Genomic DNA, 57,671 nt, shown 5'->3' on the forward strand with positions numbered 1-57,671 from the left:
CTTCTACAAGGCGTACGACGCGTGCTCCAGCGGCAGCAATGATGGCGCCAACTGCCACCTGCTGAGCGCGGCGTGGGGCACGCAGGCCTTCGAGCACGCGGGCAACTTCTACACGACGGCCGTGCCCAGCTGCCAGGAGGGCTCCTACGATGGCGCCAACTGCTACATCATGAGGGCGCCCGCGGGGACCAGCGCCTTCATCAGCGGCGGCGCGTTCTACTACGCCGACTGACCGGAGCCCGGGGTAGGGCGATGCTCCGGCCTCGTCCTGCCCCTCCGCCTCCCTGGCGTGCGTGGTCTCGCGCCATGGACGCCGCACGGGCCTCGGGACGCTTCCGGCGTGGCTGTTTCGCGCAAGGGCTCGAGATGACGGCGCGCCGCCGTGGCCCATGACTTGCCCTGTGCCCGGGCATGACCATGACCAGCGTAGGCTCGCGGCGGAACGATGACACCCTCGTGCTCGGGATGAACCCGCACGCCCAGGCCGAGGCCGAGGCCCTCCAGAAGTCCAACCCCGAAGCCCGGGTCACCACCGTCCGGGACTCCTTCCAGAATGATCACGTCCGTGCCAGTGGTCCGGATGGCGCGATGCGGATCCACGACCTGCGGACCCCTGACGGCATCCGGAGATTCGTGGCCACCCTGGGGCTGCCGCTCGCCCAGGGGAAACAGGTGGCGGCCGCCATCGAGAGGGCGGGCGAGGATGCCCGTGACGAGCTGGCGCAGCTGGCCCTGGTGTGGGCCCGGGCGGAGAAGGGGGGCGTCGTTCCCTCGCGCCTCGTGCTCTCCGGGCACAGCGGGGGCACGAGCCTGTGGGGAGAGGAGGGGCGCTTCAAGAATGGCGTGCTCACCCGTCGTGACTTCGCCCGGCTCGCGGAGGCCATGCCCAGGGCCGCGGCGGGGGTCGAGGACCTGTGCCTCGCCGCTTGTTACAACGGTGGCGAGACCACCATGGAGGCGTGGCGCGAGCTCTTCCCCAACCTCCGCACGATGTGGGCTTATGACGGCAGTGCGCCCGGTACGTTCTCCGGCGCCACGGCGCATCTGGCCCGCTGGGAGAAGGCGACCCGCGGCTCCGTGGATTCGCTCCGGCCCGATCTGCTCCGGGGGCTGCGCAAGGGGGAGAACCTCGCGGTGTGGTCACGTCTGGGCGGGCACCAGACCGCCACCGTGCGCGTCAGTACCGCCGACCTGCGTGCCCGTCTCTCGGCGGATCATGTGATCTTCGAGCGCTATTTCCAGGGAGATGCGGTGGTGCATGATACGCAGCACGGCCCGCTGCGGGAGCACTACAACACCCTCCAGGCTCTACTGGGTCGGCCGGAGATTTCCGCCCTCGAGCGGAATGGGTTCGAGCGGGCGCGGGATCTGACCCTCCGGCTGCTCTTCCATGGGAACGTCGCGGCTCGTTTCCAGGAGACTCACAGGTCCAGCATCCAGAGTGGGTTCAGGGCACTCGGGATGCGCGTTCCTGATTTCTCGCGGCTCGGACGCAAGGAAACGCTGGCGCTGATTCAATCCTTCGAGGCCGAGCTTCGCAGGTGGAATCCCCGGCCCGTGGAGGCACAGCGGTTGTTGCCCCTGCTCACAGAGGGTCTTCGAGAGCTTCAGCGCTCGCGCATCCCGGATAACTGGTTGTGAGCTCGGGGTTGGAGAACGGGGACGGGCACCCTCACCCCGTCCCTCTCCCGGAGGGCGAGGGGATATTGGGGGAGGTCGGGTCCGCGAGTGATACCTGCTCCGGATCCTCCACCGGGACTCCCGCCATCCGCAGCACTCTCAAGGCGTTCGTCGTGTCCACCACCCCAGGTCTCAGCTGGTAGTCGAACACCATCTTTCCGTTCTCCAGATGGTCACGGAAGTGCATGTTCACCACCTTCCCGCTGTGCTCCTCCGCCAGGCTCGCCAGGGACAGATCGTGCGTCGTCACCCCGCCGATCGCCCCCGTGGCCAGCAGCAGCCTCAGCACCTCTCGCGAGGCGATCTGCCTCTCCCGCGTGTTCGTCCCCAGGAGGATCTCATCCAGCAGGAACATCGCGTGTCCCTTCGCCGCCGCCGCCGCGTCCAGCACCGCCTTGATGCGCTGCACCTCCGCGTAGAAGTACGACACGCCCCGCTCCAGCGAGTCCTTCACCCGCATGCTCGTCAGCACCTGCAGCGGTGACACCGAGAAGCTCTTCGCACACACCGGCGCTCCCGACAGCGCGAGCACCGTGTTCAACCCCACCGCTCGCAGCAGCGTCGTCTTCCCCGACATGTTGGAGCCCGTCAGCAGCAGCCCGCAGCCCGGCCCCGGCAGCTCCACGTCGTTCAGCACCGGCTCGTCCAGCAGCGGGTGGCCCACTCCCACCGTCTTCACCTTCGGCCCGTCCGCCTCCAGCGTGGGCCACGTGAAGCCCGGCCGGTCAAAGGCCAGCCCCGCCAGGCACGAGAGCGCCTCCAGCTCCGCCAGTGCCTCGAACCAGCCTCGCACCCGCGCCGCGTGCTGCTCCTTCCAGCGCTCCAGCGCGAACAACGCGTGCACGTCCCACAGCGTGAACAGATGCACGAGAGGGTGGAACTGGTGCCGCTTGAACTCCACGAACGAGTACAGCCTGCTGAACCGCTTCAGGTGCGTGGAGACCGGCGGCTCTCCCTCGTGCTGCATGCCGCCCTGCACCCGCCGCAGCTCCGGGTGCTCGAAACGTTCCCGCTCCACCCTCTCGAAGATGGGCGCGTAGCGCACGAAGCCGTGCTCGCCCGCGTTCAGCTTCTCCTCCATGGTGCGCAGCGGGCCCCGCGTCGCCCTCACCACCGCCAGTTGCGCCAGCACGCCTCCCCACCACGCCCGCCCGTGCACCACGTCGAAGCTTCCCAGCACCATCAGCGCCAGCGTCACCAGCGGCAGCACCACCGCCACCGGCCTCGCCCACCGGATGCTCGTGAGTGACGGCCCACTCTCCACCCACTGGATGAAGAGGCCCGGGTCCGCCTTCTCCTTCGCCACCGTGCGCGCCTCCACGCACACGTCCTGGCGGAACCCCACTTGGGGCACCAGCTCGCGCGCCGCTCCCTGCCGGGCCCTCACCGTCTCCGCCTGTGCCGGCCAGGCCAGCCACGCCGCGAGCCGCTCCTCGCCCGCCCGTGTCGCCGTTTCGTTCATGAGCTGGAAGACGCTGCCCTGCCCGAAGACGTCCAGGTCCGCCGCGTACAGGTGCGAGCCCGTCAGGAAGCGCTCGCCCCGCTCGGCGAAGTCGTGCCAGCCCCGCGTCAGCCGCGCCAGCCCCCGCTCGTTGAGCTGGATGTACAGCCGTTGCCGCTCCTCGCGCAGGAACACCTGATGGTGCAGCACCGCCAGCACCAGGTACACGGCGAACGCCGCTCCCGCCGCCCACCACCCCGTCTTCGGCAGCCGGTGGAACAGGACGAGCCCCGCCACCGCCGCTCCCGAGAGGAACACCAGGGCGCGCAGGTTGGCGTAGCGGGCGCTGACATCGTCCAGCCGCTTCAGCTCCGCCTCGGCGGTGGCGCGGCGCTCGGTGTACGTGCGATGCGGGGAGGAGGACTCGGGCAGGGAAGTGGTCACGGGCGGGCGCATGCTGGGTCGCCCGGGCGGACAGGGCAAGCCCGGACACGTGCGCGGTGCCCGGAAAATGGCGAACCCCGGCGCCAGGCCCTGGGAAGGGGCGGCAGCCGGGGCTCGAGACAACCGCTCTACGGCCGAATCACTTCTCTTTCACTTCTCCTTGGAGGCCAGCTTGCGCAGCGCCTTCTGGTCGCGGATGCAGAGGATGCGGCCCACGTTGCCCAGCACGCCATCGCGCTTCATCTCGTTGATGAGCGTGGACACGAAGGAGCGGGAGGCGCCCACCAGGTCCGCCAGATCCTGCTGGGTGATGCCACGCAGGTCCGTCTCACCGCCGTGCGGGCAGCGCTCGCCGTGGGCCTCGGCCAGGGTGAGCAGGGTGTCGGCCAGACGGGCCGGCACTTCCTTGAAGGTCAGTCCCAGCACGCGCTTGCGCAGGGAGCGCACGCGCTCGGCGTAGGCGCGAACCACGTCCACCGCCAGGGCCGGCCGGGCCTCGAGCTGCGCGCGGAAGTCGCGGCCCTCGATGCTCCACACCTCGGCCTCACCGGAGGCGATCGCCATCTCCTCCACCGGCGTGCCCTCGGGACGGAACAGCTCGCCGAACAGGTCGCCCGGACGCAGGATGCTCACCACCGAGCGCGAGCTGTTCTTGCCCAGCCGCATCAGGCGCACCCGGCCGCTCTTGAGCAGGTACACGCGGTCCGTCGTGTCGCCCGGGCGGTAGATGACCGAGTTGTGCGGGAAGCTCTCGACCTTGAAGTAGCCCTTGAAGTCGATCGCCTCCTGGCCGGGGATCAGCTTGTTGGCCGTGACGAGCATCCCGGAGCTGGTGGTCTGGATGGGGGCGACGACGTTGGAGCCGATGGGACCGAGGGGACGATTGAAACCGTGCATGTGGGCACTCCTGCAGGCGGTTGAAAGTGGGGTTGCTTTGCTGCGGACGGAACAGTCCCTTTCCAAGCTTTGTGCCAACCCCAACGCTTCTCCCAAGTCCTGAAAAAGCCTGCAATGACGGCTACTTGGCGCTACACCCCCCGTTTCTCACCTTCCGAATGTCCGAAACCTGAAACAGAACGTTCAAACAGTCTGATCAAGTTGAACGTTTCGTTCAAATCGTGCGGGGAGTTGTCGGACGGAAGACAATGTCCGGAAAGCGTCCTTCGACGCTCAGACTTGCTGATCCTGTCGCACACCGTACTTCTGGAGCTTGCGCTCCAGGGTGGGGCGACTGATGCCGAGGATCTGGCACGTCTTGCCCTTGTGGCCCTTGGTCACCGTCATGGTGAGCTCGATGAGCATCCGCTCCGCCTCCTCCAGGGTGGGGATGCGGCTGGGATCATCGATGGGGGCGACGAGGAAGTCGGGCAGGGAGTGTCCGTTGGTGTGGACGGGGTGGCCGTTGACGGGGCCGCCCCCATGCTCGAGCTCGTTGGACTCGAGCGCGGGCAGGTTGTCGGAGAGCAGCACCTCACCCGGGGCGAGCACCACCGCACGCGTCAGGACGTTCTCCAGCTCACGCACGTTGCCCCGCCAGGGCAGGCGCACGAGGTGGGCCAACACCTCGGGCGGGACGCGGGTGACGCGCTTGTGCACCTTCTCGTTGATGCGCTCCAGCAGGTGGTGCACCAGCGAGGGGATGTCGTCGCGGCGCTCGCGCAGCGGGGGGAGCTGCAGCGTAATCACCTTGAGACGCTGGTAGAGGTCCTCGCGGAAGCGGCCGGCGCCCACCTCCTCCACCAGGTTGCGGTGGGTGGCGGCGATGACGCGGGCGCGCAGTTTGATGCGCTTGACGCCGCCCACGCGCTCGAACTCGCGCTCCTGGAGGACGCGCAGGAGCTTGGCCTGGAGCATCAGCGACATGTCGCCGATTTCATCCAGGAAGATGGTGCCGTCCTCGGCCATCTCGAACTTGCCGGGCTTGACGGCGTTGGCGCCGGTGAAGGCCCCCTTCTCGTGGCCGAACAGCTCGCTCTCCAGCAGGGTGTCCACGATGGCCGAGCAGTTGATGCCGATGAAGGGCTTGGGCTCGTCGTAGGAGTAGTTGTGGATGACGCGGGCGATGAGCTCCTTGCCGGTGCCGCTCTCGCCGTGGATGAGGACGGTGGCGCGGCTGGCGGCCACCTTGCCGATCTCCTTGACGAGCTGCTGCATGAGCGGGCTGGTGCCGACGATGTCACCCAGGCGCGCCGCCGCCGTCTCCACGTTCACCGTGGCGGCCCGGCGCGACAGTTGCCGGTACTCCAGGGCGCGGGACACCACGATGTCCAGGGCCGTCAGGTCCGGGAAGGGCTTGTGGATGTAGTCGAAAGCCCCGGCCTTCATGGCCCGGATGGTCGTCTCCATGTCATGGAAGGCGGTGACGAGGATGATGCGCGCGTCCCCGCATAGGCTCTTCATCTCCTCGATGATGTCCAGGCCCGTGCGGTCCGGGAGTTTCATGTCGAGGATGACGACGCTGGGCATGACCTCCTGCGCGACCCGGAGCGCCTCGGCGGCGCGGGTGGCCGTCACCACCTGGTAGCGCGGAGCGCCATCGTGCTCGATGTCCTCGAAGTGCATCTTCAAGGACTCGAGCAGCGAGAGGTCGTCGTCGACGATGAGAAGCGTCTCCATGTTCCTCAGGCGGCGAAGGTGAGCGTGAACACGGTGCCGGTCCCGGGGGCCGTCTCGGCGGAGACCTCACCCCCCTGGTGCTGCAGCACACGGCGCAGGGCCGCCAGGGACAGGCCGGCGCCCCGTGCCAGGTGGCACTCGTAGGGCTTGAAGAGCGAGTCCGGTTTCTCCTCGGGCAGCAGGCTGGCGGGCTCCACGAGCTCCATCACCACCCGTCCCTCGGGGCCGGGGCGGATGGCCACCTTCACCGCGCCCCCCTCCGTCATCCCCATGGCCACGTTGAGCAGCACCTGGGCCAGCACCGGCCGCAGCCTGCCCGCATCCACCCGGACCCGGGGCACGTCCGGTGCCTCGTCTATCTGTACCTCGACGCGGCGCTCGGTCAGCTCCGGGGTCACCATGGCCATGGCTTCCTGCACCAGGGTGCGCGGCGCATGCTGCTCCAGGTTGGGCGTGGTGCCCCGGCCGTACTCGGACAGCTGCCAGAGCATCCGCTCCAGGGTGCGGATCTCCCGGTTGGCGATGGTCAGCCGGCGCTGGTCCCTCTCGGACAGGCCCGTGTTGCGGGCCAGCGTCTGCACCGCCATCTTCACCGAGCTGAGGGGGTTGCGCAGCTCGTGGCTCAGTTGCGAGGCGAGCCCGGAGAGCTGCACCGGCGGCGCGCCCTCCAGCAGGGTGCGCAGGTCCACGATGACGGCGGTGGCCTCGCCCTCCTCCATGACGAGCGTCAGCCGCAGGGGCAGCGGATCTCCCCCTCCGAGCGAGGTATAGAGGAACTCCACGGCCCGCCTGTCCTCGCGTGCCAGGGCATCCAGCTCCCGGACCTTCTCCGGGGTGGTTCCCAGCACCACGTGGAGCGGCCGCTCCATCAGCTCCGAGGTGGGGCGGTGCAGCACGGTCTCACAATCCCCCCGGCGCGAGTCACGCGCAGGCTGGGAGACCATGAAATCTGGACGGCTTGCAGCAAGTGGAGGTTCATGGGCAGGTGCGAAACATAACGAATCGCCCCCCCTGATGTCCCCTGCGGGGGAGGGGGTTCTCCTTTAGAATCCGATACTTGGCGCTCCGGGCCCCCATGCGGCGGCCCTGGCGGGCGCCTATCTGTCCGCCAGGTAACATTCTGACGGCTATGGAAGTCCGCCAGTTCTCAGGTCCATGGAATCCGAGGGAAGTACGATCATCCTCCCGATGACGGATGGAGGTGGGGCGGGGACCCATGTAGGTTGCACATCGTCGTTGGTGGCTGACCCCCGCCACCTGCCACCCCGGAGATTTCAATGATCGCCACCAAGAAGAACCTGAAGAAGCTGGGCAAGCGCCGTGGTCAGGGTATGACCGAGTACATCATCATCGTGGCCCTGATCGCCATCGCGGCGATCGGCGTCATCACCCTCTTCGGCAACAACATCCGCAAGCTCTTCGGCGCCTCCGCCGAGGCCCTGGCCGGTAACGAGGAAGTGAAGAACACGGGACAGACGGCCACCAACCAGCTGCAGCGCAAGTCGCTGGCGAACTTCGGCGCCAACAAGGCCGACTGAAGCAGCGCGCCGCATTCGCGGTGCAACCAGCCCCGCGTGGCCCGAGTGGCCGCGTGGGGCTGTCGCTTTTTCCGGGGAGCGTCATCTGAAGGCGACTGGACCCACCTGGCGCAACGCCGCGTTCTGGCTGGCCTGGGCCGCGGTGCTCGCGCTCGCGCTCGCCGCCCGTACCGCGGACTGGCGGAACGTGCTCGGCGGCGGCTCCGTGGAGCTCGTCCCCACCGACTCGCACTACTACATCCGCTTCGCCCGGCTCCAGCAGCTCGCCTTCCCGCGCTTCGAGCCCTTCGATCCGTACATCAACCACCCCACCGGGGCCTCCATCATCTGGCCTCCGCTGCACACCTGGGGCGTGGCCCTGTTCCTCGCGCCAGGCTCCGGGCAGCCCGAGCGCACCGCCGCGTGGGTGGGTCCCGTCGTCTCCTTGCTCGAGCTGGGGCTGCTCTCCCTGCTCATCCGCCGTTGGTGGGGGAGGGGAGTGGCGCTCGGCACCCTCGCGCTCCTGGCCCTGGTGCCCGCGGGGGTGATGGCCGGGACGCTCGGCACCGCGGACCATCATGTCCACGAGCCCACCCTCGCCGCCCTCTGCGCGCTCCTGCTGGGCCGGGCCCTGGGCCAGCGGAGTGTCCTGCTCGGGGCGGTCACGGGCGCGGTGCTGGGGCTCGCGCCGCTCTTCACCACCAGTGGCTTCGTCCTGCTGCCGGGCCTCGCCGCCTCGCTTCCGCTGGCGGCATGGCTGAGCCGTGACACGCCGGGCCCTGGGGTGGGCCGGGTGGGATTGTCCATGGGCCTGGGCGCCGCCGCCGTGCTGGCCCTGGGCGTGCTGCTGTTCGGTGAGCCCGCGTCCCTCACCTATTACGGCCTGACCTCCTTCCAGCCCCTGCTCGCCCTGGCCCTGATCGCCGGGGCCTCGGGACTCGCCACGCTCCTCGAGCGCCACCGGGGTTGGATCCTCCAGCTCGGCCTCGCCCTGCCTTGCGCCCTCCCGCTCGTCCCGGAGCTGGTCCGCGCCTTCCAGCACCTCCTGCTCGGGGACCCGCTCCTCGCCGTCGTCATGGAGTCCATTCCCCTCTGGAAGGATCCGGACTTCGCTCGCGAGCTGCTCGGCCCGGTGCTGCTCCTGCTCCCGGTGGCGCTCGTCGCCGCGGGCGTGCGCCTGTGGCGGGAGCGCGAGGTGTCCCTGGCTCCTGTCTTCCTCGGCGCGCTGTCGCTCACCGCCGCCTCGCTCCTCCAGGCACGCTTCACCCAGGCCCTCGTGGGGAGCGCCGCATGGCTCATCGCTTCCTCGTTGGGTGGTGTCTTGCGCGGCTTGCGCCCGTTGCCCCAGCGCGCCTCGGTGGCTGTTCTCGCGCTCGTGGGGCTGCCCCTGCTCGGTGAGGCCGTGCCCCTTCCGCGCTCCACGGAGCCTGGCGCCATCGCCCCCGTGCGCTCCACCCTCACGTGGATGCGCGAGCACACTCCGCCGCCCTCGCCGCCCTGGGACGTGCGGGTCCACCCCGCCTGGGGTGTCATCGCGCAGTACGACATGGGGCACCTGCTGGTCCTCTGGGCCGAGCGCCCCGCGGTGGCCACGCCCTTCTCCCAGGTGCCCGTGCACCAGCGCGCCAATGCCCGGGCCGCCGCCGTCCTCGGCGCCACCACCGAGGAGGAGGCCTATGCCCTGGCCCGGGAGCTGACCGCCCGCTACCTCCTGCTCACCCCGTTCAACGAGCTGCTCGGACGTCCCGGCCAATCCCTGGATGGCACCATTTCGCCCTGGCTCCACGAGCACGCGGGCCTGGCCACCGGAGAGCGCGCCGCCAGCGCCCACTTCCGTCTCGTGCACGACTCGGCCGAGTCACGCAGGAAGAAGCCCGGGCTCCCTTATGCTCGCCTGTTCGAGGTGGTGCCCGGGGCCGTGCTGCGTGGCCGCTGTGGTCCCCATGCGCCCGTGACGGCCGTGCTGGAGTTGGAGACGGCTCGTGGCCAGACGCTCCGATATGAGCCGCGTACCACCACCGGGCCGGACGGCTCCTTCGCCCTGCGCGTGGCGTACCCCACCACCCGGGATACCCGTGAGGCCGACGTGCTCGCTCGGAGCCCCTACCACCTCGAATGCCCTGGCGGTGGTGGCACCGCGCTCGTTTCCGAGCAGGCCGTGCGCGAGGGCCATGAGGTGGAGGTGGCCGTGGATCTCACCGTGCGGTGAGCCTGTTTCCCCGGGGCCGGAGCGCCAGGGCCAACGCGCCGAGCGCGAGCACGGAGAGGAGTGCCCCCAGCCGGAAGCTGAGCGGGCGGTAGTCGAAGCGGACCGAGTGCGCCCCCGGAGGCACCCGCACCGCGCGCATGACGGAGTTGGCTCGCAGCACCGGCACGGGGGTTCCGTCCAGCGTGGCTTCCCAGCCGGGGTAGTGCGAGTCGCCCAGGAGCAGGTAGCCCGGACCGCACGCCTCCAGTGCCACCTCCACCCGGGACAGGCCCGCCTCCGTCACTCGTGCCGTGGAGCCCTCGCAGCCAGGTCCCTCCAGGGGCTCGCCCTCGGAGAGCAGGGCGGCGCGGCGCAGCGGTTGGGCGGGATCCTCGAAGGCCGCCTGGGCCTCGGCGTCGTTGGCCACGCGCGCGGTGTGCACCACGAAGGCCCTCGGCATGGCGGTGTCCGAGCGGTAGAGCGTGGGCAGCCCCGGCAAGGCCAGCACGGGCTCCAGGTCCTCGAAGGGCGGCGCGCCCCGGCGCACGTAGTAGCCCACCCCGGCCAGGTCGAAGGCCGCGCGCGCTCCCGACTCGTAGAGGGACTCGATGCGCAGGGGCTCCGGCGCGCCATAGCCCTCGAAGACACGCAGCCGCTCCTCGACGAAGCGGTTGGGCACGAGGGCGTCCCGGCTGAGCGCGATGTATGAGCCCTCCTCGCCGGGCAGGGGCGCGGCGGTGGGGCTCGGAGCGGTGGGGACCTCGGAGAGCTCGTCCGAGCCGAGGTCCACGCTGACGCGGCCCGCGTACCCGGGAGGAATGGCGGCGGCGAGCCGGGAAGCGCGGCGGAGTGATGCGAGCGGCGCGCTGCCCGTGCCCCCCTGCAACAGATGGAATGCGCCCAATTCCACGAGGGCCACCACGGCCAGCGCCCGGCGGACCCGGAGACCCCGGCCAGGGCCGGCGGCGGGGAGGATGAAGGCCAGGGCCCCCGCGCCGAGCGCCAGCACGACCCAGGGCAGTCCGGCCTCCACGCCGGAGCGGAAGAGGGGGAGCTTCGCGACGGGAGGGCCCAGGAGCAGGGCGGCGAAGAGGGCGGCCACCACCGCGGCCACGTGCACGAGGGAGCGGCGTCCCCTCCGGGCCCGGCGGGAGAGTACGTCCAGCCCGAAGGCGGCGAGCACCGCGATGCAGAAGGCCGCTCCGACGAAGTACTTCACCGGGTAGCGGAAGAGGTGGAAGGGCGGCAGTTGGAGGACGAGCGCCGCCGGGGGGAAGTGCGCGCCGAGGGCGAGCAGGGTGAGGACGAGCGCCCCCAGGCCGAAGGGCAGGGCCCGCCGGGAGCGCCCGAGGCCCGCGAGCGCCAGCGCGCAGACGAGGGTGCCCAGGAAGAGGACGAGGATGAAGAACTGATCCTCCCCCGCCCAGTAACGCGAGCGCGGGTGCTCGGCGAAGGGCCAGGCCACCGAGAGGAGCTGGGGCCAGGACAGGGACCACTCGAGCTGGTCCGTCCGTCCGGCGCCCCGGGTGGAGTTCCGGGCGAACTCGAGCGCGGGCAGGGCCACCAGCGCCCCGAGCACGAAGCCCCAGGCGAGCCCCGCGCCCGTGGCCACCAGCGTGCGTACCTCGCGCCGCGCGGCGAGCGCCACGGCGAGGGCGAGCGGGGCCTGCCACAACCACGTCTCCGGGGAGCCCGCGAGGAAGGCGAGGCCCGCGACGAGCGCCACCTGCGCGGCGCGGCGGGACGAGGGCTGGAGCGCGGCCCGGCGCGAGGCCAGCAGGAGGAGGCCCGTCCACGCGGCGGCGCTGACGACGTTCTGCTGGGCGGACAAGTCGGCGAAGGGGGCCGAGAGCGCGAAGGCGGCGGCGCCCAGCATGGCCGCGGGGCGGGAGGCGCGCAGGTGGCGCAGCAGCAGGAAGGTGCCCACGGCGGCGAGCACCACGTGGAGCAGGTGCTGGAGGGTGAGTCCCAGCTCCGGGCCCGCGAGCAGCACGGTGAGCAGCCGGGGCGGGTAGAAGACCTGCGAGTACAGCGTGGCGGCGAAGGGCTGCCCGAGCCGGAGGTAGGGATTCCACAGGGGCAGCTCCCCGGACCGCAGCGCCTCGAGGAGGAAGGCCGAGTCCGGGATGAAGATGCGGAAGGCGTCGCGCCCCGCGAGCACCCGCCCCTGGAGGAGGGAGCGGTACACGAGGCCCATGCCGGCGAGGAGCCCCAACCCGGGGACGAGCCACCCGCGGACCGCTCGGAGCGTCGAGCTCGATGGCGTCATCGCCCCGGGACCCTAGCAGATGCGCGTCAGAAGCTCGCCGGTGAGGAGGCACAAGCCCACCGCTTCGCGCTCGGGCGGAAGTAGGGCCAGCTACTCAGAGCGCTTGAGGGCTGCCCGGACACGCTCCACCAGGGCGGGCCCGCTTCGAGACTCCGCGGAGCAGATGCTCCCTCCCTTCAGCGGGTTGCTCAGGTCCCCCTGGCCCTCACTGAAGGCGTCGAAGACCTCGGAGTTGAAGTTGAGCGACGTGTAGGCCGGCAGGCCAGGGTTGGCCAGGTGCCTGACGTTGAAGCACACCGTCGCGAACAGCGCGGGCTCTGGCTTCGTGCCCTGTGGGGGCCGCTCGTAGCTCGAGAGCCATTGCCAGAACAGGTCATCTTCGTGCGTGGTGGGGCCGTAGCCTTGGAGAAATGAGTACAGGTCCACCTCGAACCGGCCATTCACGAGCTGGGCGTTCACGGGCTGGCCAACGCGCATGAAGGCGACGCGACGTCCCTTGTCGGACCTGCGCCAGAGACTGACGTCCACCGAGACGTTGGGCGTTGGGTCCAGGTCCCGTATCTGTCCCCGGGCGGCGATCCGTGGCGCGGAATCCTCGTCCGCGGGCTCGAACGAAAGAGAGAAGGACTCGAGCGTGGGGCGGAAGAGGACCAGGAGTTGCCTGGGCTTGAGGACCTGGACGGGCTTGGGTTGGGCGGGGGTCTTTCCCTTGGCGCTGGGCTTGGGCTCGGGCGTCGGGTGATCGATGAGGATGCTGTAGAAGAACTCGTGCGCCGCCTCCTCGTTGGCCTCGGGATACTCGAACCTGGGCGCGTCCGGAGTGCTGGCCACGGTACAACCAATCAGCCAGGGCAGCTTCTTGTCCTTGTTCTCCTGATTCCAGACCAGCTCGGCCCGCAGATCGCTCTTGCTCCTGTTGGCCTTCTTCTCCTGGCCGTCCTCCTCCTCGATGACGAGCCGCACCCCATGGCCCTTGCGGAGCAACTTCCTGACGAGAGCCCCTCCGATGAGCGTGAATTCGAGGGTCTTTCCCATGACGAAGCCGCTCTCCGGCTCGAACTCCACGTCCAGTGGGTTGTCGAACTGGATGCCGCGTTCGGCATCCCAATCCCACATGCTGCTCGGCGTGTGTTGTCTGAGGGCCGCCGCCTTTTCCTTGAGACAATCCGACAGCGCCACGCTCGGGGCGTGCGGATACTGCGGCGTGATGCGGTAGTCGATCCACCCCTTGCCGAATACCCGGTGCTCCAACACCCGGAGCCTCGGATGAGCCTCCTGCTTGCCCTTCACTTCCTTGAACTCGAAGGAGCCGTTGTTGAGGTGCAGCGTGCCGTTGAGCGTGGACTCATGGGTCAGGTTGGTGGTGTCGTCATACACGACCCAGGTGAGGGTGGCTGGAACGGTCTGTTCCGTGAAACCCGTGTATTCACCCGTGACCTTGAATGATGTCTCGAGCTGCCGGATGCGAATGGTGCTTGGATCGACGAAATCCTGGCTCAGCGTGTCGTCTTCTTCGTCGCTCGCTTCAGCCGGGCCGCCGGGTGCTTCGCTGGCAGGGGCGAGTGTGGGGGGGTGGAGCTTGAGTGTCGTGAGCGGCGAAGCGACGAGGTTGATGACTCCGACGAAGCCCAGGTCCAACCGGAGGGTGGGCAGCTTGCCATCCTTGCTTGTATCCGACATGCGTGCTCTCCAGTTTCAGTGCTCGAGGGCCGGAGCCGTGTAGTCCAGATGGAGCGGCCCCGCTCTTCCACCCGCGAATTTCCCATCGGGCGTGCCAGGGACGAGCTCGAATCGGTAGGTCGCACCCGGTTCGAGCGTGCTGACATCGAGCTCCGCGCCGAACTCTCCGTTGAGGTCGGGCTTCTCGTAGGTGACGTGTGCGTTGCGCACGAAGAACTCGGTGCGGAACTTCTTTTTCTTCTTCCGCTTGTCTTTGGGTCCCGCGAGCGGACTCTGTTGCAAGGGACTGCTCACGAGCGTGCAGCGCAGCTTCAGGGGCAAGGCGCGGGTGGGGAAGCAGAGGGCCCTGGCTCGGAAGGTGAGCTTTCCTGGCTCTTCTTCCTCCCTGCGCAGAGGGCCAACGACAGGGATGGTACTGCCGCTCCAACGCACGGGCGCGATGGCGATGCGCTCCCCATCGAACATGGCCTCCGGGTTGGTGATGTTCGCTTCGACCTCCACCCGGTCCCGGGTCTGCTCCGTGAGGGGGAGCAGAAGCTCGAGCCCGGTGGAGTTGGGCTTCACCGGGTAGGGCTTCTTGTCGACGAGGATGACGGGCTTCGCGTTGAGCCAGTCCGCCTTGCTGCCCCGGAGGGGGATCCGGATGGCGAGCTTCTGGCCCACGACGGTCACGCGTACGGACTCGAAACCCGGCTGCGCGAGTGTCTTGAATACGCCCTCGACCCCGGCACGCAGGCCACCGGCGGCGTCCGTGGCTCCTGGAGCCTGGACCAGCGAGCGGTTGGGGCCTTCGTAGGCTTCGATACCGCGGCCGTTGGGCGCGAGGAAGGACATCTTGAGCCAGACCCGCTCGTCCGGCGTGGGCGCGGCCTGGCGCAGCAACGCCGCGAAGATGTCGCGAGGATCGAAGTCGAGGCAGAGCCATCCGGAAGTGCTGAGTTCTGGTGGCTCCACCGAGAGCATCAGCACCTCCCGTTTCTTCTCCTGCTGGCCCTTTTTCGCCCCCGCCCTGGGCGGCTTGGACTGTCCCTTCTTCGAGGGCGAGACCAACTCCACGAAGGCGAGCTTCTGCGGGATGAAGGATGGCTCCACCTGGTCTTGCTTCTGGTACGTGAGCGCTCTGGCGGCAGTCTCGAGCGACGCCTTCTTCTTCTCCCAGTCGTTGCAGCGGACCCCCACCGAGAGACCGTCCTCGCTTACCGTCTCGATACGCAGGGGCTTGCCGAAGTGGCTGCGCAGCGCTTCCACCTGGTCCGCGAGGTGCTTGCTCAGCTTGAAGTCCTTGGTGCTCGCGACCTTGCGGTAGCTGCTCCACCAGAAGCTGGCGGAGACCTTGGCATCCTTCTTCTTGGGCTGGAGGCCCGTCAGGAAGCCCTCGTGCTCCACCAGGGGCCCGTCGTTTTTGGTGAGCCGGGTGGCATACACATGGTTGCCATGGCTCGCATCCTGCCAGCGCAACGGTCGCGGAGTCCTCATGGCCGAGAACTCGACGCGGATGACCTTCTTCTTCCTTTTCTTGGGCCCTTCCTCCTCGTGCTCACTGACGGTGATGCCGGTGTCGTAGGCGTTGGGCTGCTGGCCGGAAGCACACGCGAGGAGGGCATCGAGCTTCGCGCCGGATGGAGCTTCCAGCGTCGCGGTGCGGCCATCCTCGGAGAGGTCGATCACCCTCAGCCGGGTCTTGCTGGCCTTGCGGAAGGACTCGACGGCCCGGCACAGGTCAACGCTCACGCGCTGGGCGTTGTCGGAAGCATTGAGGTAGTCACTCAAGGTGTAGTGCGTGGTGACGTTCTTCGCGCCCTTCTTGAGACCAACGATGTATCCGGCGGTCTCGTCATCCAGCTGCCAGTGCTCGGCTTCCGGGAACTCCTTGCCGAGGGGGAGGGCGACCTTGGTGAACTGGTAGACGAGATAGCCAGCGAGTGACTCGGGGCAGTTCTCGAGGAAGTGGAGCTCGGAGCCGTACAGGCCGGTCTTGGGCTCCTTCTGGGGCGCGAAGCTCTCCGCGAGTCTGGGCTCCGGGACGGTGACGATGACCGGAGCCTCGACTCCGCCCTGGGTCTGGGGCGTCGCGTTCTCGTGGCCCTTGTGCTTGAGCTTCCATTGCCCCCAGAAGTAGGGGACGACCGTCGCGGAGAAGACTCCGTCCTTGTACTTGCCCGCCGCGAGCTCGATTTCACGAGATGGGCCGCTGGAATTTCCGCCGAGTTGCTCGGCCACCAGCTTCACCGGTCCGTGTCCCCAGTCCCGCCGGATGGAGACCACGCTGAGGGGCTTGCCCACCACGGTGGGCTTGGAGTCATGAGGGAACCAGCCCCAGAACTGGGGCGTGTCTCCGTTCTGGACGTCGCCGCTGCCGCCGCTCGCGTCCGGAGTGAACTCCGTGACGAGATTGAGGTCATTGTTCTCCTGCAGCAGTTTGAGGAGCCACAAGAAGGTGACCGGGTGGACGTTGAGAACCTCTCCGCTCCTGGGGAGCATTCCCGCGCGTTCGTCGAAGAGAGAGGCCTCCTGACCGTCGCGGCCCAGGACGGGGATCTCGACCACGGGATGCGGCTTGGGTGAGGCGGAGGCTTGTTTCTGGCCATCTTCTGGCGGTTCCTCGAGCTTCCCCTGATCGATCCCGTACCAGGCGGTTGGTTTGACCTCCTCGAAGGCCTTGTCGGACTCCCCGGGTGGTGTCTCCAGCAGATCCTCCTCGCAGAGCTTGTGAACGAGCTTCTTCAGTCCGTCCAGGCTCCACTCGGTGGTGTGCTTCAGCACGACACCCCGCCAACGCGCCGCGAGGAGGGAACGAGCCAGACTGGTGCGGACTTCGTCCTGCTTGCTGACCGAGGCATCGAGATGAAAATGAGGGGTGATGATGTCGATCGCATCCGCATCCGCTGGCACTTTGAGGTGCAGTTTGATCAACGGTTTCTCGAGTTCCTCCTCGTTCAACATGACATTTGCCTCGGCAATGCTCCTGTCCGCCTGACCATTGGTACCCCGGACGAGGTATTTGATGGTCACCGGGAAAGGGAGGCGCCTGTCTTTTTCCGGAGCGACTCGGTATGACTTGTTGTCGATGTTGAGTGTGATGGCATAGAACTTCATGGCCGCGCACTGTGCTCTGGTCAATGCAGCACTCAACGTGGGCTCTGTGAGTTGCTGGTTGGCAGGCAGCTCCGCGAAGGTCGAAGTACTCCCGATGAACCGACTCATCGCGTTCTTGAAACCAGTGTGGCTCTTCTTTTTGATGGCGGCCAGGATGAGTGTTGCCTCCTCCTTATCCTTGTCGGTGGGCAGTTTCTCCAGCAACAACTCCTCGAGTTCTTCCTCCTCGAGCAGGTTGTCCTTGCCATCACCGGCTTCAGCCAGTTCGGGGAGTTTCAGTGCGAGTTTTTTCGCCAGTTTCCAGGCCTTTTCGATTGCATTGTCCCTGGCGGTGGGCGCGAGGATTTCCCAGTGCAGACAGCCGTGAGACTCCAGCCGGGCGTCGGGTTGGATGAGACCCAGAACATCACCATGGCCCACGTTCAGGAAAGGGCTCGAGAAAGTCACGACCGCGCCAGCCTGGAGTGCCTTATAGCCCTGCTTCAAATCACCGGGTGGGCGCTTGGCATAGCCCAGATAGCGATTGCCGCCGCGAAGCTTCCATTTTTGCGTCAGATCGAGATCCTTCAGTGACGCGTGGATCTCGCACTCATCCGCGTTCCCATCGGAGGGGAGGTCGGCTGCTGACCAGAAGATCTGCCCGATCTGGCCGCGCTCGGCGGAGAGGTTCACTACAGCGCCCTGGCGAGCCAGGTAGAATCGACGGAGCCAGGGAACCTCCACGGACAGGTCTGGTGGCCCGGGCTGCTTCTGTGTCTGCCTCTTGGACGGCTCCTTTGGTTGTCTCTTGGGCCAGTCCGTCGGCGGCATGTGCATATACAAACTGTAGAAAGGCAGTGGTTTCGGGGCTGGCGCCTGCGTATCGCCCGCGCTCATGTCATTGGCTGGCGCCTTGTCGGGCTGATGGGGCTCTACGGCCTCGTGTCGTACGAGGACGAACCCATTGTGGCTGCTGAGAAAGTCCAGGACCGGAGTGGTGGCTGGATTCTTCGAGAGCCGCGCGGCCACGATGTATCCGGGCGCGATGCTTCTGACGGGATGGTCCGAGGATGCCGGTGGAAGGTGGATTCCGCCGTGCAATGCCTGATTCGAGCCAAGAGGATAGAACCCCGTGCCTGCCGTCTCTGCCTGAGCAAAGTACCGGATCGGGCTCGACAGTACGTAAGGGTTTTCCTGCAGCGGAAAGCAGATACTACTGATGACGTTCTTGGTGAGCACCAGCCGGGGATCGAGTGGAGTTGGTGTGGGCTTGTGAATGATGTAGCCCCCTGGCTTCTTGTTCAAGAAGTCGTCCATCCACAGCGCCCTGTCACCGGCGAAGGTGTTCCGCTCAAAGAACTTGCTCGCGCGCACGAGATAGAGAAAGCCGCGGCTCTTCAGCCAATCGCCCTTGACAATCGAGACAAGCGCGTTATGCCCTTCCTTCAGATTTGATAGATATTTGCAGTCATCCTCGTCCCCTGTGCCGACAGAGGTGCACATGGGTCCTTTGGTCAGCTTGGGAGGAGAGGGATCCGCGATGAGCAACCAGAGCTTGATGCTACCATCGCTATCGGGCATCTCACAGAAACCGCAGATGAGGATGATATGCCCACCGTACGAAGTGGACATTCCCGTGTAGATGAGGGTTGGGTTGTTGTCGGCGAGTGATTGGAGGATCTTGCCGAGATGTTTGCGCTGATCGTCCAGGGAGGAGCGAATCCTTTCCGCATCTCGAAGGCGCTGGTTGCGATCCGCAGCATCCGGCAGGATGGTGGACTCCTCCAAGGCCGCCGTGAACGCCTTGTCGAGCTGTCCGAGGAAGGCGTATTCCCCGCTGGGCAGGACGAACGCGATGTCGCCCGATGGAAAGCGCAGGTTCATCTGCCCCTTCCCATCCGGTCCGCGCCATTGGCTGATGTAATCGTCCCTGGACTTCACCTTTCCAGCGGCGAGCTGGTGGTAGTTCCACAGCATCGAAGACGATGTGCGTCCACACCAGTTGTCTACGCCAGCGAGTGGGTTGAACTGACCGATCAGTGGCACCTTGATGAAATGGTACCTCGTGGCGTGGGCCAGGATCTCGGGGGAGATCGTGTAATCGTCGATGGGGTAGACGCGAGTCATGGGACCCGCGTTCTCGGGCGGGTGTTGTTGCTCGCCTTGCTTGATGAAAGGGTATTCGTTGCCGGCCATGGAGTCTTCCCTGATCAGGGCAACCGGTAGATCTTGTCGAGTGTTGTTTTGGTTGTCGCCGAGCCCAGTCTGTAGTGGAGGCGCCCCTTGTAGGCTTCAATGGTTCCAACCTGCTGGCCGGATTTCCAGGCTGCGTCTGGCGCGTACCGACGCATTACGAGCAGTTTGATCCTGGATGCATAAGAGTCGGGATGGTCTTTGCCCCGGTAGAGTGAGCCGAGTTTGCCAAGGTGCATGACTTCAGGGTAGGGCGCATCGGCCGGTTGCTCGGTCGCATCCGTCTCCATTTGGATCAAATACAGGAAGTCGAAGACATAGACGGGGGATTGGTAGCGGGTGCCCGGGTCGCTGGAGACTTCATCGCCGGTGCGTCCCTCTGGATTCCACCAGACGCCATGCACGAATGCCGCTGCTCCGCTCGTGTAGGCGAATTTAGATTCCTCGGCGTATTCGGCCCACTCTTCTTCGAAGAAGGCGGCCTGGTCCATGTCGAGCCAGCCGAGGGGAGCGTCCTTGTCGTCGACGAGCAGGAAGTGGCCGTTGTTCGTCAGTTCGGCGTACTCCTGGACTCTGAAGAGCAACCTCTCCTTCCATTCCTGACTGTGGGTTCCGACCGTCTTCTCGTAGGTATGCGCCAGCCGTACCTTCCAGGGTCCCTGGCGCGGGTCCAGAATCCGAAGAGCTGAGTCGGCGCGGCCGGGCCAGGCGGTGAGCACCTGGGGCCGAAGGATGTATACCAGCCCCGGATTGTGGCGGGTTGGCTTGAGTTGCTCGGAGGCCTTGTTCGGATTGCCCCGGGGCAACCCGCCGATGAGCACCCCCTGGCTGCTCAGCCTCACCAGGGACACGCTGAGGCAGTCGAGAACCTCCTTGGGCTGTCCCTCGGTGGTCTTGCGGAGCTTGCGCAGGACGGAATCCTGCTGCGCCGTCTCCGTGGCCGACAGGTACTTCTCCACCTGGGGCTTCAGCTCCGCGGGCAGTTTGTCCACGCAGGCGAGTGCCTTGGCTTTGTTCTGCGCGAGGAAGGCGTTGTAGGCGCTGGCATCGAGCTTTCGCAGCGTGTTGGCCAGGGCCTTGTTGTCCCTACGGAGCTCATCCGCGTACCAGGTCGTGAGCAGCTCGACGACGGTGGCCTTGTCAGGGGGGGCGGGTGCCACCGCGGGTACTTCTGGCACCGGCGCCGGGCCAGCGTAGCTCGCGCTGTGGTTCTTCTCGACGAGGGCCGCACACGAGGCGCTCGCCGTACCGGCGGACACCACTGTGATGAGCGCGACAATCCTGCCCAGCAGATGCAACATGGCTCTCTTCCTCCAAAGGTCGAGAAGAGCCTGGGCGGCCGGGATTGCTTACGCCGCGAGCCCCCCTCGTGCGTCTTCCAGCGGGTGCTCGGAGCGTAACAGGTCCGCGGCGCCCCAGTCGAGGTTCAGGCGCTCGAGCCGTGCCGCCTCTGCTGCATGGGGGCTTGAGTGGCGCAGCTGTGCTTCACTGTGCTGTCCGTCAGGATATTTCCGTCATCAGGGCAACCGCGTCATCAGGGCAACCGGTAGATCTTGTCGAGCGTCGTCTTGATGGTCGCCGAACCCAGTCTGAAGTGGAGGCGCCCTTTGTAGGCTTCAATGGTTCCCGCGTGTTCACCAGCGGTCCAGGCTGCGTTGGGCGCGTATCGCCGCGTCACCAGCAGTTTGATCCTGGATACCTGGAACTCGGGGAAGTCCGTGCCCCGGTACAGTGAGCTGAGTTTGCCGAGCTGCATGACTTCAGGGTAGGGCGCATCGACGGGTTGCTCGGTCGCATCCGTCTCGAGCTGGATCAAACGCAGGAAGTCGAAGACATAGACCGGGGATTGGTAGCGATTATCCGGGTCGGCGGAGACCTCGTCGCCGGTGCGTCCCTCCGGATCCCACCAGACGCCATGTACGAAGGCCGCTGCACCGCTCGTGTAGATGAACTTCGACTCCTCGGCGTCCTCGGCCCAGTGGTGGTTCACTTCCCCCCCCATCGCGCCAACTCGCGCGCCTACAACAAGACATCCTCAGTGACGAGGGGAGTCTACATCAGACGGGCTTCGTCTGACCGCTGGCCTTGTCGGCCACGGGCATGAAGACGCGGAAGGTGGTGCCCTTGCCCACTTCGCTGGACACCTCGATGCGCCCGCCCATCGCCGTGACGATGCCGTGGCAGATGGACAAACCCAGCCCTGTTCCCACGCCCACGGGCTTGGTGGTGAAGAACGGCTTGAACAGCCGCTGGAGGTTCTCCGGCGGAATCCCCACGCCCGTGTCCCGCACCGAAACCACCACCCAGACCTCGTCCACGCGCTCGGTGGTGACGCGGACGCTGTGCGCCTTCGCGTCCCCCTCGGGGATGGCCTGGCCGGCGTTGACGAGCAGGTTGAGGAACACCTGACCGAGCCGCGACTCGTTGGCGAGCACGCGCGGCACTTCCCCGTACTCCTTCACCAACTGCGCGCGGTGGCGGATCGTCGTGCGCGCCAGGCTCGCGCACGAGTCGAGCACCGCGTGGATGTCCACCGGGCCGAAGTGTTCGTCCTCCCTGCGCGAGAAACTCCGCAGGTCATGCACGATGTGGCGCATGCGCTCGCCGCCCTCGAGCGCCTCGCGCAGCGCCTGTTGGACTTCCTGGGACTGCTCGTCCGAGAGCGGCTTGCCCGCCGCGCCCGCCTCCCCCAGCTCGTCCACCGCGAAGCGCAGGTTGCTCAGCACGTAGGAGATGGGGTTGTTGAGCTCGTGCGCCACGCCCGCCGCCAGCGTGCCGAGCGACACCATGCGGTCGGTGGTGCGCAGCTTCTCCTGCACCTGCTTGCGCTCGGTGACGTCACGCGCGATGGACACCACCGCCGGCTGCCCATCGAAGGGAATGGAGAACGTCACCACCTCGCCCAGCACCTGCTGGCCTTCCCGGTGCCGGAAGCGCACCTCCCGGGCCGAGCCGAGCAGGGAACTCTCGGCGAGGGGATCCTGCTCCCCGGGCATGAGGAGCTCCTCCACCGGGCGGCCCCGCAGCTCCTCCTCGCGCGCGTAGCCGAGCAGCGTGCTGGCCGCGGGGTTGGCGAAGAGCAGCATCCGCTCGCGGTGGACGAAGACGGCGTCCGGCGTGCGCTCGATGAGGGTGCGGAAGCTGGCCTCCGAGCGCCGCAGGGCCTCCCGCTCCTGGCTGAGGCGCTCGGCCATCTCGTCGAAGGCCCGGCCCAGCGTCCCCAGCTCGTCCACCCCGCGCAACCCGGCGCGGGCGCTCAGCTCCCCTCCCGCGAGGCGGCGGGCGGCGGCTTCCAGGCGCCGCACGCGCCGCCCCAACGCGAAGTGGAAGAAGAGTCCCATCAGCCCGGCGATCAGCACCAGCAGGAGGCTCGAGCGCAGCGCGGAACGCTCGGCCCGGTAGTGCTGCGCGGCCTTGAGCTGCGAGAGATCGTGCTGGAGGTAGAGGATGCCCACCTGGCTCCCCAGGGGCTGCGTGCTGAGCTGAATGGGGTAATAGCCCTCTACCCGCGAGCCGTCCTCGCTCACCCGGACGTCTCCACTCATCCGCACCTTCACGCTCTTCATTCGGGCGAGGGCTCCCGGACGGATGAGCTCCGGCCAGGCCTCCCAGACCGGATGGCCGAGCAGGGCGAGCCGGGTGGAGCCCAGCACGTTGCGCTGATCGTCGAGGAGCAGCCCCACCGTCAGATGGGGATTGGAGCCCAGGTCGGCGAGCTCCTCGCGCACGGCTTCGCGCTGCCCGGTGCGCATCAGGTACTCGAGCGTCCCCTGCAGGTGCGTCATCCGCTGGGTGACTTCCTCGCGGACGTGCTCCTCCACCTGCTGCTCGCGGTGCGCCATGTCGCGCCCCAGGGTGTAGAGGCCGAAGAAGCACGCGTACGCGAGCAACATCAGCGGGACGAGCACCCGCATGGACAGCAGCCGGTGCCACCCGGCGCGCCGTGCTGGAACGGACGCCGTCATGGCGACACCCTCAGCAGGGGCGCCGTCTCGAGCACCCGCGAGGACTCCGTACGTCCCGGGAGTCCGGGGAGGAGCTGGTGGTGCCGCAGCAACACCCCCATCCGCTCGAGGGTCTCTCGCAGATCAGGCTGAGCGCCGGTGAGCAGGGCATGCTGGGCCCGCTCGTCCATGAGCCGCACGCCGGACATGGCCTCCTGGAAGCGCAGCGGGTCCAGGCCGAGCCGCCCCGCCATCCGCTTCATGGCGTCCTGGGGATTCTGCTGCTTCCAGGCGAGGGTGGCGAACCAGCCGCGCAGCAGCGCGTCCACGTGCCGTGGCCAGGCCTCGAGGAATTCCTTGCGGACCACCACGACGTCGAGGATCTCCCCGGGGATGTGGGAACTGTCGAAGAGCTTGCGGGCACCCACGCTGGCGAGCTGCTGGCAGTACGGCTCGAAGGTCACCACCGCATCCAGCTCGCCCCGCTGCCAGGCCGCCACGTGGCTCCCCAGGGGGCTGATGTCCAGCCGCACGTCCTCGCGCTTCAGCCCGGCCTGCTCGAGCACACGGGTGAGCATGTACACCCCGAGCAGTGACTCCTCGGAGGCGATCCGCTTGCCCTCGAGCGCGGAGAGGGACTCCATGTCGGGCCGGGCCATCACACAGTCCGCCCCGTGAGAGGCGTCGAGCACCAGCACCACCTTCGGCTCATGGCCGAGCTGCTCGAGGGACAGCACCTCCTCGAGGGTGGCGGCCACCGCGTCGATGGCGCCATTGCGGAACGCCCGCAGGAGCTGGGCGGAGGACACGTACTCGACCAGGTGGACGCGTTGGGCGGGGATGAACCCAAGCTCCTGGCCGAGGAAGAGGGGCTCGTTGCCGGGCCAGGGGATGGTGCCCAGCCGGAGCCGCGGCTCGGGAGGGGGCGTGCAGGCACACAGCAGCAGCAGTGCCGCGAGCAGCCAGCTCTGGGGTCTGGGCGCGTTCATCGGTGGTCCAGATCCAGGATATCAAGAAAAGTCTCTTCGCCGCGATGATCCTCCGGGGCTGCTTTCCCTTCAGGCGGCCAGGCCCGCTCAATCGAGGAACCGGCGCTCCCAGCGGCGCGTCGACTCGGGGACCTCGAGCCCTGGACGGCCCGGTTCCTCGCGATAGATCCAGGGCTCCAGGACGCGCGCCAGCTCCCGGTAGGCGGGCAGCAACTGGCCCTGTTCGGTATCGCCGGCCTCGGGCCAGGGGCCCAGGGTCACGACGGCGCGATCTCCGTTCAACTCCTGCACGGTGGTGCCGGGGGAGGACAGGCGGGTTCGCAGCGTCGTGACACCTCCCAGCGCACCCAGGACCGGCTGACCCAGGAAGGTGAGCCAGGCGGGTCCTCGCACGCGGGTGCCGAGATTCAAGGAGAGGTGCTCCAACTCCGGGATGTCCAGGCCTGGGTAGCGGAAGCAGTACTCGCGGAGTTTTCTTCTCACTCCTGCCACCTGGATCTCGCAGTGGAAGGAGAGACCGGCATGGCCGGAGCAGAAGGGCAAGGTGCTTGCCAGCTCCAGGGCCAGCTCCTGGAGCCTCCCGGGTCCGTGCTCCTCCAGGTACTCAGTGGGCAGCCAGATGCTCAATGCACAGACTTCCCCTGTATCTCCAGGCAGGATGGGGTCATCTGGGTTCTTTCCCCGATAGATGAACCCATATCGGTCGTCACCGGTCCATCCCAGGAGTTCGACGCCTGGTCGGGGTCTTTCGAGCAGCTTGCGCCGTGTGAGCTCCCAACCTGCTTCGTCGAGGTTCTGCCACTCACCTTCGTGATCCACATACCGTTGGAGCGTCTGGGCTCCCACAACGCGGAGGTATGTGTCGAGGCAATGCATCACCTCCTGCACCATGTCCAAGTGAGGGCGCTTCATGTAGAAGCTCAAGCTCAGCCCTTCGCGGATGGGGAGTCCATTCCGTGCTTGAGTGCGAATTCTCGGGTAACGCTCGCTCATGGGACGATTCCCCACCGTGGGAAGATGGGCACTGGCTCTACTTTCAAGGCCTTTTCATACAATTCTCCCTGATTACAACCATGATGAGGGGACGTTTCGGGGTAATCCCTCCACCTGGGAGTTGTCTTGCCGTCATGCACGCAGGGGAACTTGAAGTCGTAGACGGCTTGGACATCCAGCGGATTGCCTGAATGTAGGACGACATCAGGCCGGAAAGTGCCTATCAACTCGTCGCCACATCCCCTCCCGAGAAGGTCCTTCACCTCCTCACAGCTCACGAACGTCGTCTTCCCTGTCTTGATGTTGTAGCGATAGCACGGATCCAGGCTGAAGCCTCCCTGGCGCAGCCGGTTCAAGACGCTCGTGGCGCACTCGATCGCCACCGCATGCATCTCCGTCCCCAGACGCATGGCCCATGTCACGCGTCTGCCATTGTTGTCCTCCGTCCACTGCATGCATTCAGCATCCGAAGGACTCTGGCCTTTGAACTGCGTGGGGTAGCGAGTGAGGACCTCCGAGCGCGCCAGATCGGCACAGTCCTCCAACTCCTCCTCGATGTTCTCCTGAGCCGTCTCGGTCAGCACCTGGAGCACCGCGGCCCCCGAGGCCACGGCCGAGCCCACCGTCTGCACCGGCCCGCTGGTGATCTCCCTGCCCGCCAGGGTGGCGCAATACTTCGGATCTTTCAGGCAAGTGTTTGTCAGGGTGTCCAGCGCGTACTGACTCGGAGCCCCTCGGCCCGGGACGATCACGCACGCCCCGAGCCATACGCTTCCCAGCAGTACCAGCCATGGGCGCCACATGGGTCCGCTCAGTTGTTGGAGTAGAAGAGCCCCACCTTGCCGGGCAGCCGCCGGAACTCCAGCGTCGGCATGTCGTCGCTGTTCTGGAACTCCGGGGCGCGCGAGGCCAGCTCCTGGAGCTTCTCGTCACCCAGGGCGATCAACTCCTCGAAGCCGGCGAGCCCGTTCTCCAGGCCGATCGGCCCGAACAGCGCCCGGCCCTCGTCGTACTTGCTCAGGAACACCTCGCGCTGGTGCGGCTTCAGCGGCTCCGTCGAGGCAATGAGCGTGAGCCCGTTGCCGTACGCCGGAATGGCCTTCACGTGCGGGAACACCTCGTGGATGCCGTGGTACAGCGACGCGACGTCCGGCCCGAAGATGTGCTGCGCCAATACGCCTCCCGGCTTCAGGCGCGAGCGCGCCATCTCGTAGAACTCGCGGCTGAAGAGGCTGGAGGAGCCCGGCAGGTACGGGTCCGAAACGTTGATGGAGATGATGTCGTAACGATCCGGAGTGGTGGCCAGGAAGTGCCGCCCATCGGTCACGTGCACCTGGACGCGCGGATTGTCGAAGTAGCGGTGGTTGCCCGGGCTGAACAGGTTCGCGTGCTCGACGAGCGCCGGGACGATCTCCACCGCCTCGATGGAGCGCACCTCGGCGACGCGCGAGAACGCTCCCGCCGTGATGCCGTAGCCCGAGCCGATGTTCAGCACCTTCTCCAACTGCGGCGCGTACAGGATGGGCAGGTACGCCTGGGACTCCTGCACGTACTGGGTGGTGGGGTCTCCGTACAGGTAGACGAGGTCCGTGCGGTTGTTGAGCACCCGGAGCCGGCCCTCGTCCATGCGCACCACGCTGAAGATGCCGTGCGCGTCCTCGCTGCTCACCAGCGCGCTGTGGGTGTCCACCACCGGTGGCACCTCGGTGCTGCGCGGGAGGATGATCGCCAGGAAGCCCAGGCCCGCCACCGCCGCCAGCGCATGGTCCGATGGCTTGAAGTGCTGGCGGAAGGCATACACCAGCCCCAGCAGCGACAGCACCAGCAGCGCCGAGTTGAAGGCGATGAGCCCGTTGGAGCCGATGAGGTTGATGAGCACATAGCCGCTGGCCAGCGAGCCCACGAGGCTGGCCAGGGTGTTGAAGCCGTACACGAGGCCCACCCAGCTCGCCGGGTTGTCCATGCCGGAAGGCCGGGCGGCGAGCGTCAGCGGGAAGAGCAGCCCGAGCGCCGTGGCCGGGAACACCACCATGACGAGGATGAAGAGGACGACGATGCCCGGGTGGCTCGCCTGCAGGGCCGGGCGCTCCAGCAGGAACGCGGCCGAGAAGGAGATGAGCGTGAAGGCGCACGAATAGAGCAGGATGCGCCACAGCGGATCCGGGCCGCGCAGCAGGGCGCTGCTCATGCGCGCCGCCTGGCCCATGAAGAGCAGGATGAGCGCCAGCGTGATGCTCGTCACGTAGACGCGGTTGCCGAACGCCAGCGACAGGAATCGCGTCCAGGTGATCTCACACGACAGCGCGATGAAGCCCGAGAAGACCGCCAGCGTCAGCAGCAACGGGCGCCCGAGCAGCCGGTTCTCCGCCGCGGCCGTGGCCGCTGGGACTCCATCGTCCGCATCCACGGCCCCCGCCGGGACGGGCGGGAAGTAGCGGCTGGTCAGCATGGCGGCGCAGAAGATGAGGCCATTGAGCGCCGCGGCCGCCGCTCCGGCCCGGACACAGCCCAGGTAGTAGATGAGGACGAAGCTGGAGACGATGCTCCCCGTGGCGCCACCAATGGTGTTGATGCCGTAGAGCGCGGACACCTGCCGGCGATCCGTGACGAGCTGGCTCACCAGCGGCAGCGTCATGCCCATGAGCGTCGTGGGCACCGCGATGAGCAGGGTGCAGACCGTGAACTGTCTGGCCAGCAGCATCAGCAGCGGCGCCGTGGGCGAGCCGGAGAGCGACAGGTAGAAGTCCTGGTGCGTGAAGAGCGTCCAGGTGACGAACAGGGCGCTGAGCCCCACCAGCAATTCCACGCCGCCGTAGGCCGCCAGCGGGTGCGCCGCCAGCCACCGGCCGCGCTCGAGCAGCCGGGACATCAGGAAGCTGCCGAGCGCCAGACCGAGCATGAACACGGTGATGACGCACGACATCGAATAGATGGTGCTGCCGAGGATGATGCCGAACCCGCGCAGCCAGATGATCTGGAACACGAGCGACGTCATGCCCGTGCAGAACAGCAGTGCGCAGAGGAAGCGGAATCGGGAGCGGCTGAGCGTCGTCGGGGCGGTCATGGAATCTCGAGGGCGAGCCGGGAGTAGGGGGAGAGCGCGCGGAGCCGCGCGAGGTACTTCTGGGCCTCGTCGTGCGCTCCACGCTGGAGCGCCAGTCGCGCGAGCGCCTCGGTGGCGGCGAGGTCCGTGGGATTGTGGCGGATGGCCTCCTCGAGCAGCGCCCGGGTGCGACCGGGCTCCAGCGGAGGTTCCACGCGGGCGGCCAGTCCCAGCACCTGCCCCGTCCACACCGCGGCGGCTGGGTGCGCCGGGTACACCTCCAGCGCCTGGCGGAAGCCGGCCGTGAGGGACTCCGCGTTCTCCAGCACCTCCGCCGGAGGCCGCGCGCCGAACGCGTCGAGCGCCGCCACCCCCTTCAGGAAGTGCTGATCCGCCTCGTGTACCCGCTGGACACTGGCGCGCAGCGGCTCCAGTGACTCCTGGGCCCCGGGGGGCGCGCGCAGGTGCTCGAAGATGAAGTCCGGCTCGTACGCGACGAGCCGCTCGACGGTGGCGGCGATCTCCCGGGGAGGCTCCTGCGGGAGGAAGTCCAGCACCGGGTTCATGTCCCGGTTGATGAGCGGCACGCGCGAGGCGATCTCCGCCAGCCGCTCGGGGCCCGCCCGGAAGCTCGCGAAGAAGACGGCCGGGTCTCCCCAGCCGAAGCCCTCCAGGTCCGCCTTCGCCACCCGCTCGAACTTCCGCCGCCACGCCTCCCAGTCGATGCGCGCCTCGTCGCGGAAGCCGATGAGGAAGGCCTCCTGCGTGTTGAGGCCCAGCGGCAGCCACAGCAGGCTCTGCGGGAAGACCTCCTGGAACGTCTTCAGGATGACCAGCGCCTTGGTGGTGCCCGCGTTCAGCGGCAGCCAGGCGAGCACCACGCCCCCGGGATTCAGGTGCCGGCGCGCCTCGCGGAAGTGCTCCTGCGTGTAGAGCCGCAGGCTGCCCTCGCTCGCGAGGATCATCGAGTCCGACATGATGACGTCGTACGTGTCGGGGCTCATCTTCAGGAAGTGCCGGCCGTCCATCACGTCCACGCGCACGTTGGCGCGGCGGCTGGCCTTCTCGTTGAGGGCCTCGAAGTACTGCTCGGCCATCGGAATCATGTGCTCGTCGAGCTCGGCGATGTGCAGCAGCTCGGGCTCGTAGAGCTGGAGGGTCCGGGCGAGCTCGCCCACGCCGTAACCGATCTCCAGCACCCGGCGCGGCGCGGAGTGCACAAGCATGGGCAGGTGGGCCTGCAGCCGCTGCGTCTGGCGGCGCGCGGGCACCGTCTCGCCGGACTGGAAGGGGCCGCCCATGAGCACCCGTTCCCCGTGGGAGTCCTCGGCCACCAGCACCGGTTGCAGGCTGCCCTCGCTCTGGGCGATGACGTGGAAGCCGGGCCGGAGCCCCGCGTTCTCATAGAAGCGCGTGAGCCAGTCCCCGCTGAACCAGCCCAGCAGGCCCACCGCGGCGAGCCCCACGCCCACCGCCAGCGGGCGCCTGGGCAGCGGCCGGAGCGCGACCATCGCCACACCCGCGGCGATCAACAGGTTGAGCCCCGCGGTGAGCAGGAGCGCGTGCGAGGTGCCCACCCAGGGGATGAGGACGAAGCCCGTGAGGCACGAGCCCAGCACCGAGCCGAGCGTATTGGCCGAGTACAGGTTGCCGACGGTCCGCCCCAGCAGCCGCAGGGGCCCCGCGTACAGCTTGCCGGCGAGGGGAAAGAGGCCTCCCAGCAGCAGCGTCATCCCGAAGAGCAGGAGGAAGGAGGTGGCGATGGTGAGGGGCCGCTGGCCCAGGCCGCTGACCATGGACAGCACGGGCAGGGTGATGAGGCCGAGCAGTCCCAGGAGGAGCTCGAAGAGGATGAAGAGCTGGAGATCACCCAGGCGGGGGGGAGTCCAGCGGCTGAGCACGAGGCTGCCGAGGCTGATGCCCAGCAGGTACACGGAGAGGACGCAGGCGAAGGTGGCCAGCTTGCCCAGCAGGAGGAAGTCGAGCGTGCGGAACCAGATGACCTCATAGGCGAGCGCGCAGAAGCCGGAGAGGGCGAACGCGGGCAGGAGCACCCGGGCGGAAGCCCCCCGCGAAACAGTCTCCACCGTGCCCGATATCCCCTCGCCCTCCGGGAGAGGGACGGGGTGAGGGTATGGGTTCCCCGCGTTCTCCCCCCGTGCCTCCCGCCGTGCCATCACCAGGGCGGCGACACCCGTGAGGGAGTTGAGCAGCAGCGCGACGTGGTAGCTGGCCTCGTAGCCAATGGCCCACACCAGACCCAGCATGAGGATGGCGCCGGCGGAGGAGCCCAGGGAGTTGATGGCGTACAGCCGGCCGAGCGCGGACTTCACGCCCTCGGAGCGGGTCACGGCGTGCCGGACGATCGCGGGCAGCGTGCCGCCGATGAGGGTGGCGGGGATGGAGATGAAGACGAAGGCGATGAGGAAGACGAGCCACTTGACGGTGGCCTGGGGGGCCCGCGTGTACAGGGCCTCGTAGAGCGCGCCGGTGTGCTGGAACGCGTAGAAGGCGGCGAGCCCGCTGAGGGCGACGCCGAGCTCCAGCACTCCATAGAGGATCAACGGCCGCCGGGCGGGGCCGTCCACGAGCCTGCCGAAGAGGTACGAGCCCACCCCGAGCCCGAGCATGAAGGCCGTGATGACGGCGCTCACACTCTGGGTGGTGCCGCCCAGCAGGAAGGTGAAGATGCGGGTCCAGAGGACCTGGAAGAGGATCCCCGACAGCCCCGAAAGGAAGAAGAGACGCAACACCCAGGGCCGGAGACCGGGCACGGGGGTGGAGGCGTCATCGCTCGTCGGGAGGTCGGGGGGAGCGGGCGGACGGAGCGCCGCGGCCGTGGTCTGTCTCATCGGGGTGTAGCTGCGAGGATGCCACACCCCTGGCGACCTTCCATCGGGCGGATGCCCGGCAGGCGGGCCAGCGGACCTGGAGGAAACGGGCCTATCCTGATTTCGTGAGAAGCCAGATAAACCGTAATTTTTTACTGGATTGCTGGATAATTCCAGCATAGCTGGCAATTCGCGCACTTTCCCTGACATGGGCTGGTGCACAAACGGTGCTTATGAAACGAGGGTTGCCATGACGAAGGACTTCCTGAAGGACCAGGTGTGCCTTGTGACGGGTGGGGCCCAGGGGATTGGCTGGGCAACGGCACGGCGGCTCGCGGCGGCGGGTGGCACGGTGTACGTGTGCGACATCTCCGAGGCGCACCTGGAGCTGGCCTCGGTGAAGGCCGCGGAGCTGCCCTGGCCCGGGCGCTTCCACTTCGCACCCTGTGACGTGGCGGATCGCCAGCAGGTGGAGGCGTGGTGCGCGGGCGTGCTGGAGAAGGAGGGCCGCATCGACGTCCTGGTGAACAACGCCGCCTTCGTGCGCTGGGAGAAGGTGCTCGACATGTCCGTGGAGGACGTGGAGCGGACGATGGCGGTGGGCTTCAACGCCATCGCCTACACCACGCGCAAGGTGCTGCCCTCCATGCTGGAGAAGGGGCGGGGCTGCATCGTCAACGTGGGCTCGTCCGCGGGGCGCGTCTTCATGGGCGGCTCGTCCGCGGCATATGCGGCGGTGAAGGCGGCGGTGGACGGGTATACGCAGATGCTCCAGGAGGAGCTGCGGGGCACGCCCGTGCACGCGATGCTCGTGCGCCCCGGGACGGTGGCGGGGACGGAGTTCTTCGGCAAGCACGTGCCCTCCTCGAGGATGCCCCGGCTGGCGGACTTCGTGCGGGCGCTGAGTCCCGATGAGGTGGCGGAGGCCATCGTGGACGGAATCGAGCGGCGCAGGCCCATCGTGGATGTGCCCCGCTCGCTGGGTGTCTTCTATGCGCTCTTCGAGCACGCGCCGGGCGTCATGCGCTGGCTGATGAGCGTGGGCGGCAGTGCCCGGAGCGATTTCGGCATCCTGCCGGGCCGGCCCGTCTGAAGACGCGGAGGTGAGGCGTCACCCGGTGGAGCGCAGGCGCGCGGCGAGCACGTTCTGGACCGACTTCGCCACCCGCTCGGTGTCGGGCTGGAGCTCCTCGGGCATCCAGTAGAAGAGCGTCCGGCCCTCGGCCTCCACCTGGGTGCGGAGGAAGGACATGCCTCCCGATTCGGCCCGCTCGCCGCTCCGGGGAAGGCAGCGGCGGCACAAGCAGGGCAGGGGCCCCTGCTCATCGTGGGCCGTGAGGTTGATGCGCCGCGCCTGGACGGTGCTTCCCTCCGCTCCGCCCACCGATTGCAGCAGCAGCGCCACGTCCCCGGCCGCCAGCGCTCGCGGCGTCTGCAGGGACATGCCCAGGGCCCCCTTCGCCGCCTGGATGCCCTTGCCCGACTCGAAGCGGATGCGGGGGATGAGGGCGGTGACGTCCGTGATGGGGACGCGGTTGGGTGGGGCACGCCACTCGCCGTCCTCGAACCGGAGGCCCTCGAGCACCGCCACCAGCCAGAGCGACTCCGAGGGGGGCCGCACGGTGAAGAGGAAGAGCCGGCCTCCGGCACGCAGCGGCTCCAGGTGCTTGCTGGCGCTGCGGTAGCGATCGATGGGGTGCACGTCGCCGGGGGCACGGCCGGCCGCTTCCTTCTCGAACACGGCCTTGCTGATGATCGCCAGCATGTCGGGCATGTCCCCGAGTCTATCAGGGCGCGTAGAGTCCGCGGGTATGGGCCCCGTGGATCCCGCCGCCGTGCGGCTGCTCGACGAGAACGCCGAGGTGCGCCGTGAGGCGGTGGAGGCCGTGGACACCTCGGCCGTGCCGGGCCGCTTCGCCCTGCGACAGGCGCTGCTGACGGACGAGGACGCCGAGGTCCGCGCCTCCGCCGCGCGCCGGTTGGGGGAGCTCCGGGATGGGCACTTCGTCCCGGCGCTGCTCGAGGCCCTGGGAGACCCCATGCCCGCCGTGCGCGACCGGGTCTGGCGTGCCCTGGCCCGGCTGGGTGCGGAGGTGTTGCTGACACGGGTACCCCGCGCCCTTCACGAGGAGCCGGTCTGGTGGGTGCGCCGCGCGGCGATCCGGGCCGCGGCCTCGGTGGCGGGCCCGGGGGCCCTGGAGCTCCTGCTGGAGGCGCTGGAGGACCCCTTCTGGCGGGTGCGCAACGCGGCGGTGCAGGCCCTGGCCTGGCTGGGAGAGGCGGACGAGCGGGTGCGGCAGCGGGTGCGCACCGCCGCGGACGGTTCCCGGAAGGGCGCGGTGAAGGCCTCCGCCGCGTACCTCGAGGGCGTGTGGGGTGGCGCGGCGGCTCCGGGTGGGTTCCCGTTGCCCGCGCCCGGGCAGTCCCAGGGACCGGCGGGGCCTCTCGACAACGAGGATCCGGCGGTGGTGACGGCGCGGCTCGAGCGGATGCCCGCCTCGGACGTGCCCGTGTCCGAGCTGGTGAAGTGGCTCGGAGATCCCCACGAGCCGCTGCGGGCCCTGGCCCGGCGGCGTCTGCGCGAGCGGAGGGAGCCGGAGGCCTTCCGGCTCGCGCTGCGATGGTTGGACGAGCCGCGCGTCCCCCATGCCGCGGACGAGGTGCGGGCCCTGCTCGAGCGGCTCGACGTGGACGAGGTGGCGCTCGCTTCCCGGATTCTCGACGAGCCGCCGAGGCCGGGCGCGGTGGGGCTGGCGGCGTGGGTGGCCGCGCGCAGGGCGCACGGGGGGCTGCTGGAGCGGGTCCGTCCCCTGGCCCGTCACGCCGAGCCCCCGGTGCGGCGCGCGGCGCTCTCGGGGCTCGTGCATGACCCGGAGAGCCGGGCCGTGGTCCTGTCCGCGCTCGAGGACTCCGACGAGACGGTGCGCGAAGAGGTCCTCTCCGCGTGGGCGCGGCGGCCCGTGGCCCCGGAGGCGCTCGAGGCCCATGCCCGTGCGCTGGTGGCGTTCGCGCCGGGTGCGCGCTCTCCGCGTGAGCGCCGGGCCGTGGCGGAGGCGGCGGCCTTCCTGGAGGACGAGCTCCCGCTGGCCCGGGCCTTGGAGGACGAGGACCCGTCCATTCGCGCGGTGGCGTTGGCGGCGCTGGCCCGGCTCGGGGTGCTCTCCGAAGCGGAGCTGCGCGCGGCGTCCGTGCACGAGGATCCGTGGATTCGCGCCGCCGTGTTGGACGCGGAGTCGGCGAAGTCCGTGTGCGCGAGCGACCCGGACCCGTGGGTACGCCGCGCGGCGATGGGGCTCCTCGTGTCGTGCCGGCACGAGCTGTCCGCCCCGGAGTCGCGCGCCGTGGCGCTCCTGGGCGCGGGTTCGCCGGACCCGTGGATCCGCGCCCGTGCGGCCGGGCTGCTCCAGGCGGAGGGCGAGCGGGAGGAACTGGGCGCGCTGCTTCGCCTGTCGCTCGACGCGTCGCCCATGGTGAGGGCCGCGGCGGCCTCGGCCCTGGAGGCATGTGACGCGCTCGACGCGCGGCTGGCGGACCTGCTGCACGGCCCCGGCGCGGAGCGGACCGGGGACCTCCGTGTCTCCGCATACACGTGGTTGCTCCGCCGGGCGGACGACGCCGCTTTCGAGCACCTGTGCGCCGCGTTGCGTGACGCCTCCGAGCCGGAGCGGGTGGCCTCGCACCTGGAGGCGCTGACGCTCGTCTTCCCCGACGAGGCCTTCGCGCGGGCGCCCGACCTCGAGCCGCGGCGGCCCACGCGTTCGCGGCGTGCGCAGGCGGGCCCGGTGCGCACGGCACCCGAGTCCCCGGCACACTCCTCCCGGCGGCTCCTGGGACGGACGGGGTTGAGCGTCTCGCCGCTCGTGCTCTCGGGAGCCCACGGCTTGCCAGCCAGCGCGCTGGCCGAGGCCCATGAGGCCGGGGTGAACGCGTTCTTCTGGGAGCCGCGCTACATGGAGCTCACGCGCTTCCTGCGCTCGGGCCGGACCCGGAGGGAGGGGCTCGTGGTGGTGGCGGGCACGTACCACTCGGGCGCCGAGGCCATCCGCCGGGACGTGCGGGCCGCGCTGCGCCTGCTGCGCACGCAGCACCTGGACGTCTTCCTGTTGTTCTGGGTGCGCTCGCGCGAGCGGCTGGACGCGGAGAACTTCGAGGCGCTCGAGGCCCTGCGCGCCGAGGGCCGCATCCGCGCCTTCGGCTTCTCCACCCACCACCGGGAGCTCGCGCTGGAGGCCTTGCGTCAGCACCCCTGGCCGGTGGTGATGACGCGCCACAGCGCCGCGCACCCGGGCGCGGAGGCGGCGCTCTTCCCCGAGGCCCTCGCGCGCGGGACGGGGGTGCTGACCTTCACGGCCACCTGCTACGGGCGCCTCTTGAGGCCCGCGCCGGGCGAGCCCCCGGACCTGCCGCTGCCTGACGCCGTGGACTGTTACCGCTATGCGCTGTCCCAGCCCGGAGTGGGGGCGTGCCTCAGTGCGCCGCGCAACCACCGGGAGCTGAAGCAGAACCTGGCGGTGCTCGAGCGCCCCTGGATGATGCCGGACGTGCTGGCGGCGATGCGCGCCCATGGCGAGCGCGTGCGTGCGGGCAACCAGCGCTTCAACGCCCTCGTGCGTCAGGCCCCGGGCGGCACGCGCGACACCCTGCTGGCGCTGCTCGATGACGAGCCTGGTGGAGTGTCCGACTAGTTTTTCAACATGGTCCTGGAGCGAAGAAAGATGCGGCCTCCGGGCACGAGTCCGAGCAACTTGTCCGACAGTCGGACAAGTTCGAGCAGCGCGCGACCGGAAGGTGCTTCCAGGACGGGATTCTGGCTTGAGCGCGCACGGTCTTCGCTATCGTCTCCGCGAGGTGGACAGGCCCTCGGGGGGCGGCACGCTCCCAATGGTGCGGGCCTCTCCCGACTATGTTGAAAAACCAGTCGGACACTCCACTATCGTAGAGGTTGTATTGGAAACCCACCGTGCCGAGCTGCGCGGTGAGGCGCGCCAGGAACGGTGCCTCCCCCGCTTCGAGCCGCCCGAGATCCTCCGTCTGCACGAAGGCGACGTTCATCCATTTCTCATCTGGGCGCACTCACCTTCTCCGGCGCAGGTTGCCTTCGTACTCCGCCAGGGCCTCTCGTTGTTCCGGTGTAGCGATGTCGCGGGTGGCCGCGAGAAGGGGGTCCATCTGGTATCCCGCGAAGTCGTTGAGCGCCTCGACCACCGCCTCAGCCCAGTCGTAGGGGCCGGTGGCAGGTGAGAGGCTGCGGAACCAGGCCGGGAGCACTTCTGCCCAGTCCACGCCGACCTGCCATGAGCCGGCCTCGTCAGCGAAGAAGATGATGTTGACCTCGCAGCGGTCGATCTGGCGCATCAGGTCGATGAGAAGACCGAGCCCCTCGCGGGCCGTGTCGATCTCTCCTGCTCGCTCCGCCCTCATGCAGGCATCGAGCAGTCGCGAGTGCTCCGCGATGAAGGTTTCGGTGCCATGCGACTTCTCCATGAAGTTGCGCGAGCTCACCATGAAGTCCTGGTAGTAGCGCCCGGCGAGGCTCTCGTGATGGAAGCGACGGATGCTGTGAAGCAGGCCGGGCTCTGCTCGGCCGTCCGCGACGACATCCTCCAGGCGGACGTAGTTGGCGATGAGCTCGGGGAAGGCCTCATCCGGCAGCAGGCCGATGGCGCGGTCCAGCCAGACACGGAGCCCGGTGCCATCGAGATTGTGAGCATGGGCGCGCACCTTGGCGCGGTCGAACCGGGGCATCTTCTCGCGGCGGTTCATCGGTCAAACGCCGCCTTGGCTCGGACCATGTGGAAGCCCTTCGGTCGCCAACCGTCGAACCGGGCTCCCAGCGCGTCGGGAGCGTCGTCGTATATCTCCATGCGCCTCAGGTAGTACACCTGCCGCGCACCCCCTTCCAGGACCCGCTGTGTCCTGTGACAACTCACGTCATGTCACGACGGGAGCTGATAGCCACGGCAAGCGAGTCCCCGCCCGTGATTCGTGCCCACGAACTGGCGCGCCTGCTGTTGGTGGAGCGCCGTGTCCGCCTGGCGCCAACTCCTCCAGTCCGCTGGCACACGACATGGCGGCGCGAACCGCAACTGTCCCGGGCGGGGCGTCCCCGCTGACGAGCGAGTGGCCTCGGTCCCTTCCGGAGTCTCTTGGAAGCACAACCGCCCAAGAAGATTGCGCGTGCCCGGCCTACCCGGAAAGAAGGCAGGTGATTGCCGTGTGTGATAGTCGTCCTGTCGGAGTGAACGGGTATTGCTTGCTTGGGCGCCGCCGTTTGGGGGGGGGCTTCCGGAGGGTGCGCACGATGAGGACTCACCCCTGGGCCGTGTTGCTGCCGTGCCTCTGTCCAGGGCTGGGCGGGGCGATGGATTCTCCCTCGCCCGACAGCGAGTCTCCCCTGGACCTGTACTCGGGCCAGGTGCGCTGGCGCTTCGGCCACGAGCTGTACGCGCTGGCCGAGGGCGGCACGCTGCTGTTTCCGGAGGCGGATGGGGCATTGCGCCCGGGTGCCTTCGCCTCGCTGGGCCTGGGGGTGGACAATGCGCGCTGAGGCGTGGGCGCCCAGGTGGGCGGCGCTGCTGGGGGCCGTGCTGCTCTCCACCGGCTGCGTCACGCTCGCGCCGCGACAGGGCGGAAGCACTGCGCGGGCCCCTCACGCCCTGTCCTCGCTGCGGGAGGCGGGCGCCACGGCCCCCTCACTCGAGGCGCCCTCCCCTGTTGCCCCTCCGGAGGCAGGCGAGCACGCCTTCTCCTCCGAGGCGGGCGAGCAGGAGCGGCTGCACCGCCGCCGCAGCGCCCGCGGGCTGGGCCCGGACGCGGCGCTGGCGAGCGCGGGCCAGACGCCCGCGTCCGCGGTGGCCAGCGAGGGGTCTGCCCCCCAGGAGCCGCCCTCGTGCGGAGGGCAGGCCCTGCCGCCGGGCTGGCCCGACTTCGCCGCCGGCGACAGCGAAGCGCTCCTCGCCCCCTTCCTCACGTGCACCTCGCCCGCCGAATACGTCGCGCTGCAGGAGCGTGTGGACATGCCCCGGCTGGTGGAGTCGCTGACGGACTGGGATGCCGTGCGGCTCGGCTCGCTGGGGCCCGTGCGAGAGGACGCCGCCGGCCTTCTCAACCGCAAGCGTCTCGCATTCCTCCTCCATGCCACCGAAAAGTATGGAGTCGCCCATGCCGAGGTGTTCGTCCGCTACCTCCTCGACTCGGCCCATGACGATGAGCTGCGGGAAATCTTCTTCTGGCTGGCCCAGGACAAGCGGCTGGACACCACACTGGGGCTGATGTCCAGGGCCCGTGCCGAGCTGGAGGCGCGCGGCCTGAAGCTCTCGGCCCGGCCGGACAGGGACTTCCAACCCGGAGACCTGATGCGGGGGGCAGGCCGCGCCGTCTCCGACCTGCTCACCCACGAGCAGGCGAAGAATGCCTGGTACACCCACTACTCCCGGCAACGAGGCCAGCTCCCACCGTCCTACCAGGAGGACCTCGACGAGGTGGAACAGGAGGCGGCCAGGCAGCACTACTCGGCGGGCAACGTGCTGCTGGGCAGCGTGGACCACGTCACCTTCGGCGTGCCGCTGGGCTTCTACTACCTCGCGGCGGGTACGGGCCACGGGCTGTACTCGCTGACTCAGGGCGAGTACGAGCAGGCCATTCGCGAGCTGACGCCCCTCACGCTGCTGGCAACTGTGTACGTGGGTGGCAAGGGCGTGCGCACCCTCTACGAGGCCCGGGGGGGAGGAGCCGGACTCCAGCGCGGACTCGAGACGGTGCGGGTGCGAGTGAGTCTGCTCGCGGAGAGGACGCGGGAGTTGCAAGCACGGCTGGGCGCGGGCGTGGAGGGCATGCGAGAGCTGGCCCGCTACATACGAGCCAGACGTGAGGCGGGACGCTTCGTGGCCGTGGGAGGCGTGGACGCCGCACTGGCGCTGTACGAAGCGCGAGGGGATGTGGCCAGGGCCCGGCCCCTCATGTCCAAGGCCAGGCCCGGGGCCGCGGGCTCGCCACCCGTGAAGAGCGCTGAGGGGGCCAGCGCCGGGAAGGCCACCGCCGCGGCGGATGACGCCGCACGCCCCTCTCCGAAGCAGGCCCCTGTCGCGGAGGGGCAGGGCACCCTGGCCTCGCTGGTGGATGACGGGGTGGGCCACACGCGGGAGGTGGTGGAGGCGAAGCTGGCGGCGGCGGAGCTCGAGGCCACGGGCCCGCGCCTGCCCAAGGACGTGAAGGTGCTGGAGCAGCACCGCCCTGCCCTCGAAGCCCCACCGCCGGAGGCCCAGGGCAGCCCGCGCTGGCGCGAGTACGTGGAATACTACAACAAGCGCTTCAAGGAGGTGGAGAGTGGCACGGCTGCCGAGGGCCCCCTCAAGTGGAAGGGCTACGAGCAGTTGCGCGGGTGGTTTGCCCGGGGGCTGGCCTTCGAGCGCGACATGGTGAGGCTGCTGAAAGCGGACGCGGAGAAGCCTCGGGCCCAGCGCAGTTTCCTCGGGGATTTCGACAGGCCCCGCATCGAGATCCAGGTGGGCGTAAGAAAACCGGGCACCGGCCTCCGCTACGCGGACGTGCTCGTCATTGAAGAAGGCGCGCTCGGCGGAGGGCCACGGCGCGTGGAGTCGTTCAGCTTCAAGAGCCGCGACCTCTCGCAACTAGGAGACAGGGCTCTGGAAGCTCAGATGAAGGTGGACGCGCTCGAGGCCCTGAGACATTACGGCGAGACGCTGGACATCCGCCGAAAATCCATCCAGTCCATTCTCCCAGCGGGCAGCGAGGTGCAGGTCGTGAGGGTACGCCTCATCTACGAGGGCGGCGATCTCAAGCCCACGAATGCAAGCTACTTGGATGCGGCTGTGAAGGCGACCGAGTCATCCGTGCCGGGTGTGGAGGTATCGTTCCAATGAAGGTGCTCGAGTTTCACGGCCTGAAGGAGGATCACCTTGGGCTCAATTTCAAAGGTTGTTTTGAGCCGCAGGTGGCACGGGAGACCGAGTTGGAGCCCTTGCTTCTTGCTCTTGAAGAGCACGCCGACGGGTGGATGCCAGACGTCGTTGAAGGCAAGCGGCGACGCAAGTACAACCGTGCCGCCGTATGGAAGGCATTGGAGGAGGATCGCCACGAAAGAGTAACGACCATCGGGTTGTATCGGGCGGAGTGGCCTGCGTTGGACATGACGCTGCGGCTCTGGTCCCCACCTCTAGCTCCCGAACTGGACCTCACAGTCAAGGTAAAGCCCCTCTCTGTTTTCGCAGAGCAAGCGCACTGTCGCCAATTTATCGAGATGGTGCATGCCTGGGCTTCCCGTTACCGTGTCTCCTATGCTGCGGCCCACAGTGCGGATGACGCGGAGTTGGCGGGCTCCCCCCGCTTCGGGCGCGACGAGAAGATTTCTCGTCGGGACGGGGTCGACAAAATCTACGAGGTGTTCTGGCTCAACGTCTTCGGACCCAAACTGGTGGAGACGGTTGGCCGCGAGCGCATGTTGTCCACTCCAGCCCACCGGGTGGAGGAACTGCCCAACGGCTCCATCCTCCTGGTGACGTGGCCCACAGCGGCGGATTTTGCCAGCAAGGAGGCACGGCTCGCACAGGCCCGCGCTCACGCCCACCTCCGGCCGGACCTCGACTTCGACACCATTCTGAGCACCTTGCATGAGCGCAGTGCCATTCTTGCCCCCGTAGAACCCCGCTTCCCGCCGGACCTGGCTCCGCTGCTCTCCCGTGTGGTGGACCGCGCCCCCAGCTACGAGCGCCAGCGCAGAATCGCTGAACTCAACGCGTGGCGACCACCCGAGCCCGAGGAGTGGCGCCCGGTAGATGCCGCCCTGCCTTCGGACGTAGAGAATGTAGAGCGCGCTCTCCAGCAGTACAGACTCTACGCCGAGCACCTCGTGGCACTACTGCATTCGGAGGTGCCCTCAATCTTCGAGGCGACACCCGAGTCCCTCTCGGATGCCGACTTCTACTTCTGGCGGGAGGAGTTCCCGAAAAGTCGCCTTCGGGAGGCCATCGACGAGCACGCAGTGCCCGCCATTGGTGCGTACCTGGGTGAAGTGCTGGTGCGCAACCTTGCCGGCAGGTGGATACCGCGCCAGAAGCTTGATGAGGCACAGGTACTGGTGGGCAACCGCGTCTGGCTTCCGTTCGTCCGAGCCCGTAACTACATGCGCTCTCGACAGTCGCTGTTGGACTGCTCCCTTACGTACCTCTACCGCGTGGCGGAGCGGTGCCGCGGCTAACGGAGAACTGCACCGATGCCGCAGCCATCCTCCCGGCTCTGGCTCCATCCTCACTCCCCGTTTGCCCTTGAGGGGCGTCATCCCACTGAGATCGGTGTGTGACCGCCAAGTAGCTTGAGACCATGTGAACCCCGAATTTGGCCCTCCATGGTAGGCGTGCTACGGACGGCAGCGAGCGCAGCACTGGGCTAGTTCCGAGAGTGGAGGTCCTGTTCCAATGAAGGTGCTGGAATTTTACGGCGTGAAGCCGGAGGACAGCCTCCTGCTAACCTTCGACGGTGCCTTCAACCCACAAGTGGCACTGCAGGTCGAGTTGGCGTCGTTTCTTCAGGCGCTCGAGGAATACGCCGATGGGTGGATGCCGGACGTCGTCAAAGGCAAGCGGCAACGCAAGTACGCCCGCGCTGCCGTATGGAAGGCATTGGAAGAGCGGCGCGGCGAAAGATACACGCATTGCGGGCTCTATCGGACGCAGTGGCCTGCGTTGTCCTTGTCGCTCGGTATCCGCCTACCGCCACATCTGCCTGGGCTGAACATCATGGTTGGGGTGAAGCCGCTTTCCTTCTTCGCGGAGGCGGAGCGCTGTCGCCAATTCGTGGAGATGGTGCGGGCATGGGCCTCCCATTATCCCGTCACATATGCCGAGGCCCACAGCCTTGATGACATGGAGTTGGCGGGCTCTCCCTTTTTCGGACGTGACGAAAAGACTTCTCGGGGGAACGGTTTCGACAAAATCTACGCGGTGTGGTGGCTCAACGTCTTCGGCCCCAAGTTGGTGGAAACGGTCGGCCGCGAGCGCATGCTGTCCACGCCGGCCCACCGGGTGGAGGAGTTGCCCAACGGCGCCATCCTCATGGTGACGTGGCCCACGGTGGCGGATTTCGCCAGCAAGGAGGCACGGCTCGCACAGGCCCGCGCCCATGCCCACCTCCGGCCGGACCTCGACTTCGACACCATTCTGCGCTCCCTGCATGAGCGCAGTGCCATGCTCGCCCCCGTGGAGCCCCGCTTCTTCCCGGACATGGCCCCGCTCCTTTCGCGGGTGGTGGACCAGGCCGCGAGTCACGAGCGCCAGCGACGGATTGCCGAGTTCAACGTGTGGCAGCCACCGGACCCCGAGGAGTGGCGCCCGGTAGATGCCGCCCTGCCTTCGGACGTAGAGAGTGGAGAGCGCGCTCTCCAGCAGTACAGCCTATACGCCGAGCACCTCGTGGCGCTGCTGCACTCGGAGGTGCCCTCCGTCTTCGAGGCGACACCCGAGTCCCTCACGGATGCCGACTTCTACTTCTGGCGGGAAGAGTTCCCGAAGAGTCGCCTTCGGGAGGCCATCGACGAGCACGCGGTGCCCGCTATTGGCGCGTACCTGGGTGAGGTGCTGGTGCGCAACCTGGGCGGCAGGTGGATTCCGCGCCAGAAGCTCGAGGAGGCACAGGTGCTCGTAGGCAACCGCGTCTGGCTTCCCTTCGCCCGAGCCCGCAACTACATGCGCTCGCGACAGTCGCTGCTGGACTGCTCCCTGACCTACCTCTACCGCGTGGCCGAGCGGCACAGGGGCTGACCACCAGCGGGGAACTGGGGAGATGGACTGCTCGGGTTGTCCATGGTCCAAACAGACGTCAGATGAGCGTCTAGAGGGCGCAGAGTGCCTGACATGGGCATTGCCAGACCGGTTCGGCGGAGACGTGACGTCTCTTGCGCCGGGTTCTTGGTTGAGCCCCTGTCGGCGCTGCTCGACGAAGAAGCTGCCGAAATCTGAGAATCCGAGAGCGCCTTCGGTTTTGTCTGGCGCTCCTGGCGGTGACTGTTCACGGGCAACGGAGCCGATGTGCGCTGAAGCATCCGCACGGACCCGGGCGGCGACACTTCTCCTGGAGCCCATTTTCGCGGGCTCCGGGGGAGACACCATGAAAGCCGTCCAGGTGTTCGGAGTGATGTTGCTGGTTCTCACCGGAGGTTGTGGCCCGGTGGAGGACACACCCACGAGTCCATCCGAGGAGCCCGTCCACACGGCGGCCCAGGCAATGGAGGAGGGCAATGGCCTGGCCTTCAACGGGCTGGCCTTCAATGGACTCGCCTTCAACGGTCTGGCCTTCAACGGGCTGGCCTTCAACGGCCTGTCCAGTGGCAGCTTCTCCTCCTGGTTCCTGCAGCACCCGGCGGAGTCCAACCTCTTCATGAAGTACCTGGTCCATTGCTCCGTCCCGGCCGGACAGAGCCGGACGTACTCGAATGGCACGGCCACCTATGTCTGGAACGGTGGACTGGGACTGGCACCGGGCTGGTCCAGCGGCCAGCCCGCGACGTTGGCGGAGCAGCAGGTCGTCTCCGCGTGCCTGGCCGCGCTCGTCAACAAGTACGGGCGCACCGTGCGGATCTCCGTCCTGGGCGCCAACGCGGTGGGGCAGCGGATTCCCACCACGGGCTCGGAGGTGGGCAACTACACCATCCGGGAGGGCTGCTTCTTCGGGAACCTCTTCAACGGCGAGGGGCTCTTCGTCGGAAACGACCAGGGCCTGTTGTCCCCGGCGCAGAGCAGCCTCCGCGCCTGTGCGCTCTCGGGTGGCAACGCGTGCCCGCCGCTCGTCCATGTGGGGAGTTGCCACGCGCGCTGCCTGCCGGACGGCACGGGCTCGTCTTTCACGCGGTGCACCTACAACGGTGTCACCTACCAGCCGCTCACCACGCGGCTCCGCTACCAGGACATCAACACGTGCGGTGATGGCATCTGCCAGGCCTCCGAGTCCTGTGGCACCAGCAACCGCGCCGACAGCTGCATGCGCGACTGCGGCACCTGCGGATGAGTCGACCCGGATGACGAGCGGTCGCGGGGGGCGGACGCGCGTCACACGGCGGCGAGCAGGCGCGCGGTGGTTTCCCGTACCGCGCGCCGGGTGGCCTCGTCCTCGGCGACGGCGGGCCACGGCTGTTCCCGCTCCTCCACGAGCCAGCGGGCCTCGCCCGCGGGGGACCACCGCTCGCGCGCGAGGATGCGGGCGAGGCGCGCGGCACACACCTCGGGGGCCTCCCAGCCGCGCTTCACGAGCGACAGCAGCCAGCCCATCGGGCCCTTGCGCGCCCCGAGCTCCGTGCGCACCACGCCAGGGTGCAGCACGACGACATCGAGCTCCGGGTGGGCGGCCGCCACGTCGCGCATGGCGAGCGCGAAGCAGAGCTTGGTGTCGCAGTAGGTTCGGATGCTGGAGAAATCCTCGCCGGTGGGCGTGCGGGCCGCGTCGAACCGGCCCTTGATGATCAATCCGGCGCTCACCACCATGATGCGGCGCAGGCGTCCGGACTCGAGCAGCGGCTGCTGCATCTCGAGCGGCGCCAGGTGGTTGACGACGAAGGCGGTCTCGAGCCCCTCGGAGGTGAGCTCCCGCTTCGATGGCCACAGCCCGGCGTTGTGGACGAGCGTCGCGCCCGGGGTGACGGTATCGGCGAGCCGTTGTCCGAGCGCACGCGCCCCGGCCCTGGACGAGAGGTCCCCCGGTACGGCGATGGCTCGGCCGCCCTTCCGCTCGATGTCGGCGGCGAGGGCTTCCAGGCGGGCTCGGTCCCGGGCGACGAGGATGAGGCGATCCGCGGGCTTCTCCGCGAGGGCGAGGGCGAGCGCGTGACCAATACCGCGCGAGGCGCCGGTGAGGATCAAGTCAGCCATGGTCCGAGCCTGACAGGCACGTCTTCGAAGGGGAAGCTCCGTCTTCCCACCCCGTCCGGGTTGTGGTGAGCTTGTCTCCGGTGCTCCTGGGGACGCGTGCAGCCAGCCTTCCGTCCGCGATGTCACGTCGCGGCTGCTGACGTTACCCATTGAAGAACGATGCAGTACGAGGTCCGCCCGCGGGCTTCCCTGACCTCGTCTGCCTCTGCCGTGCAGGTGGCGGCGGCTCCAGGGGCACCGGTTTCATCCTCGGCCGTTCCGGGTACAGCGCATGAACCTCGCCAGCCTCCTCCTCGAGCTCAAACCCCTGCTGGCGGACCCCGACGCGAACTTCGAGCGCATCACCGAGCTGCTGGAGCGTCACCACGGTCTGGCCGAGTACGAGGTGGCGCGCTTCTACGTGAGCCGCTTCTGGCAAGCGCCCGTCGAGCGCAAGCTGCGCAGCGTGGACCCGCGCGAGCGGCTCAAGGGCGTGCGGCACCTCCCGCTGCTCTTCTCCAGCACCACGGCGGCCCGGCTGCTCCGCCCGCGCGTGAAGGACTCCGACAACCGCGTGGCCCAGACCGCTCGCGCCGCCGTGCGCGAGCTGGGGCTCGCGGACGTGGCGCCGCCGGATCTCCGGGGCGACCCCCGCTACCGCCACGGTGGCGTGGGTGGGTGGAACCCCACCGGCTGGAACTTCGGCCTCTTCGCGAACGAGATCCACGGCTACAGGAGGCGGGTGAAGCGTCCGCCCCCCACCTCGGGCGAGCTGCCCGCGCTGCGCACCCGGGCCGACGTGGCGGAGCTGGTGGGCGTGGAGGAGTCCGCGCTGGACGCGCTGATGCGTCCGGGCACGGAGGCCGGCTCGGGGTATGTGGAGTTCGAGGTCCCCAAGCGCTCGGGCGGGGTGCGCCGCATCTCGGCGCCGCGCCAGGCGCTCAAGGAGGTGCAGCGGGCCCTTCTCGACAAGGTGCTCGCGCGCATGACGCCGCACCCGGCCGCGCACGGCTTCATCGAGGGCCGCTCCACGGTGAGCAACGCCGGGCCCCACGTGGGCGCCACGGCGGTGGTGCGGGTGGACCTGGAGGACTTCTTCCCCACGGTGCACTACCGCCGGGTGAAGGGCCTCTTCCTGTCGCACGGCTATGGCGACGAGGTGGCCGGAGTGCTCGCCGGGCTCACCACGCACCGCGCGAAGCTGCCGGACGGGACGGTGGTGTGGCCGGGCGTGCTGCCCCAGGGCGCGCCCACCTCTCCGGCCATCGCCAACCTCGTCTGCCGGCGCCTGGATGCGCGCCTCACCGCGCTGGCCGGGAAGTTCGGCGCCACCTACACCCGCTACGCGGACGACCTGTCCTTCTCCTTCCGCGCGCCTCCCGAGCGCCTGGGCCGCTTCTTCTGGTGGCTCAACGCCATCCTCCAGCAGGAGGGTTTCATCGAGAATGCCGCCAAGCGGCGGGTGATGCGCCAGGGCTCGCGACAGCGGGTGACGGGCCTCACGGTGAACCAGAAGGTCTCCATCCCCCGCGAGGATCGGCGCCGCTTCAAGGCCATCCTCGCCAACTGCCGCAAGCACGGGGTGGCCTCGCAGGCGCGGGGCCGGCCGGACTTCGAGCGCTGGCTGGAGGGCTACGCGGCCTATGTCCGCATGGTGCACCCGGAGCTGGGTGCCCGCTGGCAGGGCGAGGTGAAGGCGTTACTCGGCCGATGACATCTCTTCCGCCGATGTGCTCGACAGCGGTCGGACACGGCATCAACAATGCTGGAATGCTCACGCTCTACGGCTTCGGCCGCGTCAACTCGAAGGTAGTGGGTCTCACTCGCGATTTGCGTGTCCTGTGGGCGCTCGAGGAGCTGGGCGTGCCCTACCGGGTGCATGGCGTGGATCATCCCGCGGGGGAAACCACGAGCGAGGAGTACCGGCGGCTGAACCCCTTCTGTCAGGTGCCGGTGCTCGAGGACGACGGCTTCGTGCTCACCGAAACGGGAGCGATCCTGCTGTACCTGGCGGAGAAGACGGGCGGATTGATGCCCGCGGATCTCCAGGGCCGCGCCCAGGTGACGCGCTGGTGCTTCGCCGCGCTCAACACCCTGGAGCCCCCGCTGTTCCAGATCGTGATGATCGATCTGCTCGGCGCCGCGGATCCCACCGGCGCGCAGCGGCGTCCCGAGCTGGTGAAGTGGGCCGGGCGCGCGCTGACATCGCTCGAGGACTGGCTTCGGGAGCGTCCGTATCTCACCGGCGAGGCGTTCACCGTGGCGGACATCCTGATGACCACGGTGCTGCGCGAGGTGCGCAACGCGGGCGTGCTCGACGGCTTCCCCGGGGTCTCCGCCTACCGCGAGCGCTGTGAGGCACGGCCCGCCTGGCGGCGGACGCTGGAGGCCTATGAGCAGCGCCTCGGGGCCCCGGCGGGCAGCGCGCGCTAGCCGCGTCTGGATTTCAGGGAAGCCACGTGTAGGGTCGGGTACATGACGGCGGACGTAGTACCGACTTCACGGGACAGGTCCTCTGAGGTAGGACGAGGAATCCGACTGGAGAAGACATGTCCACGACCGTTACCATCACCATGCAGGAGCGAAGGTTCTTCGAGCGCATCTACCAGGTCGTCGAGCAGGTGCCGCACGGCCAGGTGTCCACCTACGGTGACATCGCGATCATCGTGGGGGGCGGGTGCGATGCGCGCATCGTGGGGCTCGCCATGGGGGACCTGGGGCCCCGCGCGGCCAAGGTGCCCTGGCAGCGGATCATCAACCGCTCGGGAGGCATCAGCACGCAGGGGTACAACCAGCGCGAGTTGCTGGTCGCCGAGGGGGTCGAGTTCGACGAGAAAGGCAAGGTTTACCTGGATCGCTTCCGCTGGGCGGGGCCGAGCCAGGAGTGGGCGTCGAAGCACGGCTTCACCCCGCTGCCCGCGCGAGGTCCGGGCAAGGAGGAGGACACGTCCCAGATGCGCTTGTTCTGAGCTTTCCGGAGGGGCGGGCATACCCCGGTTCGGGGTCGGGGTCACTGGCAGTGACAGCGGCCGGCGCACCTGGGCGATCCACCCGCCCGCGCCGTGCGTATACTCGGCGCCCCTATGGAAGGCCGCTTGGTTCTCAAGAACTGCTCCATCTTCCGCGCGGACGGCCGTGGACGTGCTGGCATGGCCGTCGTGATCGAGGATGGACTCATCCGCCGGGTCGCTCCCGACGCCGAGGTCCCCGTGCTCCCCGGGGACTGGGAGGTGTCCTGCCGGGGCCGGCTGGTGATGCCGGGCCTCGTGGACTGCCATTCCCACCTCGTGGGGGATCTGCTGGTGCCCACCTCGGGCGAGCTCCTCCTGCACCCGCCCCAGGTCCGCCTGGAGCACGAGCGGCGTCTGGCCGCCCATCTCACCGCCGCGGACGTGGAGGTCCTCTCCCTCTACGCCATGGCCCGCGCGCTGCGCTCGGGCGTCACCCTGGCGGTGGATCACCTGTCGTGTCCGGGGGACGTGACCGGGGCACTCGATGCCCAGGCGCGCGCGGCGGAGCAGCTCGGCCTGCGGCTGGTGGCGAGCCATGCCACCACCAGCCTCGAGGGCACCACCGAGTCCCTGGCCCAGGCCGAGGCCAATGCCGACTTCGTGCGGCGCCGCGGCTCCCATCCGCTGGTGCGGGGCGCGCTCGGCTTCCATGCCTCGTGGACGTGCGCCAATCCCCTGATGCAGAGGCTCAGCCGGCTGCGGGATGCTTCCGGAGCGCCCGTCGTCTTCCACCTCTCCGAGGGCGACCACGACCTGGCCACCACCTGGGAGCAGCACTTCCAGCGGGTGGTGCCCCGGCTCGAGGGCTTCGGGCTGCTCGGGCCCCTGTCGGTGGCCGCGTACGCGCGTGCCGTGGACGATACCGAGTCCGTTCGCCTGGCGGAGTCCGGGACGTGCGTGGCGCTCGGCCCCGGGTCGGCGCTCCTCGTCGAGCCCAGTGGCCGGGCCCTGGAGACGCTGCATGGGCGCCAGAACCTGATGGGGCTGGGCAGCGCCGGGCACGGCAACCTCTGGGACGCGATCGCGGCCGCGCTCATCACGGCGATGGGCGCCGCGCGGGGCTCGCGGCTGGTGGACCCGGACGGGGTGCTGGTGCAGCTCTTCGCGGATGGCCCGGCCGAGCTGTGCTCGCGCCTCTACGGCGTGCCTTCCGGCGCGGTGGAGGAGGGGCGGCTGGCGGACCTGTTGGTGTTCGACTGCGTGCCCGCGTTGGATCCCGACAGTGGACAGGCCCCCTTCCTCCTGGGCCAGCTCGGGCGCTCGCGGGTGGCGTGGAACATCGTGGATGGCCGCGTCACCGTGCGCGAGGGGCAACTGCTCGGCATGGACGAGGTGGCGCTGGCACGCGAGGCGTCCGCCGTGCTCTCGCGGATGTGGGCGAAGACCCGGATCCCCGAGGCGGCGGCCCACTTCTGGCCGGTGCGCCAGGGATGAGCCGGAGTGCCCCGTCCCTGGTGGAGCTCCTCCGCCAGGCCCGCGAGCGGCGTGCCCCGCTGTGTGAGGACCCACGCACCACGGCCTTCCGGCTCGTCAACGGCGAGCCCGATGGTGTGCCCGACGTGACGGTGGACGTCTTCGAGTACCTCCACGTGGTGAGCCTCTACCGTGACTTCACTCCGGACGAGGAGCGGGCGCTGCTGGAGGCCGTGGAGTCCGCCTGGGCGCCGCGCGGCGTCTACCTGAAGCGCCGGCCGAAGGAGGCGCGCCACCTGGCCAACGTGGCGAAGGAGCAGCTCGCCCCCGAGCAGGCCGAGCGCGGCGAGCCGGTGGAGTCGCTGGTGGCGCTGGAGAACGGGCTGCGCTTCCTCATCCGTCCGGGGCAGGGGCTGTCGGTGGGCCTCTACCTGGACATGCGCGACACGCGGGTGTGGCTGGCCGGACAGGTGCGCGGCCTCACCGTCCTCAATCTCTTCTCGTACACGTGTGGCTTCGGCGTGGCGGCCACCGCGGGTGGGGCGAAGCGCGTCCTCAACGTCGACGCCAGCCGCCGCGTGTTGGACTGGGGCGAGGAGAATGCCCGCCTCAATGGCCAGCCGGTGGACCGGTACGACTACGTGGCCGGGGATGTCTTCGAGTGGCTGGGCCGCCTGGCGCGCAAGGGGGAGACGTTCGACGTGGTGGTGGCGGATCCACCCTCGTTCGCCACCACGCGCACCAGCCGCTTCTCCGCCGCGAGGGACTACGCGCAACTGGCCGAGGCCGCCGCCCGGGTGGTGGCCCCCGGAGGCCGGCTGGTGGCGTGCTGCAACCTCGCCACGCTGGAGCCGCGCCGCTTCGAGGCCATGGTGACGGAGGGCGTGTCCCGGGCGAAGCGCAGGGGCGGGGGGATGCTGCCGCTGGGGCCCTCGCCGGTGGATTTCCCCACGTCCCCCTCGCACCCGGCCGCCCTCAAGGTGCGGGTGCTGGAGCTGCCCTGACGGCCTTCAGGACGCCGCGAGCCGTTTGAGCAGTGACTCCAGCACGTCGAGATCCAACGGCTTGACGAGGTGGGCATCGAAGCCCGCCTCCTTGGATTGCTGGCGGTCCGAGGCCTGGCCGTAACCCGTCACGGCCACGAGCCGGATGCCCCGGGATGCGTGCCGCTCGCGGAGCAGGCGCGCCAGCTCGTAGCCGTCCATGACGGGCAGACCGATGTCCAGCAGGGCCACCTCGGGCCGGAACGTCTCCGCCATCCGCAGGGCGCTCGGGCCGTCATAGGCCACCTGGGTCTCGCACCCCAGGAGCTCGAGCGACTCGGAGAGGATGTCGGCGGCGTCCCGGTTGTCATCGACCACGAGCACGCGGCCGGGCACGGTGTCGCGCTCGGGCGGTGCCGGCTCCTCCTGGACGGAAGCGGCCACGGTCAGGGCCTCTCCCGCCGGCAGCAGGGGCAGCCGGACCGTGAACTCACTGCCGCGCCCCCGGCCCTCGCTGTGTACCTCCACACTGCCGCCGTGGAGCGCGACCATGCTCCGGACGATGGCGAGCCCGAGCCGAGCCCCCCTGGGACCGGTCCAGCGCCTGGCGCTCCTGGACGAAGAGATCGAACACCTGGGGGAGCGTCTCGGGAGCGATGCCGGTGCCGTTGTCGCGGACCCGGATGACGGCCTCGTGGCCCTCCTGCGTGGCCCTCACGGAGATTTGGCCTCCGGGCTCGGTGTATTTCGCGGCGTTCGTCAGCAGGTTCGAGAACACCTGGGCGAGCCGTGTCGGATCCGCGTCCAGGGGCAGGCCCTGCCGGGGCACGTCCACCGTCAACGCGTGCTCGCGCTGTTCGAGCAACGGGCTGGCCTGCTCGAGGGCCTTCGCCACCACCGCGGACAGCTCGAGCTTCTCCCGCTTGAGCTCCACCTTGCCCCGCGTCACGCGCGACACGTCCAGCAGATCATCCACCAGCCGCACCAGGTGCTTGACCTGACGCTCGATGATGGTGCGCTCCCGCTCCATCTCCGCATCACCTCGCAGCTGCATCAACTGCAGTGCCGTCAGGATGGGGGCCAGGGGATTGCGCAGCTCATGGCCGAGCATCGCGAGGAACTCGTCCTTGGCGCGGTTGGCGGACTCCGCGCCCCTCCGGGCCAGCGCCAGCTCGGTGACCTCGAAGACCACGACCACGATGCCCTCCACCTGGCCCGCCGCGTCGAGCATCGGCTGGTAGACGAAGTCGAAGAAGCACTCCTCCGGTGTTCCTCCGGGGCCCCGGTTGAGCAGCACGCGCAGGGAGCGGCCGATGTACGGCTCGCCCGACGTGAACACCGTGTCCAGCAGCTCGTAGATGCCCTGGTGGGCCAGCTCCGGAAGCGCCTCGCGAATGGGCTGGCCCTGTATCGGGCGCTTGGAGAGAAGCTGGAGATAGCTGGCGTTCGCGAACTCGAACACGTGCCCGGGGCCGCGCAGGATCGCGATTCCCACCGGGGCATGCTGGAAGACGCGGGCGAGCCGCCGGTGGTGTTCCTCCTCCACGGTGCGCAGCCGGGCCCGCACGAGCTGGGACTCGACACGTGCCATCAGCTCCCGGGCCGAGAACGGCTTCACCAGGTAGTCATTGGCTCCCGCCCGGAGTCCCTCGACATGGGCTTCCTCGCCAGCGCGCGCCGAGAGGACGATGACGGGCACGTTCCGGGTGCGCTCGTCCTCCCGCAGCTCCTTCAAGAGGCCGAAGCCATCCAGGCCCGGCATCATCACGTCCGTGAGCACCAGATCCGGCGGCCGGGCGCGCGCGGCCTCGAGCGCGGCCACGCCGTCCGGGGCCGTCTCCACCCGCCAGCGCTCGGCGAGCAGCCGGCCCACGTACTCGCGCATGTCCGCGTTGTCGTCGGCGAGCAGGATGCGGGCCCCGGCCACGATGTCCATCACCGGGTTCACCGGAGCGCTCGAGGGCGAGGGCTCCACGGCGGGCACCTCGGGCGCGCCAGGCAGCCATCGCAGCGCCTCGTTGACGTAGGGGGCCGCGCCGAGCGCCGTGGACTCCTGCGTGCGGCGGGCGGCCACCCGCTCCCTGGGCAGGTGCGCCGTCCCGGCCGGAATACGGACGGTGAACGTCGTGCCCTGGCCGGCCGTGCTCGTGGCGGAGATGGTGCCGCCGTGCATGCGCACCAGCTCGTGCACCAGCGCCAGGCCGATGCCGGAGCCCTCGTGCGTGCGCGAACGCGCGCCCCGCACGCGGTGGAAGCGCTCGAAGAGGTGGGGCAGCTCGCTCTCGGGAATGCCGGTGCCCGTGTCGCGGACCTGGAGCTCGACCCCCTCGCCCGACCATCGCTGCGAGACGTGGATGGTGCCCTCGAACGTGAACTTCAGCGCGTTGGAGAGCAGGTTCAGGACGATCTTCTCCCACATGTCCTGATCCACGTGGAGCGGCGAGGGGAGGGGAGGGCAGTGGACCTCGAACGTGAGCCCCGCGCGCTCGATGGCCGAGCGGAAGGCACTGGCGAGGCCGGCCGTCAGCTCCGCCAGGTCCACCGGTGCGTACGAGGCCTGGACGCGGCCGGCCTCGAGGCGCGCGAAGTCCAGCAGCGAGTTGACGAGCTTCAGCAACCGGAGCGCGTTGCGGTGGACGGTCTCCAGGTTCTCGCCGGTGAGCGCTCGCGAGGGCGAGGCGAGCGCGTCCTCCGTGGGCCCGAGCATCAGCGTCAGGGGGGTGCGGAACTCGTGGCTGACGTTGCTGAAGAAGGCCGTCTTCGCGCGATCGATCTCCGCCAGCGCCTCGGCGCGCTCGCGCTCCTCCTCGTAGGCGCGCGCGTTGGCGATCGCCGTCACCACCTGATCCGCCGTCAGCCGGAAGAGTCCCAGGTAGTGGTCGTCCAGCACGCGGCGGGGGCTGACGCCGGCGACCAGGAAGCCGTACGGGTGGGGCTGGCCGGGCCGCGACAGGGGGAGGACCACCGCCCGCCTGGAGGGGATTTCCCAGCGGCCTCCCGGCATGGGACCGAAGCGCTCCGAAAGGTCGTCGACGAGGGCCTCGCGTCCGGTGCGGGCCGCCTCGGCGAATGGCCACCCCGGGGTGTCATGGGCGCTGGCGTCGAAGGGCACCTGGGCGGGCTTGCCCGGGCCCTCGTAGCGGTCCAGCCCGGTGGTGCTGACGAGCCGGAGCTCCCGGGCGTCCCCGCTCAGCAGATAGAGGAGCGAGAACGGCAGGTCGGCGTCGTTCTCCGCGAGGATGCCCGAGGCCGTGCGGCAGGCCTGCTCCGCGGACTTGGCCTCGGCGGCCCGCGCGGCCAGATCGCCCAACATCCGCAACTGGCGGTTGTCCCTCACCTGCCCGGTCGTCTCCTGCACGGTGACGAGCACGCCGCCCACCTGTCCCCCCTCGGCGGGGACGGGGCTGTACGAGAAGGTATGGTAGGTCTCCTCGGGGAAGCCGCGCCGGTGGATGAGGAGCAGCATGGACTCGTTCCACGTCGCCGGGGCCCCGTCGAGCACGCTCCGGGCCATGGGGCCGATGACGTCCCAGATCTCGCTCCACACCTGGACGGCGGGCGCGCCCAGGGAGGCGGGGTGCTTCTCGCCGAGGATGGGCCGGTAGCCGTCGTTGTAGATTTGAATGAGGTCCGGTCCCCACCACAGCAGCATGGGGAAGCGGTTGCGGAGCACGACGCCCACCATCGTCTTGAGACTGGTGGGCCATCCGGAAACGGGACCCAGGGGCGTCAGGGACCAGTCCACCGAGCGCACCAGCGCACCCAGCTCACCGCCTTCCGCCAGACAGCTTTCCTGGGAGTCGGAGACGCGGGGCGCGGAAGGGTCGGTCTTGGGCATTCCAGGTCTCGATCGCGAAGGCGGTTCGGGCTTGTAGCGAGGGAGCCGCGATTTCGCCGGGCGCCTCCCTCCCCCTCTCCGAGGCCGCTCGCCGCCCCTGGGTGCCACCAGCCTGGCGCCTGTCTCCAGGCCGGTGGCTCGGGGTCCTGCCTACCTGCCTCGGCTCGGCACCTTGCTGGACAGGTTCGGGAACACCTTGCGCCATTCCGGGATGTCGTCCTGGGCTGGCGCCGGTGGGTGGCCGCTCTGGGGAGCCTGGGCGCCCCGGGCGGGCGGCGGCGGCGCGGTCTGGGCCTTCGGGGCCCGGCCGTTCGTCCTGGCGGCCTCCTGGAACTGCGCCCCTCCGACCATGCGCTGGAGCGCACCCGCGGACCGGCCCAGTGTTTCCAGCACCCTCGTCACGTCCCTCAACTGCGCGGTGCTCTCCCTCAACCTTCGGTCCAGCAGCTCAAAGGGATATGCGCCCCCTTCAGCGTTCTTCATGAGAATGGTCTTCCTCTCCACTACGTGATTTCCTCAACGTGCTTGTAAATCCGCGCGGGCGCAATAGTTCCGTGCGTCCAGGAGGGCCGGAGGAAGGGAGTTGCGGCCTCCAGGACAGCCGGTACCGGGGTCCGGGCCGCGTTGAGCTTGGCCAGGAGGGCCCCGGGGGAGGTATCGTGGAGCCTCTGATGTCCACCGCCGCCCCCCGCGCCCCCGTGTCGTTCGGCCAGTACAAGCTCATTGATCGCCTCGCCGTGGGCGGCATGGCGGAGCTGTTTCTCGCGCGGCAGTCCGGCCCGGACGGTTTCGAGAAGCCCGTCGTCATCAAGCGCATCCGCCCGCACCTGTCGCGGCAGCCGGCCTTCGTGCGCATGTTCCTCAACGAAGCCCGCCTGGCCGCCCAGCTCAACCACCCCAACATCGTGCAGATCCACGATCTGGGGAAGGTGGGGGACAGCTACTACATCGGCATGGAGTACCTCTTCGGCCGGGACATGCGGCGGGTGGTGCCCAAGGCCGAGTCGCTGGGGATTCCCTTCCCCATGGTGTACGCGCTGAAGATCGCCTCCTCCGTGTGCGAGGGCCTCCACTACGCGCACCAGAAGGTGGACCTGTACGGGGCGCCGCTGAACATCGTCCACCGGGACGTGACCCCGGAGAACATCTTCGTGTGCTTCGACGGCACGGTGAAGGTGCTGGACTTCGGCATCGCCAAGGCGGCCAACCGGGTGGAGCAGACGCGCGCCGGCGAGCTGCGCGGCAAGCTCAGCTACCTCAGCCCCGAGCAGTGTCTGGGCAAGCCCCTGGACCATCGCAGCGACATCTTCTCGCTGGGCTCCGTGCTCTACGAGTGGCTCACCGGCTTCAAGCTCTTCACCGGCGAGTCGGATGTGTCCGTCATGCGCAGCATCGTGGATGGAAAGGTGTACGCGCCCTCGTACTTCCGCGCGGACATCCCCGAGCCCGTGGAGGCCATCCTCATGAAGGCCCTGGAGCGCGACCGGGACAAGCGCTACCCCACGGCCTGGCACTTCCAGCAGGACCTGGATCGCTTCCTCAACACGTACGACTTCACCCCCTCGAGCCTCCACCTCTCCAACTTCCTCAAGCAGCTCTTCCTGGACGAGCTGGAGGAGGAGCAGAAGCGGTTGAGGCCCCAACAACCGGCCCCGTTCTCGGCGCCGGCGCCCACCACGCAACCGGAGCTGGAGTCCGTGCTGCCCGTGGAGGAGCCCTCGGGCAGCGAGCGGATTGTCGCGGTGCCCGTGACGGCCGCGCAGCTCGAGTCGCTGGAGGCCATGGCCCGCAAGCACGGTGTCCCCGTGGGCAAGATGGTGGGGGAGCTCCTCTCGGTCTGGCTCAAGTACCGCTGACATGCCCCGCCTGAAGCTGACCCTCGAATACGATGGCACCCGGTACGTGGGCTGGCAGGTGCAGCCCAACGGCGTCTCCATCCAATCCCAGCTCGTCCAGGCGCTCGAGAAGCTGCTCGGCGAGCGGGTGGACGTGGTGGTGGCCGGCCGCACGGACTCGGGGGTGCATGCCACCGGGCAGGTGGTGTGCTTCGACACGCCGCGCGTGCTGCCGCTCAAGGCGTACTGGAAGGGGCTCAACGGGCTGCTGCCCGAGGACATCGCCGTCGTGCGCGCCGAGGAGGTGGCTCCCGAATTCGATCCGCGCCGCTGGTCCCACGGCAAGCGCTACCGGTACCGGGTGAGCAACAGGCCCTCGCGCTCGCCGCTGCGCCGCTTCACCCACTGGGAGGTGTTCTCCCCGCTGGACGTGGAGGCGCTGCGGCGGGGCGCCGTGCACCTGCTGGGCCGGCACGACTACTCGGCGTTCCGGGCCGCGGACTGCCAGGCGGCCCATGCCGTGCGCGAGGTGCGCCGGGTGGACATCCAGGGCACCTCCGGCGATGAGCTGTCCGTCACCGTCGAGGGCACGGCCTTCCTCAAGCACATGGTGCGCAACCTGGTGGGGACGCTGGTGGAGGTGGGCAAGGGGCGCCGTCCCGACACCTGGGTGGCCGAGGTCCTCGCCTCGCGAGAGCGCAAGCGGGCGGGTCCCACCGCGCCGGCCCATGGGCTCGTCCTGGAGGAGGTCTTCTATGGGGACGGCCCGCCTCCTCGCACCCCGGGCGGCACGGCGGACGGCGAGGACGCGGAGTGAGGACTCCGAGTGCGTGCCGGGGCCGGGCTTGGGTTAGGCTGTCGTTCCCGTGAGCACCCAGAAGAAGAGCGTCCTCGAACCGCTGCGCATCCGCATCCGCCGTGTCCAGTTCACGGTGGGGCTCGGATTCCTCGCGTTGGTGATTGGCACCGCGTTGACGTTGTCGCTCTGGACGCGGCTGTCCGGCCCTGTCGAGGCGCTGCCTTCCTGGCTCATTGAGTTCTTCATCGCCCCGGTGTTGAGGCACCTGTGGGCGCTCGCCGTGCTGCCCGTGCTCTGCTACGGCGCCGCCCGGGTCATCGAGCTGAAGCCGTGGGCCACGGCGCTCGGGGCCGCGGCCACGGGCCTGTTCTTCACGCTCGCCATCGAGTTCACGAGCAACGGCATCGAGGGGTGGCTGGCCTCGGGAGTCGTGTCGCTGTTGTTGGAGCTGGCGGTGGTGGCCGGGGGCGTGGTGCTCAGCCAGCGGGCGGTGGTCCGGGGCCGGGCCAACGCGAGCAAGCAGGAGACGAAGGCACAGGAGCAGGCGAGCGCGCGCAAGGACGAGTACGCCGAGTTCCTCCGGGAGGCGGAGCTCGCGGGCGAGAAGATCGCCCAGCGCGAGGCCGCGAAGTCCGAGGGGCAGGGGGCTCCCGTGCAGTCACTGCCGGTGCCTGAGCAGCCCGCGGCGCCGGCCGCCGCCTCCGAGGAGGGCTCCGAGCAGAAGCCCCCGGGCGAGCCGAAGACCCCCGCCGCCTGAGTGAGCAGGGTCACCCTGGGTCCAGAGCCCAGGTGCCTTCCTCCCACCGTTTCAGTGTCATGATGGCTCCAATGGCGGCGACTCCTCCCTCTTTCGCCGCCGCTTCCAGGACAGCCTTGGCTTCTGCCGTCCGGTAGCGGAGGAGAAATGCCGCCGCCATGGCTCGAACATCCGTGCGCGGGTGCTTCAACAGCACCGAAAGGGCATCTCGTCCGGCGTTGCCCTGCGCCCGTAACTCCTGCAGCGCGGCCGTGTAGCGTTTCGCGTGTTTGTTCCCCG

The 57,671-nt window shown here is 68.6% G+C and carries 39 protein-coding genes and 2 pseudogenes (1 of these 41 running past the window's edge); 19 read left to right on the forward strand and 22 right to left on the reverse strand.

Annotated features, from left to right (window positions below):
• Positions 1–232: hypothetical protein (locus tag Q664_RS59690; protein ID WP_043411425.1), on the forward strand; the 232-nt coding region annotated here is incomplete at its 5' end.
• Between the two features lie 179 nt (positions 233–411).
• Entirely contained in the window at positions 412–1,641 is a 1,230-nt protein-coding gene (locus Q664_RS44850; protein WP_043411427.1) for a hypothetical protein, read from the forward strand.
• A 31-nt stretch (positions 1,642–1,672) separates the two neighbouring features.
• On the opposite strand, the gene Q664_RS44855 is transcribed toward Q664_RS44850, so the two are convergent.
• From Q664_RS44855 to Q664_RS44870, 4 genes are all read right to left on the reverse strand, one after another.
• Positions 1,673–3,577, reverse strand: coding sequence for a MutS-related protein (locus Q664_RS44855; protein ID WP_084610888.1), 1,905 nt, complete (start codon positions 3,575–3,577; stop codon positions 1,673–1,675).
• 138 nt (positions 3,578–3,715) lie between these two features.
• A complete protein-coding gene (gene mrpC, locus Q664_RS44860; RefSeq protein ID WP_043411430.1) occupies positions 3,716–4,462 on the reverse strand; it encodes a Crp/Fnr family transcriptional regulator MrpC in 747 nt (248 codons plus the stop codon).
• Between the two features lie 273 nt (positions 4,463–4,735).
• Positions 4,736–6,181, reverse strand: a complete 1,446-nt coding sequence (locus tag Q664_RS44865; RefSeq protein WP_043411433.1) for a sigma-54-dependent transcriptional regulator — start codon at positions 6,179–6,181, stop codon at positions 4,736–4,738.
• A gap of 5 nt (positions 6,182–6,186) precedes the next feature.
• On the reverse strand, positions 6,187–7,125 hold the full coding sequence (locus Q664_RS44870; RefSeq protein ID WP_326938794.1) for a HAMP domain-containing sensor histidine kinase: 939 nt from the start codon (positions 7,123–7,125) through the stop codon (positions 6,187–6,189).
• 333 nt (positions 7,126–7,458) lie between these two features.
• Here Q664_RS44870 and Q664_RS44875 point away from each other — a divergent pair, with 333 nt between their 5' ends.
• Complete coding sequence (locus tag Q664_RS44875) at positions 7,459–7,719, forward strand: hypothetical protein (protein WP_043411435.1); 261 nt, start codon at positions 7,459–7,461, stop codon at positions 7,717–7,719.
• Positions 7,720–7,861: 142 nt separating this feature from the next.
• The gene (locus Q664_RS44880) at positions 7,862–9,907 is read left to right on the forward strand and encodes a glycosyltransferase family 39 protein (RefSeq protein ID WP_043411438.1); all 2,046 of its coding nucleotides are present in this window, start codon (positions 7,862–7,864) and stop codon (positions 9,905–9,907) included.
• Here Q664_RS44880 and Q664_RS44885 read toward each other — a convergent pair.
• From Q664_RS44885 to Q664_RS44935, 11 genes are all read right to left on the reverse strand, one after another.
• On the reverse strand, positions 9,894–12,155 hold the full coding sequence (locus tag Q664_RS44885; RefSeq protein ID WP_052519478.1) for a YfhO family protein: 2,262 nt from the start codon (positions 12,153–12,155) through the stop codon (positions 9,894–9,896). The two genes, Q664_RS44880 and Q664_RS44885, sit on opposite strands and share 14 nt — an antisense overlap.
• Before the next feature lie 90 nt (positions 12,156–12,245).
• Positions 12,246–13,835 carry a hypothetical protein gene (locus Q664_RS44890; RefSeq protein WP_043411442.1) on the reverse strand — a complete coding sequence of 530 codons (1,590 nt, stop codon included), beginning with the start codon at positions 13,833–13,835 and terminating at the stop codon, positions 12,246–12,248.
• 15 nt (positions 13,836–13,850) lie between these two features.
• Positions 13,851–19,106: a cysteine peptidase family C39 domain-containing protein gene (locus Q664_RS44895; RefSeq protein WP_043411445.1), complete on the reverse strand. Its 5,256-nt coding sequence runs from the start codon at positions 19,104–19,106 to the stop codon at positions 13,851–13,853.
• A gap of 14 nt (positions 19,107–19,120) precedes the next feature.
• The gene (locus Q664_RS44900; protein ID WP_043411447.1) at positions 19,121–20,404 is read right to left on the reverse strand and encodes a hypothetical protein; all 1,284 of its coding nucleotides are present in this window, start codon (positions 20,402–20,404) and stop codon (positions 19,121–19,123) included.
• Positions 20,405–20,637: 233 nt separating this feature from the next.
• Positions 20,638–21,093 carry a hypothetical protein gene (locus tag Q664_RS44905; protein WP_152622709.1) on the reverse strand — a complete coding sequence of 152 codons (456 nt, stop codon included), beginning with the start codon at positions 21,091–21,093 and terminating at the stop codon, positions 20,638–20,640.
• Between the two features lie 67 nt (positions 21,094–21,160).
• Complete coding sequence (locus Q664_RS53585; protein ID WP_052519479.1) at positions 21,161–23,068, reverse strand: ATP-binding protein; 1,908 nt, start codon at positions 23,066–23,068, stop codon at positions 21,161–21,163.
• Positions 23,065–24,036 carry an ABC transporter substrate-binding protein gene (locus Q664_RS44915; protein WP_052519480.1) on the reverse strand — a complete coding sequence of 324 codons (972 nt, stop codon included), beginning with the start codon at positions 24,034–24,036 and terminating at the stop codon, positions 23,065–23,067. Before Q664_RS44915 ends, Q664_RS53585 begins: the two co-directional genes overlap by 4 nt.
• A gap of 87 nt (positions 24,037–24,123) precedes the next feature.
• On the reverse strand, positions 24,124–25,029 hold the full coding sequence (locus Q664_RS44920; RefSeq protein ID WP_052519481.1) for a DUF3396 domain-containing protein: 906 nt from the start codon (positions 25,027–25,029) through the stop codon (positions 24,124–24,126).
• Complete coding sequence (locus Q664_RS44925; protein WP_152622710.1) at positions 25,026–25,622, reverse strand: hypothetical protein; 597 nt, start codon at positions 25,620–25,622, stop codon at positions 25,026–25,028. The genes Q664_RS44920 and Q664_RS44925 overlap by 4 nt, the downstream gene beginning before the upstream one ends.
• A gap of 218 nt (positions 25,623–25,840) precedes the next feature.
• Positions 25,841–28,093 (reverse strand): fused MFS/spermidine synthase, encoded by a 2,253-nt coding sequence (locus tag Q664_RS44930; protein WP_043411453.1) that lies wholly within the window; start codon positions 28,091–28,093, stop codon positions 25,841–25,843.
• Positions 28,090–30,924 carry an MFS transporter gene (locus Q664_RS44935; RefSeq protein ID WP_152622711.1) on the reverse strand — a complete coding sequence of 945 codons (2,835 nt, stop codon included), beginning with the start codon at positions 30,922–30,924 and terminating at the stop codon, positions 28,090–28,092. Before Q664_RS44935 ends, Q664_RS44930 begins: the two co-directional genes overlap by 4 nt.
• 229 nt (positions 30,925–31,153) lie before the next feature.
• Here Q664_RS44935 and Q664_RS44940 point away from each other — a divergent pair, with 229 nt between their 5' ends.
• Positions 31,154–31,996 (forward strand): SDR family NAD(P)-dependent oxidoreductase, encoded by an 843-nt coding sequence (locus Q664_RS44940; protein WP_043411456.1) that lies wholly within the window; start codon positions 31,154–31,156, stop codon positions 31,994–31,996.
• A gap of 18 nt (positions 31,997–32,014) precedes the next feature.
• Here Q664_RS44940 and Q664_RS44945 read toward each other — a convergent pair whose 3' ends face one another.
• A complete protein-coding gene (locus Q664_RS44945) occupies positions 32,015–32,677 on the reverse strand; it encodes a hypothetical protein (protein ID WP_043411460.1) in 663 nt (220 codons plus the stop codon).
• 37 nt (positions 32,678–32,714) lie between these two features.
• On the opposite strand from Q664_RS44945, the gene Q664_RS44950 reads away from it, so the two are divergent.
• On the forward strand, positions 32,715–35,588 hold the full coding sequence (locus Q664_RS44950) for an aldo/keto reductase (RefSeq protein ID WP_043411463.1): 2,874 nt from the start codon (positions 32,715–32,717) through the stop codon (positions 35,586–35,588).
• Positions 35,589–35,976: 388 nt separating this feature from the next.
• Here Q664_RS44950 and Q664_RS44955 read toward each other — a convergent pair whose 3' ends face one another.
• Positions 35,977–36,666, reverse strand: a complete 690-nt coding sequence (locus Q664_RS44955) for a hypothetical protein (protein ID WP_043411465.1) — start codon at positions 36,664–36,666, stop codon at positions 35,977–35,979.
• A 583-nt stretch (positions 36,667–37,249) separates the two neighbouring features.
• Between Q664_RS44955 and Q664_RS44960 the strand changes: the two are divergent.
• From Q664_RS44960 to Q664_RS44980, 5 genes and pseudogenes are all read left to right on the forward strand, one after another.
• Positions 37,250–37,450: pseudogene (locus Q664_RS44960) on the forward strand (hypothetical protein); the annotation flags it as partial.
• Entirely contained in the window at positions 37,440–39,785 is a 2,346-nt protein-coding gene (locus tag Q664_RS44965; protein ID WP_084610893.1) for a hypothetical protein, read from the forward strand. The pseudogene Q664_RS44960 and the gene Q664_RS44965, both read left to right, overlap by 11 nt.
• Positions 39,782–41,119 carry a hypothetical protein gene (locus tag Q664_RS44970; protein ID WP_043411470.1) on the forward strand — a complete coding sequence of 446 codons (1,338 nt, stop codon included), beginning with the start codon at positions 39,782–39,784 and terminating at the stop codon, positions 41,117–41,119. Before Q664_RS44965 ends, Q664_RS44970 begins: the two co-directional genes overlap by 4 nt.
• Positions 41,120–41,336: 217 nt before the next feature.
• Positions 41,337–42,677 carry a hypothetical protein gene (locus Q664_RS44975; RefSeq protein WP_043411472.1) on the forward strand — a complete coding sequence of 447 codons (1,341 nt, stop codon included), beginning with the start codon at positions 41,337–41,339 and terminating at the stop codon, positions 42,675–42,677.
• Positions 42,678–43,023: 346 nt separating this feature from the next.
• Complete coding sequence (locus Q664_RS44980; protein WP_052519483.1) at positions 43,024–43,920, forward strand: hypothetical protein; 897 nt, start codon at positions 43,024–43,026, stop codon at positions 43,918–43,920.
• 41 nt (positions 43,921–43,961) lie between these two features.
• Here Q664_RS44980 and Q664_RS44985 read toward each other — a convergent pair whose 3' ends face one another.
• The gene (locus Q664_RS44985; RefSeq protein WP_043411474.1) at positions 43,962–44,777 is read right to left on the reverse strand and encodes an SDR family NAD(P)-dependent oxidoreductase; all 816 of its coding nucleotides are present in this window, start codon (positions 44,775–44,777) and stop codon (positions 43,962–43,964) included.
• A 271-nt stretch (positions 44,778–45,048) separates the two neighbouring features.
• Between Q664_RS44985 and Q664_RS44990 the strand changes: the two genes are divergently transcribed.
• The 5 genes from Q664_RS44990 to Q664_RS45010 all read left to right on the forward strand — a co-directional run bounded on the left by Q664_RS44990 (position 45,049) and on the right by Q664_RS45010 (position 50,184).
• Positions 45,049–46,470, forward strand: coding sequence for a reverse transcriptase family protein (locus Q664_RS44990; RefSeq protein ID WP_052519484.1), 1,422 nt, complete (start codon positions 45,049–45,051; stop codon positions 46,468–46,470).
• A 56-nt stretch (positions 46,471–46,526) separates the two neighbouring features.
• Positions 46,527–47,189 carry a glutathione S-transferase family protein gene (locus Q664_RS44995; protein WP_043411476.1) on the forward strand — a complete coding sequence of 221 codons (663 nt, stop codon included), beginning with the start codon at positions 46,527–46,529 and terminating at the stop codon, positions 47,187–47,189.
• Between the two features lie 116 nt (positions 47,190–47,305).
• On the forward strand, positions 47,306–47,725 hold the full coding sequence (locus Q664_RS45000; RefSeq protein WP_043411479.1) for an MGMT family protein: 420 nt from the start codon (positions 47,306–47,308) through the stop codon (positions 47,723–47,725).
• A gap of 180 nt (positions 47,726–47,905) precedes the next feature.
• Positions 47,906–49,201: an amidohydrolase family protein gene (locus tag Q664_RS45005; RefSeq protein WP_326938795.1), complete on the forward strand. Its 1,296-nt coding sequence runs from the start codon at positions 47,906–47,908 to the stop codon at positions 49,199–49,201.
• Positions 49,198–50,184, forward strand: coding sequence for a class I SAM-dependent rRNA methyltransferase (locus Q664_RS45010; protein ID WP_043411491.1), 987 nt, complete (start codon positions 49,198–49,200; stop codon positions 50,182–50,184). The genes Q664_RS45005 and Q664_RS45010 overlap by 4 nt, the downstream gene beginning before the upstream one ends.
• 6 nt (positions 50,185–50,190) lie before the next feature.
• Here the strand turns inward: Q664_RS45010 and Q664_RS61810 are convergent, their stop codons facing one another.
• The 3 genes and pseudogenes from Q664_RS61810 to Q664_RS45020 all read right to left on the reverse strand — a co-directional run bounded on the left by Q664_RS61810 (position 50,191) and on the right by Q664_RS45020 (position 54,484).
• The gene (locus Q664_RS61810) at positions 50,191–50,715 is read right to left on the reverse strand and encodes an ATP-binding response regulator (RefSeq protein WP_235217127.1); all 525 of its coding nucleotides are present in this window, start codon (positions 50,713–50,715) and stop codon (positions 50,191–50,193) included.
• Positions 50,692–54,001 (reverse strand): annotated as a pseudogene (locus Q664_RS45015) (ATP-binding protein); the annotation flags it as partial. The gene Q664_RS61810 and the pseudogene Q664_RS45015, both read right to left, overlap by 24 nt.
• A gap of 150 nt (positions 54,002–54,151) precedes the next feature.
• Entirely contained in the window at positions 54,152–54,484 is a 333-nt protein-coding gene (locus tag Q664_RS45020) for a hypothetical protein (RefSeq protein WP_152622714.1), read from the reverse strand.
• 188 nt (positions 54,485–54,672) lie between these two features.
• On the opposite strand from Q664_RS45020, the gene Q664_RS45025 reads away from it, so the two are divergent.
• The 3 genes from Q664_RS45025 to Q664_RS45035 are packed head-to-tail and all read left to right on the forward strand — an operon-like array spanning position 54,673 to position 57,392.
• A complete protein-coding gene (locus Q664_RS45025; protein WP_043411496.1) occupies positions 54,673–55,857 on the forward strand; it encodes a serine/threonine protein kinase in 1,185 nt (394 codons plus the stop codon).
• Position 55,858: 1 nt separating this feature from the next.
• Complete coding sequence (gene truA / locus Q664_RS45030) at positions 55,859–56,653, forward strand: tRNA pseudouridine(38-40) synthase TruA (RefSeq protein WP_043411498.1); 795 nt, start codon at positions 55,859–55,861, stop codon at positions 56,651–56,653.
• Positions 56,654–56,702: 49 nt separating this feature from the next.
• Entirely contained in the window at positions 56,703–57,392 is a 690-nt protein-coding gene (locus Q664_RS45035) for a hypothetical protein (protein ID WP_063934877.1), read from the forward strand.
• 10 nt (positions 57,393–57,402) lie between these two features.
• Here Q664_RS45035 and Q664_RS45040 read toward each other — a convergent pair whose 3' ends face one another.
• Positions 57,403–57,671: the 3' portion of a DUF2019 domain-containing protein gene (locus tag Q664_RS45040; protein WP_043411501.1), read on the reverse strand. It continues 82 nt past the right edge of the window; only the last 269 of its 351 coding nucleotides appear in the window; its start codon lies off the right edge, out of view; the stop codon is at positions 57,403–57,405.

It is taken from the genome of Archangium violaceum Cb vi76 (genome assembly GCF_000733295.1).
In the GTDB taxonomy this organism is placed as follows: Bacteria; Myxococcota; Myxococcia; order Myxococcales; family Myxococcaceae; genus Archangium; species Archangium violaceum.

Bases quoted from the DNA above. Each gene is read 5' to 3' on its own strand.
- Q664_RS44940 (WP_043411456.1), top strand. From the start codon at position 31,154: ATGACGAAGGACTTCCTGAAGGACCAGGTGTGCCTTGTGACGGGTGGG.
- Q664_RS53585 (WP_052519479.1), bottom strand. From the start codon at position 23,068: ATGACGGCGTCCGTTCCAGCACGGCGCGCCGGGTGGCACCGGCTGCTG.
- Q664_RS44995 (WP_043411476.1), top strand. From the start codon at position 46,527: ATGCTCACGCTCTACGGCTTCGGCCGCGTCAACTCGAAGGTAGTGGGT.
- Q664_RS44855 (WP_084610888.1), bottom strand. From the start codon at position 3,577: ATGCGCCCGCCCGTGACCACTTCCCTGCCCGAGTCCTCCTCCCCGCAT.
- Q664_RS44890 (WP_043411442.1), bottom strand. From the start codon at position 13,835: ATGTCGGATACAAGCAAGGATGGCAAGCTGCCCACCCTCCGGTTGGAC.
- Q664_RS61810 (WP_235217127.1), bottom strand. From the start codon at position 50,715: ATGGTCGCGCTCCACGGCGGCAGTGTGGAGGTACACAGCGAGGGCCGG.
- Q664_RS44955 (WP_043411465.1), bottom strand. From the start codon at position 36,666: ATGAACCGCCGCGAGAAGATGCCCCGGTTCGACCGCGCCAAGGTGCGC.
- Q664_RS44865 (WP_043411433.1), bottom strand. From the start codon at position 6,181: ATGGAGACGCTTCTCATCGTCGACGACGACCTCTCGCTGCTCGAGTCC.
- Q664_RS44950 (WP_043411463.1), top strand. From the start codon at position 32,715: ATGGGCCCCGTGGATCCCGCCGCCGTGCGGCTGCTCGACGAGAACGCC.
- Q664_RS45020 (WP_152622714.1), bottom strand. From the start codon at position 54,484: ATGAAGAACGCTGAAGGGGGCGCATATCCCTTTGAGCTGCTGGACCGA.
- Q664_RS44850 (WP_043411427.1), top strand. From the start codon at position 412: ATGACCATGACCAGCGTAGGCTCGCGGCGGAACGATGACACCCTCGTG.
- Q664_RS44875 (WP_043411435.1), top strand. From the start codon at position 7,459: ATGATCGCCACCAAGAAGAACCTGAAGAAGCTGGGCAAGCGCCGTGGT.
- Q664_RS44965 (WP_084610893.1), top strand. From the start codon at position 37,440: ATGCGCGCTGAGGCGTGGGCGCCCAGGTGGGCGGCGCTGCTGGGGGCC.
- Q664_RS45000 (WP_043411479.1), top strand. From the start codon at position 47,306: ATGTCCACGACCGTTACCATCACCATGCAGGAGCGAAGGTTCTTCGAG.
- Q664_RS44980 (WP_052519483.1), top strand. From the start codon at position 43,024: ATGAAAGCCGTCCAGGTGTTCGGAGTGATGTTGCTGGTTCTCACCGGA.
- Q664_RS44870 (WP_326938794.1), bottom strand. From the start codon at position 7,125: ATGGTCTCCCAGCCTGCGCGTGACTCGCGCCGGGGGGATTGTGAGACC.
- Q664_RS44885 (WP_052519478.1), bottom strand. From the start codon at position 12,155: ATGACGCCATCGAGCTCGACGCTCCGAGCGGTCCGCGGGTGGCTCGTC.
- Q664_RS44990 (WP_052519484.1), top strand. From the start codon at position 45,049: ATGAACCTCGCCAGCCTCCTCCTCGAGCTCAAACCCCTGCTGGCGGAC.
- Q664_RS44985 (WP_043411474.1), bottom strand. From the start codon at position 44,777: ATGGCTGACTTGATCCTCACCGGCGCCTCGCGCGGTATTGGTCACGCG.
- Q664_RS45010 (WP_043411491.1), top strand. From the start codon at position 49,198: ATGAGCCGGAGTGCCCCGTCCCTGGTGGAGCTCCTCCGCCAGGCCCGC.
- Q664_RS44935 (WP_152622711.1), bottom strand. From the start codon at position 30,924: ATGAGACAGACCACGGCCGCGGCGCTCCGTCCGCCCGCTCCCCCCGAC.
- Q664_RS44945 (WP_043411460.1), bottom strand. From the start codon at position 32,677: ATGCCCGACATGCTGGCGATCATCAGCAAGGCCGTGTTCGAGAAGGAA.
- Q664_RS44915 (WP_052519480.1), bottom strand. From the start codon at position 24,036: ATGAACGCGCCCAGACCCCAGAGCTGGCTGCTCGCGGCACTGCTGCTG.
- truA (WP_043411498.1), top strand. From the start codon at position 55,859: ATGCCCCGCCTGAAGCTGACCCTCGAATACGATGGCACCCGGTACGTG.
- Q664_RS44975 (WP_043411472.1), top strand. From the start codon at position 41,337: ATGAAGGTGCTGGAATTTTACGGCGTGAAGCCGGAGGACAGCCTCCTG.
- Q664_RS44930 (WP_043411453.1), bottom strand. From the start codon at position 28,093: ATGACCGCCCCGACGACGCTCAGCCGCTCCCGATTCCGCTTCCTCTGC.
- Q664_RS44895 (WP_043411445.1), bottom strand. From the start codon at position 19,106: ATGGCCGGCAACGAATACCCTTTCATCAAGCAAGGCGAGCAACAACAC.
- Q664_RS45005 (WP_326938795.1), top strand. From the start codon at position 47,906: ATGGCCGTCGTGATCGAGGATGGACTCATCCGCCGGGTCGCTCCCGAC.
- Q664_RS44900 (WP_043411447.1), bottom strand. From the start codon at position 20,404: ATGTTGCATCTGCTGGGCAGGATTGTCGCGCTCATCACAGTGGTGTCC.
- Q664_RS45025 (WP_043411496.1), top strand. From the start codon at position 54,673: ATGTCCACCGCCGCCCCCCGCGCCCCCGTGTCGTTCGGCCAGTACAAG.
- Q664_RS44920 (WP_052519481.1), bottom strand. From the start codon at position 25,029: ATGAGCGAGCGTTACCCGAGAATTCGCACTCAAGCACGGAATGGACTC.
- Q664_RS44970 (WP_043411470.1), top strand. From the start codon at position 39,782: ATGAAGGTGCTCGAGTTTCACGGCCTGAAGGAGGATCACCTTGGGCTC.
- mrpC (WP_043411430.1), bottom strand. From the start codon at position 4,462: ATGCACGGTTTCAATCGTCCCCTCGGTCCCATCGGCTCCAACGTCGTC.